The sequence below is a fragment of the Mucilaginibacter sp. OAE612 genome (assembly GCF_041806395.1).
GTDB classification, from domain to species: Bacteria; Bacteroidota; Bacteroidia; order Sphingobacteriales; family Sphingobacteriaceae; genus Mucilaginibacter; species Mucilaginibacter rubeus.
The window spans coordinates 403,700-461,370 of record NZ_JBGMUW010000001.1 but is presented as its reverse complement, the minus strand read 5'-3'; the positions used below and the strand labels follow the sequence as shown (position 1 = coordinate 461,370).

General features: G+C 43.1%; 52 protein-coding genes and 3 pseudogenes (2 of these 55 running past the window's edge). 25 read left to right on the top strand and 30 right to left on the bottom strand.

Annotation, left to right across the window (positions count from 1 at the left end):
* Positions 1-483, bottom strand: the start of a protein-coding gene (locus tag ABID99_RS02010; RefSeq protein WP_373612691.1) for an NAD(P)/FAD-dependent oxidoreductase. 1,068 nt of this gene lie to the left of the window's left edge; only the first 483 of its 1,551 coding nucleotides appear in the window; its start codon is at positions 481-483; the stop codon falls past the left edge of the window.
* 509 nt (positions 484-992) lie between these two features.
* Here ABID99_RS02010 and ABID99_RS02005 point away from each other — a divergent pair.
* The 5 genes and pseudogenes from ABID99_RS02005 to ABID99_RS01985 all read left to right on the top strand — a co-directional run bounded on the left by ABID99_RS02005 (position 993) and on the right by ABID99_RS01985 (position 4,470).
* Positions 993-1,568, top strand: a complete 576-nt coding sequence (locus ABID99_RS02005; RefSeq protein WP_229701637.1) for an RNA polymerase sigma factor — start codon at positions 993-995, stop codon at positions 1,566-1,568.
* Between the two features lie 246 nt (positions 1,569-1,814).
* Positions 1,815-2,397: pseudogene (locus ABID99_RS02000) on the top strand (LemA family protein).
* Between the two features lie 113 nt (positions 2,398-2,510).
* Complete coding sequence (locus tag ABID99_RS01995; protein ID WP_176628020.1) at positions 2,511-2,945, top strand: TPM domain-containing protein; 435 nt, start codon at positions 2,511-2,513, stop codon at positions 2,943-2,945.
* An 11-nt stretch (positions 2,946-2,956) separates the two neighbouring features.
* Positions 2,957-3,739 carry a YgcG family protein gene (locus tag ABID99_RS01990; protein ID WP_373612690.1) on the top strand — a complete coding sequence of 261 codons (783 nt, stop codon included), beginning with the start codon at positions 2,957-2,959 and terminating at the stop codon, positions 3,737-3,739.
* Positions 3,740-3,918: 179 nt separating this feature from the next.
* Positions 3,919-4,470 (top strand): NUDIX hydrolase, encoded by a 552-nt coding sequence (locus tag ABID99_RS01985; protein ID WP_090528819.1) that lies wholly within the window; start codon positions 3,919-3,921, stop codon positions 4,468-4,470.
* 2 nt (positions 4,471-4,472) lie between these two features.
* On the opposite strand, the gene ABID99_RS01980 is transcribed toward ABID99_RS01985, so the two are convergent.
* A complete protein-coding gene (locus ABID99_RS01980; protein ID WP_188833354.1) occupies positions 4,473-4,928 on the bottom strand; it encodes a nuclear transport factor 2 family protein in 456 nt (151 codons plus the stop codon).
* Positions 4,929-5,085: 157 nt separating this feature from the next.
* On the opposite strand from ABID99_RS01980, the gene ABID99_RS01975 reads away from it, so the two are divergent.
* Both ABID99_RS01975 and ABID99_RS01970 read left to right on the top strand, forming a co-directional pair.
* Positions 5,086-5,727: a PhzF family phenazine biosynthesis isomerase gene (locus ABID99_RS01975; protein WP_373612689.1), complete on the top strand. Its 642-nt coding sequence runs from the start codon at positions 5,086-5,088 to the stop codon at positions 5,725-5,727.
* Positions 5,631-5,969: a PhzF family phenazine biosynthesis protein gene (locus ABID99_RS01970; protein WP_373615885.1), complete on the top strand. Its 339-nt coding sequence runs from the start codon at positions 5,631-5,633 to the stop codon at positions 5,967-5,969. Before ABID99_RS01975 ends, ABID99_RS01970 begins: the two co-directional genes overlap by 97 nt.
* A gap of 91 nt (positions 5,970-6,060) precedes the next feature.
* Here the strand turns inward: ABID99_RS01970 and dnaA are convergent, their stop codons facing one another.
* The 3 genes from dnaA to ABID99_RS01955 form a co-directional block, all read right to left on the bottom strand.
* Positions 6,061-7,485, bottom strand: a complete 1,425-nt coding sequence (dnaA, locus tag ABID99_RS01965) for a chromosomal replication initiator protein DnaA (protein WP_090528828.1) — start codon at positions 7,483-7,485, stop codon at positions 6,061-6,063.
* Between the two features lie 433 nt (positions 7,486-7,918).
* Complete coding sequence (locus tag ABID99_RS01960) at positions 7,919-9,469, bottom strand: methylmalonyl-CoA mutase (protein WP_373612688.1); 1,551 nt, start codon at positions 9,467-9,469, stop codon at positions 7,919-7,921.
* Between the two features lie 4 nt (positions 9,470-9,473).
* Positions 9,474-10,004 (bottom strand): hypothetical protein, encoded by a 531-nt coding sequence (locus ABID99_RS01955; protein ID WP_090528832.1) that lies wholly within the window; start codon positions 10,002-10,004, stop codon positions 9,474-9,476.
* A gap of 92 nt (positions 10,005-10,096) precedes the next feature.
* Here ABID99_RS01955 and ABID99_RS01950 point away from each other — a divergent pair, with 92 nt between their 5' ends.
* Entirely contained in the window at positions 10,097-10,444 is a 348-nt protein-coding gene (locus tag ABID99_RS01950; RefSeq protein ID WP_090528835.1) for an iron-sulfur cluster assembly accessory protein, read from the top strand.
* 135 nt (positions 10,445-10,579) lie between these two features.
* On the opposite strand, the gene ABID99_RS01945 is transcribed toward ABID99_RS01950, so the two are convergent.
* The gene (locus ABID99_RS01945; RefSeq protein ID WP_373612687.1) at positions 10,580-11,308 is read right to left on the bottom strand and encodes a TlpA family protein disulfide reductase; all 729 of its coding nucleotides are present in this window, start codon (positions 11,306-11,308) and stop codon (positions 10,580-10,582) included.
* A 153-nt stretch (positions 11,309-11,461) separates the two neighbouring features.
* Between ABID99_RS01945 and ABID99_RS01940 the strand changes: the two genes are divergently transcribed.
* Positions 11,462-12,700: an ABC transporter permease gene (locus ABID99_RS01940; protein WP_090528841.1), complete on the top strand. Its 1,239-nt coding sequence runs from the start codon at positions 11,462-11,464 to the stop codon at positions 12,698-12,700.
* Positions 12,701-13,083: 383 nt separating this feature from the next.
* On the opposite strand, the gene ABID99_RS01935 is transcribed toward ABID99_RS01940, so the two are convergent.
* The 5 genes and pseudogenes from ABID99_RS01935 to ABID99_RS01915 form a co-directional block, all read right to left on the bottom strand.
* The gene (locus tag ABID99_RS01935; protein WP_090528842.1) at positions 13,084-13,824 is read right to left on the bottom strand and encodes a tyrosine-protein phosphatase; all 741 of its coding nucleotides are present in this window, start codon (positions 13,822-13,824) and stop codon (positions 13,084-13,086) included.
* A gap of 3 nt (positions 13,825-13,827) precedes the next feature.
* Complete coding sequence (gene rfbB, locus ABID99_RS01930; RefSeq protein WP_373612686.1) at positions 13,828-14,883, bottom strand: dTDP-glucose 4,6-dehydratase; 1,056 nt, start codon at positions 14,881-14,883, stop codon at positions 13,828-13,830.
* 15 nt (positions 14,884-14,898) lie between these two features.
* Positions 14,899-15,921: a UDP-glucose 4-epimerase GalE gene (gene galE, locus ABID99_RS01925; RefSeq protein ID WP_373612685.1), complete on the bottom strand. Its 1,023-nt coding sequence runs from the start codon at positions 15,919-15,921 to the stop codon at positions 14,899-14,901.
* 113 nt (positions 15,922-16,034) lie between these two features.
* Positions 16,035-17,018, bottom strand: a complete 984-nt coding sequence (locus ABID99_RS01920; RefSeq protein WP_090528849.1) for a UDP-glucuronic acid decarboxylase family protein — start codon at positions 17,016-17,018, stop codon at positions 16,035-16,037.
* Positions 17,015-18,332 (bottom strand): annotated as a pseudogene (locus tag ABID99_RS01915) (UDP-glucose/GDP-mannose dehydrogenase family protein). Before ABID99_RS01915 ends, ABID99_RS01920 begins: the two are co-directional and overlap by 4 nt.
* Before the next feature lie 154 nt (positions 18,333-18,486).
* Between ABID99_RS01915 and ABID99_RS01910 the strand changes: the two are divergent.
* From ABID99_RS01910 to hemH, 9 genes are all read left to right on the top strand, one after another.
* Positions 18,487-19,737, top strand: coding sequence for a 3-deoxy-D-manno-octulosonic acid transferase (locus ABID99_RS01910; protein WP_373612684.1), 1,251 nt, complete (start codon positions 18,487-18,489; stop codon positions 19,735-19,737).
* 223 nt (positions 19,738-19,960) lie between these two features.
* Complete coding sequence (locus ABID99_RS01905) at positions 19,961-20,770, top strand: alpha/beta fold hydrolase (RefSeq protein ID WP_373612683.1); 810 nt, start codon at positions 19,961-19,963, stop codon at positions 20,768-20,770.
* Positions 20,771-20,772: 2 nt separating this feature from the next.
* Positions 20,773-21,396: a lysophospholipid acyltransferase family protein gene (locus ABID99_RS01900; protein ID WP_112652761.1), complete on the top strand. Its 624-nt coding sequence runs from the start codon at positions 20,773-20,775 to the stop codon at positions 21,394-21,396.
* A 121-nt stretch (positions 21,397-21,517) separates the two neighbouring features.
* Complete coding sequence (locus ABID99_RS01895; RefSeq protein WP_373612682.1) at positions 21,518-22,144, top strand: 1-acyl-sn-glycerol-3-phosphate acyltransferase; 627 nt, start codon at positions 21,518-21,520, stop codon at positions 22,142-22,144.
* Positions 22,145-22,147: 3 nt separating this feature from the next.
* The gene (locus ABID99_RS01890) at positions 22,148-23,236 is read left to right on the top strand and encodes a glycosyltransferase family 2 protein (RefSeq protein ID WP_188833359.1); all 1,089 of its coding nucleotides are present in this window, start codon (positions 22,148-22,150) and stop codon (positions 23,234-23,236) included.
* Positions 23,233-23,892, top strand: a complete 660-nt coding sequence (locus ABID99_RS01885) for a carotenoid biosynthesis protein (protein ID WP_373612681.1) — start codon at positions 23,233-23,235, stop codon at positions 23,890-23,892. The genes ABID99_RS01890 and ABID99_RS01885 overlap by 4 nt, the downstream gene beginning before the upstream one ends.
* A 93-nt stretch (positions 23,893-23,985) precedes the next feature.
* Entirely contained in the window at positions 23,986-24,837 is an 852-nt protein-coding gene (locus ABID99_RS01880) for a 4-hydroxy-3-methylbut-2-enyl diphosphate reductase (RefSeq protein ID WP_188833361.1), read from the top strand.
* Between the two features lie 28 nt (positions 24,838-24,865).
* A complete protein-coding gene (locus ABID99_RS01875) occupies positions 24,866-25,555 on the top strand; it encodes a fatty acid desaturase (protein WP_373612680.1) in 690 nt (229 codons plus the stop codon).
* A gap of 457 nt (positions 25,556-26,012) precedes the next feature.
* Positions 26,013-27,032, top strand: coding sequence for a ferrochelatase (hemH, locus tag ABID99_RS01870; RefSeq protein WP_373612679.1), 1,020 nt, complete (start codon positions 26,013-26,015; stop codon positions 27,030-27,032).
* Between the two features lie 135 nt (positions 27,033-27,167).
* On the opposite strand, the gene ABID99_RS01865 is transcribed toward hemH, so the two are convergent.
* The 14 genes from ABID99_RS01865 to ABID99_RS01800 all read right to left on the bottom strand — a co-directional run bounded on the left by ABID99_RS01865 (position 27,168) and on the right by ABID99_RS01800 (position 45,692).
* On the bottom strand, positions 27,168-27,359 hold the full coding sequence (locus ABID99_RS01865) for a cold-shock protein (protein WP_090528875.1): 192 nt from the start codon (positions 27,357-27,359) through the stop codon (positions 27,168-27,170).
* Between the two features lie 168 nt (positions 27,360-27,527).
* The gene (locus ABID99_RS01860) at positions 27,528-29,453 is read right to left on the bottom strand and encodes an alpha-amylase family glycosyl hydrolase (RefSeq protein WP_373612678.1); all 1,926 of its coding nucleotides are present in this window, start codon (positions 29,451-29,453) and stop codon (positions 27,528-27,530) included.
* 223 nt (positions 29,454-29,676) lie between these two features.
* The gene (locus ABID99_RS01855; protein WP_373612677.1) at positions 29,677-30,654 is read right to left on the bottom strand and encodes a glycoside hydrolase family 43 protein; all 978 of its coding nucleotides are present in this window, start codon (positions 30,652-30,654) and stop codon (positions 29,677-29,679) included.
* Positions 30,655-31,031: 377 nt separating this feature from the next.
* Entirely contained in the window at positions 31,032-32,036 is a 1,005-nt protein-coding gene (locus ABID99_RS01850) for an arabinan endo-1,5-alpha-L-arabinosidase (RefSeq protein ID WP_373612676.1), read from the bottom strand.
* A gap of 2 nt (positions 32,037-32,038) precedes the next feature.
* Entirely contained in the window at positions 32,039-34,006 is a 1,968-nt protein-coding gene (locus tag ABID99_RS01845; protein WP_373612675.1) for an alpha-L-arabinofuranosidase C-terminal domain-containing protein, read from the bottom strand.
* Between the two features lie 7 nt (positions 34,007-34,013).
* Positions 34,014-35,186, bottom strand: a complete 1,173-nt coding sequence (locus ABID99_RS01840) for an aldose epimerase family protein (RefSeq protein WP_373612674.1) — start codon at positions 35,184-35,186, stop codon at positions 34,014-34,016.
* 211 nt (positions 35,187-35,397) lie between these two features.
* Entirely contained in the window at positions 35,398-36,057 is a 660-nt protein-coding gene (gene fsa / locus ABID99_RS01835; protein ID WP_373612673.1) for a fructose-6-phosphate aldolase, read from the bottom strand.
* A 17-nt stretch (positions 36,058-36,074) separates the two neighbouring features.
* Entirely contained in the window at positions 36,075-37,775 is a 1,701-nt protein-coding gene (locus tag ABID99_RS01830; RefSeq protein WP_090528891.1) for a sodium/solute symporter, read from the bottom strand.
* 533 nt (positions 37,776-38,308) lie between these two features.
* Positions 38,309-39,799, bottom strand: coding sequence for an L-arabinose isomerase (araA, locus tag ABID99_RS01825; protein WP_373612672.1), 1,491 nt, complete (start codon positions 39,797-39,799; stop codon positions 38,309-38,311).
* A 46-nt stretch (positions 39,800-39,845) separates the two neighbouring features.
* Positions 39,846-41,207: a glycoside hydrolase family 27 protein gene (locus tag ABID99_RS01820; protein ID WP_373612671.1), complete on the bottom strand. Its 1,362-nt coding sequence runs from the start codon at positions 41,205-41,207 to the stop codon at positions 39,846-39,848.
* 5 nt (positions 41,208-41,212) lie between these two features.
* A complete protein-coding gene (locus tag ABID99_RS01815) occupies positions 41,213-41,911 on the bottom strand; it encodes an L-ribulose-5-phosphate 4-epimerase (protein ID WP_090528897.1) in 699 nt (232 codons plus the stop codon).
* Between the two features lie 7 nt (positions 41,912-41,918).
* Complete coding sequence (locus tag ABID99_RS01810) at positions 41,919-43,625, bottom strand: ribulokinase (protein WP_373612670.1); 1,707 nt, start codon at positions 43,623-43,625, stop codon at positions 41,919-41,921.
* A 428-nt stretch (positions 43,626-44,053) separates the two neighbouring features.
* Complete coding sequence (locus tag ABID99_RS01805; RefSeq protein ID WP_373612669.1) at positions 44,054-44,845, bottom strand: alpha/beta hydrolase; 792 nt, start codon at positions 44,843-44,845, stop codon at positions 44,054-44,056.
* Between the two features lie 172 nt (positions 44,846-45,017).
* Positions 45,018-45,692, bottom strand: a complete 675-nt coding sequence (locus ABID99_RS01800) for an NAD-dependent epimerase/dehydratase family protein (RefSeq protein ID WP_373612668.1) — start codon at positions 45,690-45,692, stop codon at positions 45,018-45,020.
* A gap of 142 nt (positions 45,693-45,834) precedes the next feature.
* Between ABID99_RS01800 and ABID99_RS01795 the strand changes: the two genes are divergently transcribed.
* Together ABID99_RS01795 and ABID99_RS01790 are read left to right on the top strand one after the other, a co-directional pair.
* On the top strand, positions 45,835-48,345 hold the full coding sequence (locus ABID99_RS01795; protein ID WP_373612667.1) for an AsmA-like C-terminal region-containing protein: 2,511 nt from the start codon (positions 45,835-45,837) through the stop codon (positions 48,343-48,345).
* 335 nt (positions 48,346-48,680) lie between these two features.
* Positions 48,681-49,541 (top strand): RNA polymerase sigma factor RpoD/SigA, encoded by an 861-nt coding sequence (locus ABID99_RS01790; protein ID WP_090528912.1) that lies wholly within the window; start codon positions 48,681-48,683, stop codon positions 49,539-49,541.
* 219 nt (positions 49,542-49,760) lie between these two features.
* Here the strand turns inward: ABID99_RS01790 and ABID99_RS01785 are convergent, their stop codons facing one another.
* On the bottom strand, positions 49,761-50,258 hold the full coding sequence (locus ABID99_RS01785) for a helix-hairpin-helix domain-containing protein (protein ID WP_373612666.1): 498 nt from the start codon (positions 50,256-50,258) through the stop codon (positions 49,761-49,763).
* A gap of 122 nt (positions 50,259-50,380) precedes the next feature.
* Positions 50,381-51,481, bottom strand: a complete 1,101-nt coding sequence (carA, locus tag ABID99_RS01780; RefSeq protein WP_176627995.1) for a glutamine-hydrolyzing carbamoyl-phosphate synthase small subunit — start codon at positions 51,479-51,481, stop codon at positions 50,381-50,383.
* A 348-nt stretch (positions 51,482-51,829) separates the two neighbouring features.
* Between carA and panB the strand changes: the two genes are divergently transcribed.
* Together panB and ABID99_RS01770 are read left to right on the top strand one after the other, a co-directional pair.
* Positions 51,830-52,645, top strand: a complete 816-nt coding sequence (panB, locus tag ABID99_RS01775; RefSeq protein ID WP_176627994.1) for a 3-methyl-2-oxobutanoate hydroxymethyltransferase — start codon at positions 51,830-51,832, stop codon at positions 52,643-52,645.
* A gap of 60 nt (positions 52,646-52,705) precedes the next feature.
* Positions 52,706-53,452 carry an RluA family pseudouridine synthase gene (locus tag ABID99_RS01770; protein WP_090528924.1) on the top strand — a complete coding sequence of 249 codons (747 nt, stop codon included), beginning with the start codon at positions 52,706-52,708 and terminating at the stop codon, positions 53,450-53,452.
* A 25-nt stretch (positions 53,453-53,477) separates the two neighbouring features.
* On the opposite strand, the gene yiaK is transcribed toward ABID99_RS01770, so the two are convergent.
* Positions 53,478-54,461, bottom strand: coding sequence for a 3-dehydro-L-gulonate 2-dehydrogenase (gene yiaK, locus ABID99_RS01765; protein ID WP_373612665.1), 984 nt, complete (start codon positions 54,459-54,461; stop codon positions 53,478-53,480).
* Between the two features lie 89 nt (positions 54,462-54,550).
* Here yiaK and ABID99_RS01760 point away from each other — a divergent pair, with 89 nt between their 5' ends.
* Positions 54,551-55,057, top strand: a complete 507-nt coding sequence (locus ABID99_RS01760) for a DUF5004 domain-containing protein (protein ID WP_090528930.1) — start codon at positions 54,551-54,553, stop codon at positions 55,055-55,057.
* Positions 55,058-55,165: 108 nt separating this feature from the next.
* Positions 55,166-55,745, top strand: a pseudogene (purN, locus tag ABID99_RS01755) (phosphoribosylglycinamide formyltransferase).
* Between the two features lie 44 nt (positions 55,746-55,789).
* On the opposite strand, the gene ABID99_RS01750 reads toward purN, so the two are convergent.
* Complete coding sequence (locus tag ABID99_RS01750) at positions 55,790-56,062, bottom strand: type II toxin-antitoxin system RelE/ParE family toxin (RefSeq protein ID WP_373615884.1); 273 nt, start codon at positions 56,060-56,062, stop codon at positions 55,790-55,792.
* A 27-nt stretch (positions 56,063-56,089) separates the two neighbouring features.
* The gene (locus tag ABID99_RS01745; RefSeq protein WP_176627991.1) at positions 56,090-56,326 is read right to left on the bottom strand and encodes a hypothetical protein; all 237 of its coding nucleotides are present in this window, start codon (positions 56,324-56,326) and stop codon (positions 56,090-56,092) included.
* Positions 56,327-56,521: 195 nt separating this feature from the next.
* Between ABID99_RS01745 and purH the strand changes: the two genes are divergently transcribed.
* Positions 56,522-57,671, top strand: partial view of a bifunctional phosphoribosylaminoimidazolecarboxamide formyltransferase/IMP cyclohydrolase gene (gene purH, locus ABID99_RS01740; RefSeq protein ID WP_090528944.1) — the 5' portion only. Its footprint extends 377 nt past the window's final position; 1,150 of the gene's 1,527 nt are visible here — the first part of the coding sequence; it begins with the start codon at positions 56,522-56,524; the stop codon falls past the right edge of the window.

The window sequence follows — 57,671 nt, the reverse complement described above, 5'->3', positions numbered from 1 at the left end:
TCCCCGCTTGGTTGAGCGGGTATACAGCTTACCATCCGAATAAGTACCTGCCCCGCCTTCCCCAAAGCAATAATTTGACTCGGGGTTAACGAGGCCTTGTTTGTTGATATTAGCCAAATCTCGGCGGCGTTGTTTTACATCCTTGCCCCGTTCAATAACAACTGGTTTTAATCCAAGTTCGATGCATTGCAGCGCGGCAAATAATCCGGCCGGGCCTGCACCAACGATGATTACTGGTCGGCCAAATTGCACGTTGGGGTAATTGATGGTAAATACTTCAGGGAGATAAGCTTCCTGCATAAAAACCCTCACCTGCATGCGGTAGACTACACGGCGGCCACGCGCATCAATGGAACGCTTTAAAATTTTTAATGCCGTAATATTTTTCAGGGGAATTTTAAGGGCTGCTGATGCCAGTTGCTTTAAAACCGCCTCATCTTCCTGTTGTCCGGGAGGACAAACTATCTCTGTTTCTTTTGTCATGACTAATGCCGGGTTTTTATCCCGGATGATGCAAAGTTAAGAAACCCCCTCTAAATCTCCCCCAAAGGGGGAGACTTTGATCAGCAATTTTTACCTGAGCTCATTTTCACCCGGAAGCTGTATCATAATCAAGATTAGCCTCTTTTTCTTATTAAGCTTTAGGCGGTATATAGTTTTGGGTTGGATTGACGCTGCTAACAAATGGGGGTTAACAGGGTTAACAGAATTCAGGGCTAACATTTGCATATATATCTAACAATCAAACAATTGGGCGTTTTTTGTCCAAAAAAAGTGTTAACCCCCATTTTGTATAAATATTATCGGCTAAATTTTAATTATTACCCCCATTCTGTTAGTGCTCAATACGCTCAAAACCGTTCGGCTTTGCACATTGACCGTACGCTATCGAACAGTTTTAAAAGTCAATAAAAAATAAAATACTGAAAATCAATAAATTACAAAATGGCACTTAGATTGGCATGCACCTCATGTATTTAAATAATAAAACAATGACTACCGCCGACGAACGCTTACAAACTATATGGAATGGCTGCATGACTAACGACAGGAAGAGCCAGGAACAATTATACAGGTTATTAGCACCACGTATGCTTGCTGTTTGCATGCGTTATGCAACCGATAAAGACGAGGCACAGGATATATTACAGGAAGGTTTTATAAAAATGTTCCGCAACATGAAAAACTACCGCGGTGAAGGAAGTTTGGAAGGATGGATCCGCCGCATCATGGTACATTGTGCCATATCACGTTATCGCAAGTTAAAGCCAATAGTTTTGGTTGATGATTTTGCAGCAGAGGAAGCCGCCGCTATACCTATCAGCAGCTCATTTAATGATAATGGACTTGAAGCTAAAGACCTGATGAAATTGGTACAAAAATTACCAAAAACATACCGCTCTGTTTTTAACATGTACGCTATTGAAGGATACTCGCACCAGGAAATAGGTTCGTCGCTGGGCATGAGCGAACTTTTATCACGCACTACACTTCACCGCGCCCGTACGCTTTTAAAAGATATGGTAGCGAAACTAACCATGCGCGAAGAACATTGCCTGGCAGGATAAGCGGGTTCCGCCATTAACCTTATACAAATCATTTACAAAGACGCAGCCCCTGATGGGGCTTTCGGCTTTTATAAAGAATAGATATTTGTGCAAAATTTTTCATATCGCACATCTTACACCTCCCATCTTTCTATAATTTACCAAAAAGCCGTAACTTGACACCTTGTCAGCAACTCACTCCCTTTGTAACAACGGTACGTGATTTGCACTCTAACCCAAAACGTCACAAAAACACACGAAAAACAAATGAAAAAGTTATTCTCGGTTATATTAATCATAGCTGCAGCTATGTCCCTTAAGTTCATGCAGCTATAACAGTATGGTTAAATTAGATGAAACTGTTAAAGCTAAATGGGGTGCCGTGCAAAGCGATTATCAGCGCCGCAGCGACTTGATCCCCAATTTAGTTAATACCGTAAAAGGCGCAGCAAATTTTGAAAAAAGTACCCTTACAGCTGTGGTTGAAGCCCGTTCAAAGGCAACATCGGTGCAAGTTGACCCCAACAAGCTTACCCCCGAATCAATAAAAGCTTTCCAGGCATCACAAGGTGAGTTAAGCGCGGCCCTGGGCAAATTGCTTTCCATTACTGAAAACTACCCCGACCTGAAATCGAACTCTAACTTCCATGACCTTCAGATTCAACTGGAAGGCACCGAAAACAGGATCAATGTATCGCGCAAAGATTTTAATGATGCCGTTCAGGAATACAACAGCAAGATCCGTTCGTTTCCGGCCAATATAACTGCCAAAATGTTCGGTTTCTCCGAAAAGGGTTATTTTACTGCCGAACCAGGCGCCGACAAAGCCCCTAAAGTAGAGTTTAATTAATTTGATGGGATTACACTGATTGTTCTGTGATTTCACCAATTTTTTGAAGGTTGGCGAAATCTCTGGTTATCGGTGAAATCATAACGAATCGGTGAAATCATAAATCAAAATATATGGCTGTATTTAACGAAGAGGAACAGCAGCGCATCCGCAAAGCTATTGAAGATGCTGAGCACCGCTCATCGGGCGAAATCAGGGTGTGCATCGAAAAGCGGTGCAGTGAAAATGTTCTTGACCGTGCTGCAAAATATTTCCAACAGCTCAATATGCATAAAACCAAGCTCAGGCATGGGGTGCTTGTATATGTGGCTACTGTCGACCGTAAATTTGCCATCATAGGCGATGCGGGCATTAACCAGGTAGTCCCACCCAATTTTTGGGACACAACCCGCGATGATATGCTACAGCATTTTAAATATGGCGATATAGTTGAGGGGATTGTAACAGGCCTGAAAATTGCCGGCGAGCAACTGCAAAAGTACTTCCCCCACCTGGACGGCGATCAAAACGAACTTCCCGATGACATTGCCTTTATGGATGGCGATTAAAAACTAAAAACATGTTCAAAAAATTTATACTGTTCTTCGGGTTTATACTTTGCGTGATTGCCGCAATTGCTCAGGATTTTCCGGAACGCTCCAATACTCTCGTTACAGATTATACCAACACCTTAAACCCCGCTGATAAACAGCGACTGGAAACTAAATTGGTAGCCTTCAATGATTCCACTTCAACACAAATTGCAGTGGTGATCCTGAAATCTATAGGTAATTATGACATTAACGACTACGGCGTTCAACTGTTGCGGGAATGGGGCATAGGGCAAAAAGACAAAAATAATGGCGTATTGGTATTGGTTGCTATTGGCGACCGTAAAATGAGTATCCAAACCGGCTACGGCGCCGAGGGCGCCTTGCCTGATATTGTTACGCAGGATATTATCCAAAACGACCTTAAACCCCATTTTAAACAAGGCGACTACTATGGCGGACTTGATGCAGGCACAAACAGCATCATCAAAGCTATGAAGGGCGAGTATAAGGCGTCAAAAAAACAAAAGCAAAGCAACGGCGGTCCTGCGGGTTTTATAGTTATTGTCATAATCGTAGTTATCCTGATCCTGGTATTCCGCAATCGCGGAGGCGGAGGCGGCAGGCAGATCATCGGTCGCCGGGGGGGTGCAAGCCCGTTCTGGTGGTTCCTTGCTGGCAATATGCTTGGCGGCGGAGGCCGGAGCAGCGGTGGCGACTGGGGAGGTTTTTCCGGCGGTGGCGGAGGCGGTGGCTTCGGTGGTTTTGGCGGCGGAAGCGGCGGAGGAGGCGGCTCAAGCGGCAGCTGGTAACTGAACCATGATTGGCTTGATTTAAAGATAAAAGGATATGACTATCGCAACTCCACTTCAACCCGAAAACAACATTAAGTATCAAATAAAATTATTCACGAGCCTTGTATTCCAGAATAGGTTTATCCTCATGGTAATCCTTCAATCCTAAAAATCAAGGTTCAAATCTATAAGCATTAATGAGTAAAGATCTCACCTGGAAACTACTTTCATCATCATACATCCACAAAGGCCCCTGGGCTACCCTCCGCATTGATAAATGTGAAATGCCAAATGGCAAAATAGTTGAAGATTATTATGTACTTGAATATTCAAACTGGGTTAACGCAGTAGCCATAACCGAAGACAATAAAGTATTGATGGTGAAACAATACCGTCATGCGGCAGGTGTTATCTCGCTTGAAATCCCGGGTGGTGTAATTGACGCCGGCGAAGAACCTGTACACGCCATACGCCGGGAATTGCTGGAAGAAACCGGCTACCAGTTTGATGAATTTGAATTGATCTGTACGGTATACGGCAACCCGTCAACAGCTAACAATAAAACATTTACCTATTTCACCAAAGGCGGCAAAAAAGTACAAGGCCAGCATCTTGACGAACTGGAAGACCTGATTGTTGAAGAATACACCATTGAAGAGGTGAAACAATTATTGCTTAACAACGAAATAAAACAGGCCATGCATTGCGCCGGTTTATTTTATGGGATGATGAAGCTGGGAGTGATGTAAAATCACTCCGGGCAATTATCCTTTCGCCGGGTATCAACTATATAAATGATCTTCCAGCCATCGGCAGTTTTCATCAGCTGGAAAACATCTACCCCGCAATGGCTGTATTTATCATCTAAATAAAACTTATAAGGCGCCCAAACGCTGGCCAGCGGACCGTCGATCTTGATATCCGAAAAAGTTACGCGCTCATCGTATACGCCTTTGTGTGGCGTGCCAACCATTTTAACAAAGTCATCAGGGTTTTCAATTTCCAAAGCTGTTGAGCCATCTTTTTTGTTGGCTACGCTATGAAAAGCGATTCCTTTAGCAAAGGTGGATCTAAGCATCGTGCTATCGCCCTTGCGCATGGCATTAAACATAGTATTGATGGTTTGCTTAATAGCATCCGGCTCCGTTTGCTGGGCGAAGGATTGGAACGATAATAAAATAAATACTGCAAGAATAAGTTTTTTCATAACTAAATATACCTCATTTGGAATCAAGTTGATATGCTGATTTAATCATTTGCTGATAAGAGAAAAAAACTATAATCCAATCTTTCTTCATTTTTAAACTGTGTTGACATTTAATCTGAAGACCTTCACTACTTTGCGACAAGCAAAAATCTACCAAATGAAAAAATTATCCTATTATATACTTGATGTATTCACTCACCAACCATATAAAGGCAACCCGCTATCGGTAGTGTGGTGTGACGACGAACTGGAATTATCTCAATACTACAACATAGCCCGCGAATTCGGCTATTCCGAAACATCCTTTGTACGGTACTCTGATGCTGAAAAATTATTGAAGGTACGTTCATTTACTCCGGGTAATTATGAGGTTGGTGGCGGCGGTCATAATTTGCTGGGCGCTGTATCCCTGGCTTTGCTTAAGGGATGGGATATTTTTAACGGTCAGGGTGATGAGCATTGGGTAACTATGAAGAATAAAAAATTGCCCGTTGTGATCAGTGAAGAAAACGGCCTGATACTGGTATCAGTAAAACAGCAGGCTGCGAAGAACCTTGGTACTATTAGCCCGGAAATTGTGGCGCCAGCACTCGGCTTAGAAACAAGCGATCTGGAATTAAATAACTGGAAGCCTACCATCATGAAAACAGAAGTAGCCCACACCATTGTTCCTGTAAAAAACAGAGCGCTGCTTAATCAGCTATACCCAACCCTGATAAGCTCAAAGAAATTTCAAAAAATTACGGCTTTGAAGGGTTTTACTTATTCACAACCGATGTTTCAGAGGGTGACTATCTAACCGAAACCCGCTTTTTTAATCCCGCATATGGCATTGATGAAGATCCTGCCACTGGAACAGCTGCTGGTCCCCTTGCCGGATTTTTGCAGCAGGTCAGTTACATAAACACCAACCAGGATTATACAATTTTGCAGGGAGTATTGGTAAATCATCCATCTACCATCCATATCAAGGTAACAGCCGAAAATGTGCTGGTAAGTGGCTCGTCAGTGATTGTAATGGAGGGCACGTTGTTTTTATAAAACCAAACACAATCGCCTGCTTTAAAATTAATGCCAAACAAAAAAGCCCTGCATCAAATGCAAGGCTTTCGTATGTTAAAAGTCGTGTTTATTACGACATTTTCAATTTCTTCTGAATATCGGCAACATACCCTTTAAATTTCTTATCGGTGTCAATCAAATCTTCTACAGTTTGGCAAGCATAGATCACGGTTGAGTGGTCACGACCGCCAAAGAAATGACCTATTGATTTCAATGAGCTTTTGGTATGTGCTTTGGCCAGGTACATCGATATTTGACGTGCCTGTACAATTTCACGTTTGCGGGTTTGAGATTTTACCATTTCAATAGGCACTTCAAAGTACTCGCACACTAAACTTTGGATATACTCCATCGAAATTTCTTTAGATGAGTTCTTCACAAAGTTTTTCAACATTTGTTTAGCCAGGTTCAGGTCAATCTCCTTGCGGTTAAGGGTTGATTGTGCCAGTAATGACACCATGGCGCCTTCCAGCTCACGTACGTTATTATCAATGTTATGGGCAACGTATTCGATCACATCGTTTGACAGATCGATACCATCCTGGTAAATTTTATTCTTCAGGATAGCCATACGGGTTTCCAGGTCAGGGATCTGCAAATCGGCAGATAAGCCCCATTTAAACCTCGAAAGCAGACGTTCTTCCAAACCAGCCAGATCCTTAGGCGCTTTATCTGATGTAATGATCAGTTGTTTGCCCGATTGGTGCAGATGGTTAAATATATGGAAGAAGAAATCCTGTGTTTTTTCTTTGCCGGCAAAGTTGTGCACATCGTCCATGATCAGCACGTCAATAGCCTGGTAAAAGTTCACAAAATCATTAATATTGTTGTGCTTTAAAGCATCAACAAATTGCTGCGTAAATTTTTCGCATGATACATACAGTACCAGTTTATCGGGCAGGGTGCGCTTAATTTCGTTACCAATAGCTTGTGCCAGGTGGGTTTTACCCAAACCTACACCGCCGTAAATCATTAAAGGGTTAAATGAAGTACCTCCGGGTTTAGCGGCAACTGCATAACCAGCAGAACGGGCCAAACGGTTGCAATCACCTTCAACAAAGTTTTCGAAGGTATAGTTACGGTTAAGCTGAGGATCTACGTTCAACTTTTTGAGCCCGGGTATAACAAAGGGGTTCTTAATATCCTTGTTAATTGAAATAGGTATCGGCATACTCTGATGTTTTGAATCAGCGCCATTTCCGTTTGAAGGCATATTAGTTGTGTATGGTTTACTTGATGATTGCTCAACAACTATATTATACTCTAAACGTCCTTCGTCGCCCAATTGTTTTTTTATTGTCTTGCGCAGTAACCCTACATAGTGCTCTTCAAGCCACTCGTAAAAGAATAAACTTGGTACTTGTATGGTTAATACGCTTCCCTCCATTCTCAAAGCTTTTATCGGCTCAAACCAGGTTTTAAAACTCTGGGCCGGTATGTTGTCTTTGATGATCTGAAGGCAGCTATTCCAAACGTTCGTACAAGTTTTTTCCATATAAATAAAAGTAAAATATTGATTTCCAACCCCCAGCGAAACAACTTTTGGCCTTGCTACGGAACATCGAATATTGCCAAAAAAAGCTTATAAAAAAATTAAATTTTCACTTTTTTAACATTTGGCTTTTTACTAACAAATTCGATTTTTTAATGAAATTTTCGTATGGATAACATAATTTTTGATATAAAAATCACAATCCGAATATTTCTCAATTGTTTTTTTCTTTTTTTGAAATTTCAAAAAAAAGAATAATAAAACTGTCAATTACAACCCTTAGTTATACGCCAAAACATGGGTAATGTTTGCGCTTTTTTGATGGTTACTGCAAACAAAAAAATAACGCACTGGTTTAGTGCCTTATAAAAAATAAAAACCAGGTTTGTTGATTTGTGGTGCACTATACTACATGCACGGAAGCCACACCACGACGCTAATACTCTCCAAAAACACCTCGCAATACATCGGCGATCTCCCCAAGGGTAGCATAGCTTTCTACCGAAGTTACGATAAAAGGAATTAAGTTTTCGGTACCGGTCGCAGCTATTCCCAAAAGGTGTAAACTTTTCTCAACATCGTTACTATTACGCTCCCTTTTTAGCTCAGCAATTTTTTCCGACTGCATTTTTCTGATCGCGTCATCCACCCTAAACACATTAACAGGGGCTTCCTCCTGCTGGGTAAACCGGTTAACGCCTACTATAACTTTTTCGCCGGTTTCAATCTCCTGTTGATACTGGTAAGCAGAGGCTGCTATTTCCTGCTGGATATAATCCTGTTCTATGGCTTTTACCGCGCCACCCATGGCATCAATCTTATCTATATACAATTGGGCAGCGGCTTCCATCTCATCTGTCAATGCTTCGATAAAGTATGAACCGGCAAGCGGGTCAACCGTATCGGTAACACCACTTTCAAACGCGATGATCTGCTGGGTGCGCAAGGCTATTTTGGCTGCGGCTTCTGTTGGTAACGACAAGGCTTCGTCATACCCATTGGTGTGTAATGATTGTGTGCCCCCCAGCACGGCAGCCATTGCCTGGTTGCTTACCCTTATAATATTATTAAGCGGCTGTTGTGCTGTTAACGTTGAGCCGCCCGTTTGCGTATGAAAGCGAAGTTTTTGGGCGCCGGCATCGGTAGCCCCCAATTGTTTGGTAATATGCGCCCACATGCGCCTGGCGGCACGGAACTTGGCTATTTCCTCAAAAAAATTACTGTGACAGTTAAAAAAGAAAGAAAGGCGCTTGGCAAACACATTAATATCAAGTCCCTTATCCAGCGCGGCCTTTAAATAGGCTTTGCCGTTGGCCAAAGTAAATGCCAGTTCCTGCACGGCGGTTGAGCCTGCTTCGCGGATGTGATAACCTGATATGGAGATAGTATTCCATTTGGGCACCTCTTTACTGCAGTATTCAAATACATCGGTAATGAGCCGCATGGATGGCGCAGGGGGATATATATAGGTGCCGCGGGCAGCATACTCTTTTAATATATCGTTTTGTATGGTGCCGGAGATTTGCCTGAGATCTGCTTCCTGCTTTTTGGCCAGGGCAATGTACATGGCCAGCAAGATTGGGGCCGTGGCATTAATAGTCATGGAGGTAGTGATATTCTTAAGTTCAATACCCTCAAATAAAACCTCCATATCTTTTAATGAATCAATGGCTACGCCTACCTTGCCTACCTCACCCTCGGCAAGGGAGTGGTCGGAGTCATAGCCTATTTGTGTTGGGAGATCGAAGGCTACCGAAAGACCGTTTGTACCCTGGCTTAATAAATAGTGGTAGCGCTTGTTTGATTCTTCGGCAGTTGAAAAACCGGCGTATTGACGCATGGTCCAGGGTTTGCCCCGGTACATATCTTTTTGGATACCGCGGGTAAAGGGGAACTCACCGGGCAATTCACTCATATTTGAAGGTTCGGTATAAACCTCCTTAATTTCGATACCCGATGTAGTGGTAATTTTTTTATCCCTGGCCATAAGCTTAGTATAATTCTTCCATGTCCTGCCTGATGAGCCCAAGTGCCACATCATAAGGGTTATCTTCAAGCTTACTTAAATGCACCAGGATCACTTTGCTTAACTCAAGCGCCGAAGTATCCGGCGGCAAAGCTTTTACAGCATTATTAATCATATTAATGGTATCGTCCTTCACTCTTTTTACCACGTTCCAAACCCGGGCGCTTACATAAATTTGCTGCGTAATGTTATGCTGAAACTCGTTGCGCACCTCGTTAACAATAATAGCCTGCAATTCGGCGGCGGTATCGGCCGATCCGTTAAGACGGATAAGTAAACTTGCAGGATTAACCCTTTCAATAAAAAGTACAACCCTTTCATAGGCCTGTAGGCGTAATGGCAGGGTTTGATTACTGATGGTGCGTTTTAATTCCAATAACTGGATACTTTCTGATTTATCAAGATAGGGTTTAAACAGGTAAAAAGCGATATACACAACGCCTAAGCCCGAAATAGTGTACTTTAAAATATCAAACAAAAAAGGTAGAGTGGGCATGTTTATAAATGTTATACAGGGGTCATAAAATTATGACACTAACAAAAATCTGCATTTTACGTTATATTTGTGTGGAATAAATAAAAATAAAGATGAGTATAGCTGTTGAAGCTGCTCCGGTTTCTTTTACACCGGGCGCAGTAAAGGAACTTTTTAAATTAAAAGACCAGCAAGAAATAAACGACGAATTTGGTTTACGTGTTGGTGTTGAGGGTGGTGGCTGTTCGGGCATGAACTATATTTTAGGCTTCGACATGAAAAAAGACGGCGACCAGGAATATATTATTGATGGTATTAAAGTTTTCATGCACAAAGCGCACGGTTTATACCTGGCCGGTATGCAAATCGATTACCAGGACGGATTAAATGCCCGTGGTTTTACTTTCAACAACCCTAATGCTGCCAGCACCTGCGGCTGTGGTTCTTCGTTCTCGGTTTAATTACCCCCGGTTAAAATATAGGAAGCCGTTTCATTGTAAAACATGAAGCGGCTTTTGTTTTGAAGGGCTGCAACAATAACACGGTAAATCATTAAGCGGTATATATATTTAGTTAACGAGTGATATTTAAACCCACTATTTAATATCAGATATCGTTTTCCTGATCCAGCTTGGCACCGTTCCATCGCCATAGCCCTGGCTGTTAAACCGTATAACCCCGTCCCTGTCAATAACCAGGCTCACCGGGCACTCATCAACCCCATAGTAAGAAAACAAAGGCATCGAATCGCTAACCACATGGTATTTAAACGGCGACACTTTCAGAAATCGCTCTACCTGTTCAGTTTTATCTAAAGAAATTGCAATAAATACAATATCCTTATTATCCTGATAAGCGTCGACAAGGCGGTTCAGTTCGGGCATTTCATATCTGCATGGCGGGCAGGCAATAAACCAAAAATTGAGCACAACTATTTTCCCTTTCAGTTCCGCAGCTGTAATTACATTACCGTTAACATCTCTCATATTGAAAAAGCTAAAGGTATTTCCCGTTTTAAAAAACCTGGTTTCGGGCGGCTTAATAGCATTAGCCGGCAAAATACCATCGGCAAGCGGGTCACGTTTGGTTAATATAAAAGCAGAGCTATCACTATCATGCTGTACTGGCTTCAACATATAATAGCCTGTTGCCATCAATTCACGCCATTTAGCGTAAGTATATTTCTCGCCTTTTGCATTGGTAACTACCGTTTTTTGATTGAAACCATATTGTTCTATCGGCCGTGTTATTTCAATCTGACCATATGCGCTTGAAATACTAAAAACAAGCGATGAGATAGCAAACAGAATATAATAATTTTTCATTTTAAGGTTTAAATTCAACGGAAAATTATAACATAAATAGCACGTTACCAAATCGGGGCTTTAGCCACACCAATCACAAAAATTAAGTTAAATCAGCATGTAACAAACTGGTATAATGCTTAGTCATACCAGCAAGTTTTTTATATTTATACCATGCCGGTAAAAACCTCTTACAAAGAAAACATTTCCATTGCATTACAGTCTATAGCCGGCAACAGGCTGCGTACCTCGTTAACCGCGCTGATCATAGCGATAGGTATCATGGCGCTTGTAGGTATTTTAACGGCCATCGAAGGCATCAGGCAGTTCACCAACGATGCTTTCGCTGATCTTGGCGCCAACACATTCACCCTGCAAAACCGCGGCGAGGGGTTGAACTTCGGCAACGGCGGGCACCGTAAAGTGTATCCGGCCATTACTTATGACCAGGCTGTGCGTTTTAAAAATACTTTTAAATTGCCGGTAGCTGTAGCCATTAATTTAGAGGTAATTGGTACCGCGGTAGCCAAATACGGCAATCAAAAAACAAATCCCAATATATCCATCTCGGGCTCAAACGAAAATTACCTGGTTACAGCGGGTAAAAAGCTGGCTTTCGGGCGTAATTTTTCCGCTTCTGAGCTGGAACATGGATCGAACGTGGTCATTATTGGCGATGAGATTAAAAAGAAACTGTTTAAAACCGAAGACCCGATAAATAAATCGATATACCTTGGTACCGATAGGTTCAGGATAGTTGGTGTATTTGCATCAAAAGGTTCAAGCTCATTCGGTGGCGATAAATTTTGCGTGATCCCTGTATTGAAAGCTAAACAGATAGACAGTACCAAGAATGCGTCGTTCACGGTAACTATTAAAGTAGCCAGTCCCGGCGCCCTTGACGCTACCATTGGCGAAGCTACCTCCTTATTCAGAAACGTAAGGGGGCTTAATGTAATTAACCAGGATAACTTTGAAATAAGCCGGAGCGATTCCATTCAAAAGGAACTATCAGGCCAGCTTGCAGGTATTACTGCCGCCGGCTTTGCAGTTGGCATCATCACACTCATCGGTGCCGCCATCGGACTTATGAACATCATGCTGGTATCAGTAACAGAACGCACACGCGAAATTGGTGTGCGGAAAGCTATAGGAGCAACCCCGGCAATCATTCGTAAACAATTTTTAATCGAGGCCATAGTGATCTGTCTCATAGGTGGTGCAGCGGGCATGATACTGGGCATGGCAGCGGGAAACCTTATTGCTGTACAAATAAGCGGCTCATTTGTAGTGCCATGGGGATGGTTATTCTTTGCTGTGGTGTTGTGTACGTTTATTGGTTTGATATCGGGTTACTACCCGGCAAAAAAAGCAGCAAAACTGGATCCGGTGGAAGCGCTTAGGTACGAATAAAAACGATTGCAAAATCTTAGAGGCTGCCTACAAACAAAAAATGTCATTGCGAGTAACCATCAGGGAAGCCTGAAAAAAAACGTAATGACATGTAAAATATATTTTAGCGGTGTTGCGCGTGGGCCGCGTTAGGGATTGCAGTGTAAAGCCCGGAGCGAGTAGAGGGGTTGCGGGCAGGAAAGGCGAGGACTTGCAACGGAAAGCCCGGGCCGCAGGCAACGCCCATGGTATAAAACTCATCAGAAAAATACACTTAATAATTAATAACTTACACTCACGTCATTATAAGGAACGAAGCAATCGCGAACCATACAGGGCGGACCTGCTAATCGGGGATTGCTTCGTTCTTCGCAATGACGCTTTTCTTGTTGGATAATACCTGTTTAAAACAACATCTTATTCTTAAGCGGATAGTCGACAAGCAATTTTTCAATATAGGTTGTTCTCAGCGCATCGCCAAATGCCGTGGCGTGCCTTAAGTGGTGCATATCGCTTGAAATAAAGTCTATCAAACTATTATCAACCAGGTCTTCGGCCATTTTTTTTATCTCTTTACCATAATACCCTGTGAGGGATATGGTATTAAGCTGAAAATCCAGGCCCCAACTATGCAGGTTTCTCAACATGTCTAAGTCAAGGTACTGGTAGCGCTCGGGGTGGGCCAAAATAGGTTTATACCCTTTATCATGAAGCTTTTGAATTACACTGTAAGTATTTGGCGGTTGATTTATAAATGAAAATTCAAATAATACGTGGTTGTCGCCCATGGTCATGATCGGGCCGTTCTCTACACGTGCTTCAAACGTTTCGTCAAAATAGTGTTCGGCAGCGGCTTCAACAGGTATATCAATCCCTTGTTTAACCAACTCGGCTTTTAATATAGTAAGCGCGTTTCCTATGGTTTCGGGGGTGTTGCGATAAAAATCTATCATGATGTGTGGCGTGGCGATAACTTTTTTTATCCCCAATTCCATCATCTTTTTTATCAACTCTACCGAATCTTCGGGTGTTTTAGCACCATCGTCAATCCCCGGTAACACATGCGAGTGCATATCAACCATGATTCCTTCATAGTTGAGTTTTGATTCCCTTATTGCCTTCTTCTTCTTAAAAAGCCCGAACATTTTTTATCTATCGTTATACTGACTACTGTAATATTGCTGGTAATGTCCCGACGTTACATCATTAAGCCAATCTTCATTAGCCAGGTACCAATCAACTGTTTTTTCCAAACCTTCCTCAAAAGTTATACCCGGCACCCAACCTAAATCATTTTTTAATTTGGTTGCATCGATAGCATATCTCAGGTCATGCCCGGCCCTGTCTGTCACAAAAGTGATCAACTTAGCTGATTCTCCCTCAATCCTGCCTAATTTTTTGTCCAATATACTGCAAAGCAATTTGATCAGGTCGATATTTTTCCATTCGTTATGCCCACCTATATTATAGGTTGAGCCCGATTTGGCATTATGAAATATTACATCAATTGCCCGCGCATGGTCTTCAACCCAAAGCCAGTCGCGGATATTTTCGCCCTTACCATATACCGGTACAGGTTTACTTTGCTTGATATTATTAATTGCCAGCGGAATGAGTTTTTCCGGAAAATGGAATGACCCATAATTGTTTGAGCAATTTGATATAACGGTATCCATGCCATAAGTATCCTGGTAGGCCCGCACAAAATGATCAGAACCTGCCTTTGAAGCCGAATATGGTGAATGCGGATCATAGGCGGTTTCTTCGGTAAACATGCCGTCTTCACCAAGCGTACCGTATACCTCATCGGTAGAAACATGATAAAAACGGGTTTGATCATATTTGCCTTTCCAATGCTCGCGGGCGGTATTCAATAAATTTACGGTGCCTACCACATTGGTCATCACAAAATCAAGGGGGTTAGTGATCGACCGGTCTACGTGCGATTCGGCAGCAAGATGGATCACCGCATCTGGATTTTCAGCCGCAAAAAGTTCATTAATAAAAGCAATATCAACAATATCTCCCTTTACGAACTTATAATTAGGTTCATTTTCAATATCCTTTAAATTGGCCAGGTTACCCGCATAAGTAAGCTTATCTAAATTAACAATGCTGTAATCAGGATAGTTTTTCACAAACCTGCGCACTACATGCGAACCAATAAAACCAGCGCCCCCTGTTTTTATAATGATCTTTTTCATTCCCTGCTGTTGATATTAATTGAACGGATTTTGAGCAATATATTTTTCCCACTCCCAAGCCGATGACATCATTTCGCCAATACCCAGTTCGGCCGTCCAGCCAAGCTTGGTTGATGATTTAGTAACATCGCCCCAAACCTGCTCTACGTCACCTTCACGGCGCGGGCCAATTTCATAGTTCAGTTTTTCGCCTGTTGTGCTTTCAAAAGCGTGAATTACTTCCAACACTGAAGTGCCGTTGCCTGTACCCAGGTTAAATACATCATAACCTTTAAATTCGTCTTTTTCGGCAAGCCTTAACGCGGCAACATGGGCTTTCGCTAAATCAACTACGTGAATATAATCGCGGATGCAGCTACCATCAGGCGTGTTATAATCATTACCAAAAACGGTTATTTTTTCGCGTTTGCCTATGGCAGTTTGTGTAATAAAAGGCACCAGGTTTTGTGGCACTCCTATTGGCAACTCCCCAATCAAAGCAGACTCATGGGCACCTACAGGGTTAAAATAACGCAACGAAATCACTTTATAATCGCTGCCGGAATTTACCATATCAACCAAAATTTCTTCGGCTATTTGCTTGGTATTACCATATGGCGATTGTGCAGGTTGCACCGGGGCATTCTCAGTAACGGGTAATTTTTCGGGCTGTCCGTAAACTGTGCAGCTTGATGAAAATACAAAATTGATAGCCTTACCGTAATAAGCTTCGAGCAGATTGATAAGCGAATAGAAATTATTCCGATAGTATTTCATCGGTTTTTTTACCGATTCGCCCACTGCTTTAAAGGCTGCAAAGTGGATGATACCACCTATTTCGGGTTCGGCGAGTGCAAGTGATCTAACGGCGGCTTCATCGCAAAGATCAAGCTTATGAAATACCGGAGTAAAGCCTAAGATCTTTGTAAGCTGATCTAATATTTTGGGGTCCGAGTTCGACAGGTCGTCAACGATAATGGGGTCATACCCCGCGTTAACCAGCTCAACAACGGTGTGCGAACCAATAAAACCCAAACCGCCTGTTACTAATATTTTCATGGTTTAAATAGAGAGTATGTTTGAATGTTCGGCAAAGTAAGCAGATTGTGACAATTCATCCGCTTTTATATTATAAAAAAGGCCAAAAAAATTAATTTCCGGCCTGGTTACCCTTACTTATTGTAATAGGTAAAGTCTTTATGGTTTATTTCATGTTCGGGCAACGACTTGAAGTATTCTAAGGTGATCTTCAAACCTTCACTCCTGGATACTTTTGGCTCCCAGCCTAATATAGCTTTGGCCTTGGTAATATCCGGGCGGCGTTGCTTCGGATCGTCCGTTGGCAAAGGCAGGCTGATCAGCTCCTGGTTAGTGCCCGTCAGCTTAATGATCTCCTCACCAAATTGTTTTATAGTGATTTCATCAGGGTTGCCGATATTCACCGGCTGGGCGTAATCGCTGTGCAATAATCTGTAGATCCCTTCTATCAGGTCATCTACATAACAAAACGACCGCGTTTGTGAGCCGTCGCCAAACATCGTCAGGGGTTCGCCCCGAAGTGCCTGCCCGATAAAAGCCGGTAATACCCTTCCGTCGTTCAGTCGCATCCTTGGGCCATAAGTATTGAAAATCCTAACGATCCTGGTTTCCAACCCGTGGAAGGTATGGTAAGCCATGGTAATAGCTTCCTGGAATCTTTTGGCTTCATCATACACCCCTCTCGGGCCTACCGGGTTTACATTACCCCAATATTCCTCTGGCTGAGGGTTGATGTTCGGATCGCCGTATACTTCCGAGGTGGAGGCGATCAGCATCCGTGCCTTCTTGTTCCGGGCCAGTCCCAGCAGGTTATGGGTTCCCAGTGAGCCTACTTTCAATGTCTGGATCGGAATTTTCAGATAATCTATCGGGCTGGCCGGTGAGGCAAAATGCAGGATATAATGCAGTTCGCCCGGTACATAAACAAACTTGGATACGTCATGATTATAAAACTCAAAGTTCTCCAGTTTGAACAAATGTTCTATATTCCTCAAATCGCCGGTGATCAGGTTATCCATCCCGATCACATGATAATCTTCCTTAATAAACCTATCGCACAGGTGCGAGCCTAAAAAACCGGCTGCTCCCGTAATCAGGATCCTTTTTCTCGCTGTCATATTGCTACTATTTTACGGCCTATACTGTTATAATAAAACCCATATTCCTTCATCCTGTCCAGGTCATACAGGTTACGCCCGTCAAAGATCACCGGCGACTTCAGCTTTTCCTTCATAAAGTCAAAGTCTGGCGTACGGAATACCGGCCATTCGGTCACAATCAACAGAGCATCTGCATCATCAAGGGCATTGTACCGATTGGTGGCATAGCTTATCTTATCGCCAAGTAGTTTCTTAACGTTTGGCATGCCTTCCGGGTCGTAGGCGGTTACTGTTGCCCCGGCTGCTAATAGCTCATCGATAATGTACAGTGCCGGTGCTTCGCGGATATCGTCGGTCTCCGGTTTAAAAAGCCAGTCCCCACAGGGCAAAATGTTTTCCTTTCAGTCCGCCTTCACCATAATATTCACGCATTTTAACTACCAGCCGTTTCTTCTGAGTTTCGTTCACTTCCATCACCGAGTTGAGGATCTTGAAGTCGTATTTATTTTCTTCGGCTGCTTTGGACAGAGCCTGCACATCTTTAGGAAAACAGCTGCCTCCATATCCCACACCCGGGAACAGGAAGCGTTTGCCAATGCGGCCATCTGCTCCTACTCCCTTGCGTACCATATCTACATCCGCCCCTACCAGCTCGCACATGTTGGCAATCTCGTTCATGAACGTGATCTTAGTGGCTAAAAATGAGTTGGCTGCATATTTGGTTAGCTCGGATGAGCGTTCGTCCATATATAATATAGGGTTGCCCTGGCGTACGTAAGGTGCATATAAATCGCCCATTACCTGGCGGGCTTTTTCATCCGTTGTACCGATCACTACCCTATCCGGTTTCATGAAGTCTTCTACGGCTACACCTTCGCGTAAAAACTCGGGGTTGGATACTACAGCGAAGGGAACATCGGTATTGGCTTTCATCACTGCGGTTACCTTATCTGCCGTACCTACCGGTACCGTTGATTTGGTTACGATCACTTTATATTCGGTGATCAGTTTGGCTATATCTTTTGCCGCGCCAAGCACATAACTCAAATCGGCTGCTCCATCGGCTCCCGGAGGCGTTGGTAACGCCAAAAAGATCACTTTGGCCGGGGCTATTGCTTCGGCAAGATTAGTGGTAAAGGTTAGCCTTTCCTGTTTAATGTTACGCAGAAATAAAATATCAAGACCCGGTTCATAGATCGGCATCTCGCCATTCCGCATCTTGTTTACTTTTTCTTCCACAATATCTACACAGGTTACTTCATTTCCCGTTTCGGCTAAACAAGTTCCCGTTACCAGGCCCACATAGCCTGTGCCAATTACTGCAATTTTCATAGTGTTAAATGTGTTTTAAATTAAGGTTAGCAATATTTGTATGATCAACCATATAACCAGCTTATTATAGCACCGGGCGGGCCATAAAACTAATATTGTAATTATTGTTATTACTTTTATGCCCGGCTAAGATAATCATTCAGCGTTAAAATTGATGTTATTATATAATATAGGTATCAAATTATATTCCCTTTTTATCCGTTTTGCCTCGCTATTTAACAATAAGGCAAAACTTTGGATTGCAGGACGTAAAAACATTGTTTTTGTACGTATGGATAGCAGTGTTTGGTTTCATTTTGCTTCACTTGGCGAATTTGAGCAAGGAAGGCCCATACTGGAAGCTATGAGAAATTTACATCCCGTAAAGAAAATAGTAATCACTTTTTTTTCTCCTTCGGGATATGAGATCAGGAAAAACACCCCATTGGCCGACTATGTTTACTACTTGCCTTTGGATACCGCCCGAAACGCCCGCAGGTTTATTGATACCATTAACCCCAAAATTGTCATTTTTACTAAATACGAGTACTGGTTCCATTTTTTTAATGAAGCAAACAAGCGTAACATCCCTCTGTATATCGTATCGGGCATCTTCAGACCCGAACAGGTGTTTTTTAAATGGTATGGCGGTTTTAACCGCAAAATATTAACCCTGGTAAGCCACTTTTTTTTACAGGATAACAGGTCTAAGCAGCTATTGGAAAACATAGGCATTACCAATACATCGGTGAGTGGTGATACCCGTTTTGACCGCGTTTGGGCCAATGCACAAAATCCTAAACAATTGCCCCTGATTGAAGAATTTAAAAACGGGCACAAACTGTTTATCGCGGGCAGCACCTGGCCGCAAGATGAAGCCCTCCTGGCTAAACTGGTAATCCAATATCCCGACTGGAAATTCATCTTCGCTCCGCATGAAATACCGGAAGAAAAGATCAATAACTTGATAGAGTTGCTTCCGGAAGGAAAAGCCATCACGTTTTCACAGCTAAAAACCGAAGCCGAAGGTCTGAAGTCGGGAGATTTTATTAACCAATCGCTTACATCTAACAATCTTCAATCGCTGGTGATAGATAATATTGGCATGCTTTCATCGCTTTATGCTTATGCCGACGTTGCTTACATAGGTGGCGGCTTTGGCGTGGGAATTCATAATACCCTGGAGGCAGCCGCATTCGGTCTACCGGTTATTTTTGGCCCTAATTATCAGAAATTTAACGAAGCCAAGGAACTTATAGCCATTAAAGCTGGTTTTAGCATCAGCAATGAAACAGAATTAAAAGATATTGTTGACACACTGGTTAATGACGAGGCGTTTTATAATATTACCCGTAAAAAGGTATTTAATTATGTGAAGGAAAACGTAGGGGCTACGGACATGATCATGAAGTATATCGATAAATAAAAAAATGTCATTTATCATATGAGGAACGGGTGAGAAATCTTGTACACCCGGTAAGTAAACCATGTATGGTGGATTTGCAGGAAGCAGAAGATTTCTCTTCACGCCCCGCTTCGCCACCTCCGCCGTTCATCGAAATGACAATTTATAAAAAGACTATTCCATCATTCAAAACAAAACATGGTTGTTTACTGTACAAAAGCCATAAATTCTTAATATTGCCTTAATGGGGTTTTTACATCTGCCCGGCTTGGGCAAAGCACATTTTCACGAGTATGGTACCGGTCAAAAGCCGCTGCTGGCCTTTCATGGCTATGGCATGACAGGGAAGCAGTTTCATGTACTTGATCAATCTATCCTACCCCAATATCATATCTATGGTTTCGATCACTTTTTTCATGGCGAAAGCAGGCTGGATGGCTGGACAGAACAACAGATCGTGGCCGGGATGCCCAAAACCATGGTACGCAGCTACATGGAAGAATGGTTTAAGCTTTACGGCCGGCAACGTTTTTCGGTAATGGGTTATTCTATAGGCGCCAACCTGGCCCTGATATTGGTTGAAGAATATGCCGATATGATCGATGATATCATTTTAATGGCCCCTGATGGCCTGGCCGTATTTAAAGGCTTTCATTTTATATTGCATAATAAGCTTGGACGCGCAATTTTCCGTACGGCCACAAAAAGCAAATGGCTGGCACCTTTTTTAGTTAAAAGCATGAAAACTGTTGGCGCTATTGACGAAAGCCTTTACCGCATAGCTTATAATGAAATTGATACCGAACAAAAACGGCTTGACACTTATTATACCCTAAATTTGATCAGGCAGTTAAAGCCTGACGTACAGAAAGTAGCACAACTAATCAATCAGCATACAATTAAATGTTTGCTGATATTTGGCAGGCATGACCAGCTATTCCCTAAATCGGCGGCAATGCCATTTTTAGGAATGCTCCATAATGCCGAAGTGCATGAAATTGAACTTGGGCACTGGTTGGTTACAAAGGCACTTGACGAGTATTTAGTTAAATAAACATGGTACCTTCGCGTAAAAAGAAATTTTGGAGTAAACTATTCATCCGTTGCGTAAAATGGTGGATCGGTCGTAATTTTAAAGAGGTTAATGTACAGCCCTTTGAGCCACGCCCGGGCCATTCAATATTGCTTTTGACCAATCATTTTAGCTGGTGGGATGGTTTCATTGCTAACCGGACAGCTGTTTATGATCTTAAAAAGCAATTCTACATCATGATGCAGCAGGACCAGTTCGATCAGCATCGTTATTTTCGGTACATTGGTGCTTACTCCATTCAAAAAGGGTCAAGGGCAATACTCGACTCGCTCAGTTACTCGGCCGGGATATTAAATGATCCTGATAACCTCATCGTGATATTTCCACAGGGCGAGCTCTATTCAAACCATGAAACGCATATCCGTGTTGAAACCGGTGTTTATAAACTGATGCGACAGATAAAAGGCCCCTGTCAGGTGGTTTATCATTGTACCCTGATCGATTACTTTGAAAGCCTGAAGCCCCGTGCCTATGTTCATTTGTTTGATTTAGGTGTTGCCGGCGAACTTAGTTTTGAGCAGTTGAAGGAGAACATTAATAACGCGCATCAGCAAGCGTTGAAGAACCAGATCAATATGGAGCACTAATTAATTGACACTAATTTCCTGAATTGTTTCGAATTGGTGCTAATTCCATTTGATAAGCCATCAGCAAATTTCGTGTAATTCGATAAAATTGTAGCCGACATGCAATACATTCGTGTAAAATATGATCCGCAATAAAGAAAACTTTTTCATGAACCGTATTGTCCATTATTATATTAAATGGATAGTTGGCAAAACGTTTCATGAACTATTGTTTAACGATATTGTGATTGATAAAAACAAATCGGTGCTGCTGATAGGCAACCATTTTAGTTTTTGGGATGGGTTGATATTATATTGCGTAAACGATAAATTGCTGAAGAAAAAGTTACATGTCATGATCCTGGAAGAGACTGCCCGTAACGAGCGCTTCCTGAAATATGTAGGTGCTTTTTCGGTAAAAAAAGATTCAAAAAGTATCATCCAATCACTTGACTATGCTGCCGGATTGCTTACCGATCCCGCAAATTTGGTTTTGATGTTTCCGCAGGGCAAACTGTATGCTAACTTTGTTACCAGCATAAACTTTGAAAAGGGGGTTATGAGGATCATTGAAAAAGCAAACGGGAATTTCCAGCTCGTTTTTGCTTCAACTTTTATTCAGTACTTTAAACATAAAAAGGCAACGGCAACCGTTTATTTAAAAAACGAACCAGAAAATTACACCGGTAAAAGCATAAGTAAATTACAAGAGGCTTACCAAAGGCATTATGAAGCCTCCAAAGCGCTGCAAACCGAATTTGATATATAAAAAGTGACCATAGCTATATTAATAACCCTCTTTTTTATCATACTCAGGTTTGCGGTAACGCTATTCAATTATATCTCCAACCCTAAGCTGCCCCATATAGGGCGGTATTATTCGGATAAAGTTTCTATCCTGATCCCTGCACGTAACGAGGCCGAAAACATATTAACCCTGTTAAATTCCATTCATCAGCAAGATTATAACAACTACGAGGTTATTATTTATGACGATGATTCAAGCGATGATACTTATCAGGTTTGTACTGAATTTGCCGCCGGTCACCCTCATTTCAGGGTGTTAAAGGGAGGTAAATTACCGGATGGCTGGATGGGAAAAAATTACGCCTGCCATCAAATGGCTAAACAGGCCGATGGTAAATACCTGCTGTTTTTGGATGCTGACGAACAAGTTAGTAACCGCCTTATCAACAGCGCGGTACACCGTATGCATTTGCACCAGCTGGGTTTACTAAGCCTGTTCAGCAATCAAACCATGCTTACCTTTGGCGAGAACCTGGTAGTACCTCTCATGCATTTCATATTGCTAAACCTGCTGCCTTTACGCCTGGTATATATATTAAAAAACGCCTCAGTAGCAGCCGCCAGCGGGCAGTTTATGTTGTTTGATGCTGCCATTTATCATAAACACCAATGGCACAAAGCGGTAAAAAACAAGGTGGTGGAAGACGTGGAGATCATGCGCCTCATAAAAGCAGAGCGTTATAATGGTGAGGCACTGCTGGCCAACGGCATGATCAGCTGCCGCATGTACCGGGGCTATGGCGAAGCTATAAACGGGTTCAGTAAAAATTTCCTGGCGGCGTTTAACTACAGCATCATTGGTTTTTTGGTGTACATTACCATCACTATTGCCGGTCCGCTGATTATCCTGACAACCCTGAACATGCCGCTGATACTTTTTACCGCAGGCCTTATTTTTCTTACGCGGATCATGATCTCCCTTTCGGCCGGTCAAAAAGCGGAGTATAACATCCTTTTACATCCTGCTCAAATGTTTAGCCTGCTGATTGTGGCTGTTTTATCCATCCAAAGGTATCTTACCAAAACCACGATGTGGAAAGGGCGAAAAATTTGAGACCCATAGCATCCGATAATTCTGTCCGGGCAAAAAACAAGATCTGTATCATAGTTATTTTCCTGTTTCATTTGGTAGGGTTGGCAGGCTTTATTATCCCCTCATTAACCGTATTATTTATAACCCTGGTACCATGGCATTTACTATTGATGCTTGGGATTATCGTTTATAGTTATGACAATTTTGACAGCAGGTTTCTGCTGTTTGCATTGACCGCCTTCGGCATCGGCTTCCTGGCCGAATATATCGGTGTACATACCGGTTGGCTCTTCGGGCATTATCAGTATGGCAGCACACTTGGCATCAAACTATTTGAAATCCCCCTGATGATCGGGGTAAATTGGTTCCTGCTGATCTATGCCGCGGGGGTTATCCTGCAGCGAAGCAGGCTTCAAAATACCTGGGTAAGGATATTTACGGGATCTATGGTCCTTACCTTGCTCGATGTACTGATTGAGCCCATTGCCATACATTTTGATTACTGGCACTGGCTGGATGCCGGCGTTCCGTTTAAAAACTATGTTTGCTGGTTTGCGCTGAGTGCATTGCTGCTTTTTATATTTGAGCAGTTTAAATTTAAGCGGCAAGCTATTGTTGGTCCGGCATTACTGATTGCACAATTTATATTTTTTGCTGTCTTGAATTTGATGTATTGAGCTAAGGGATCAACTATTTAGTGATATAATAATCATCAAAATCAACGCAATCATTACAATCAACGGTTATTTTTGCCGTAAATTAGCAGCACCATGGGAGATTATCAGTTAAAGGTTACTATTGACCAGGATTCGGGCTTTTGCTTTGGGGTGGTTTATGCCATTGATATGGCTGAGGAGATTTTAGAAGAAGATGGCTACCTGTACTGCCTTGGCGATATTGTGCATAATGACGAGGAAGTTGAACGCCTTAAAGCAAAAGGCCTGCGTATCATTGAACACGGCCAGCTTAAAGATCTCCGTAATGAAAAGGTGCTCATCCGTGCCCATGGTGAAGCTCCCGACACCTACCGTACGGCTTTAGAGAATAACATCACCCTTATTGATGCCTCATGTCCGGTAGTGCTTAAACTACAAAACCGCATCAAAACCTCATATGACTCGAACGAGAAGATCCTGATTTTTGGCAAGCACGGTCACGCAGAAGTGGTTGGCCTGCAGGGACAAACCAATGATGAAGCGATAGTTTTCCAGGATATTGCCGAGCTTGACAATGTAGAACTGCCGCACAACATTACGTTGTATAGCCAAACCACCAAGAGTATGGATAAATTCTACTCGGTTAAAGATGAGCTTATTTCACGCGGCTACGCCCTTAAGGCTAATGATACTATTTGCCGCCAGGTAAGTAACCGGGATAAAGACCTGCCCAAATTTGCAACGCGCTTTGATAAGATTGTTTTTGTATCGGGCAAGAAATCTTCAAACGGTAAGGTATTGTATGAAGTATGCCGCAAGCACAACCGCAATACTTACTTCATATCCTCAACCGACGAACTGGATAAAAACATGTTTGCGCCAAATGATACCATTGGTATTGCCGGTGCAACGTCAACCCCCATGTGGCTGATGCAGAAAGTAAAAGCCGCTATAGAAAGCTTTTAACAGCACGCTTTTTGCTGTAATAGGTAACATGCAAAAAAGTCCGTCAAATATTGGTTTATTTGTGGCCGCGCTGGTAATTGGCTGCTGGGCAACAAGCATTACATTGCTGATGCAATGGCATTTCAGCTTCGGCAATCCTCTTGTTTATGTACTGATGCTGGTGCAAATGCACCTTTATACCGGGCTGTTCATCACCGCACATGATGCTATGCATGGTACAATTTCGCCTGATAAGGGCTTAAATAACTTTGTGGGTTACCTCAGCACGTTCCTATATGCCTCGTTCTGGTACCCGCAATTGTACACCAAACATCACAAACACCATAGCCACGTACATACACATGAAGATCCGGACTATCATCAGGGCAGCTTTTTTGCATGGTATGTGCAATTTATCCGCAATTACCTGTCCATATGGCAAATTGTGGTGATGGCTGTTGTATTCAATATCCTGAAGATCTGGATCCCACAGCCAAACCTCATTATGTTTTGGGTTGTACCATCATTGCTGAGCACATTACAGTTATTTTACTTCGGTACATATCAGCCCCATAAAGGCGAACACAATAACCGGCACTTTGCCCGGAGCCAGCGCCGTAATCATTTGGCTGCATTTTTTAGCTGCTATTTTTTTGGCTATCATTATGAGCACCATGAATCGCCGGGTGTACCGTGGTGGAGGCTGTGGAAAGCCCCGTTGCCGAAAAGTAGAGATTGATCAATCTATAACCCGCAGTTCGCCATTGTATCTAATATTAAGCCCGGAAAAAAACCGTAATGACACATAAAATATATTTAGGGATGTTGCGCGGGGCAGCGTTAGGGATTGCAGCGGAAAACCCACAGCCTTGTGCAGGCCTCAGTGCGTACAGACAAGGCGAGGATTTGCAGCGTAAAGCCCGGGCCGCAGGCAACGCCCATATCATGAAACCCATTCAAAAAAGCCCTAATAATCAACACATTACAATCACATCATAATAAAAAAACGAAACAATCCCCCAAACAGACAGGTAATCGTGCAAATCTCCCTGCAAAGCTGGAGATTGCTTCGTCCCCTATAATAACGGGAGTATACTGTGACAGGGAATAAATAAACCTTACACCTCATTTATTTGTAAATTGTGACCACCGTCATAACTTACGGGGCATTTTTTGCTATTTTTGCGCCTACAGTTATGGCTAAAAAAGGAATTTTACTGGTTAACCTGGGCACCCCCGATAGCCCCAGCACAGCAGATGTAAAGCGTTATTTAAATGAATTTTTGATGGATCCGCGGGTTATTGATATCGGGGCCATTTCACGCACCCTTTTAGTTAAAGGCCTTATTGTTCCGTTCAGGGCGCCTAAATCGGCCAAATTGTACCAAGCCATCTGGGATCCTAAAACAGGCTCACCGCTGTTACACTACAGCATTTTACAACAGCGGGCCTTGCAACAGCGCCTTGGCAATGACTATATGGTTGAGTTGGCTATGCGTTACCAAAACCCTTCTATCGAATCGGCTTTGGAGAAACTGAAGGCAGCCCTCGTTGAAAGTATCCAGGTAATCCCTTTGTTTCCGCAGTATGCTTCGGCCAGTACCGGGTCTGTTTATGAAAAGGTGATGGACATTATTGGCAAATGGCCAACATCGCCAAATATTACGTTCATCAACTCTTTCCATGATAATGAGCTGATGATTGAAACTTTTGCTGATAACGCTCAAAAATATAATCCTGAAACGTACGATCATGTTTTATTTAGCTTTCACGGACTGCCGCAAAGGCAACTGATTAAAGCCGATCATACTCATAATACCTGCCTTAAATCTGCAGGCTGCTGTGAAACGCTTACTGATGCCAACAGGTTTTGCTATTCGGCACAATCGCACCATACCGCGAAACTGATAGCTGAAAAAATGGGCATTCCGAAAGAGAAATATACCATCTGCTTTCAATCGCGCCTGGGCAACGACCCATGGGTGCAGCCTTACACCAGCGAAATTGTAGCCAAACTGGCCGGTGAAGGTAAAAAACGTCTCCTGGTATTTTGTCCCGCCTTTGTAGCCGACTGCCTTGAAACCGTATATGAAGTAACTACCGAATATGGTGACGAATTTAAAGCCCTCGGCGGTGAGCATGTGCAACTGGTTGAGAGTTTGAATGATGCACCTAAATTTATTGATGCCTTAGTGCAGATGGTAAAGCCTTTTTAGGAAAACTCCCCTGTTGAATATAATTATTGCCTAACGGAGCTGTTTTATAGCATACGTTAGGCTTTTTTTATTGTATAAAAAAAGCATCTGCCCATTGCTGAACAGATGCTGTACGATTTTTATATAATTGATAGTTTAACCTACTTTTACATTCACCGCATTTAAGCCTTTTTTGCCTTGCTCTACATCGTAGGTAACGCTATCGTTTTCACGGATAGTGTCGATCAGGCCTGATACGTGTACAAAAACTTCGGCACCACCATTAGTTGGCGTAATAAATCCGAAACCTTTGGTTTCATTAAAGAATTTTACTGTTCCTTGCATTATATTTTTATTTAATTACTACAAAGGTAACATTAATTATTAACAATCAATTAAAAATAAGGCCATTACACGTTTAAAGTTTTCGGAAGTGTAATTCCCTGTTGAAAACTACGTCGTAAAAACAGCATTTATCAACTCCCGGAAGCCTTAACACTTAGTGTTTTAACCTCGTTATTGCTGTAAAGGAACACTGCTGTAAACATGATATTCGCCGGGTTTCAGCGTCATGGAATATTGCAATGATGTTACACTTATACTGGTTTTGGTAATGTTATCGTACCAGGTTCCGGTAGCCGGGAAGCTGATATTGCCGGTTTGCGGCACCACGTCAAAATTACCAACCACCTCAACATTCGCGCTTGCATCTTTTAACTGTATAGTTTTAATAGGGCCGGCAAGGTCATAAGTAGAATTGGTTGAGGCAAATACAGCGTTCTTTTCCTTCATCTTAATCATTTTAGCGTAAACACCATATAAATGCCTCCTGTTAGGATCGGTATTATAGTTCCAGTAGATGGGTTTATTGCTGGTACGGCCCCCCTGGTTAATACTTACATCATAACCAAGCTCCCCAAACTGCCATAGCATCTTAGGCCCCGGAACCGAAAACAGGAACGCGGCTGCCATTTCTTCGCGCGCCAACCCTGTGTTTTTATCTTTTACATTGTAGCTGCCAACCGCATTGCCATAACTTTCATTTTTAAACTGCAGGCGTTCTTCATCATGGCTTTCAAAATAGCCTACCAGGTTATACGGCTGCGTAAACGTATGCTGATCATAAAACAAACCCTGAAAATTGGAGTTGGTTAGCCAGCCCATAGTAGCTTCATTGGCATTATAGTTCAGGTTGTTCCAAAGCATCATGCCTTCGCCGGCCAGTTCTTTTTCTTCCTGGTTAGCCGCAAAATGTTCCAGTATTACGTAGAAATTATTATTATCGATGCTTTTGATGTAGTTGTTATAATCTTTCCAGATGGCTATACGACTGGCATCATATTGGCTCCATGCGTTCACGGCTGCATCAGACGTTCCATAGTTAACCTGGGTAAAACCTTTTGAAAGATCAAAGCGGAAACCATCTATCTTATACTCCGTCATCCAGAATTTGAGCACGTTTTTTACAAAATATTTAGTGTCGGCGCTTTCATGGTTAAACTGGTAACCGACATTGTAAGGATGCGTTGGATCCACATTATACCAGGGATTGTTGGCCGCAGGTTTACCTGCTGTTGTATTAAAATACATCTGTACCATTGGTGATTGGCCAAAGGAATGATTAAGCACCATATCCTGGATCACCGCTATACCCCGCGAGTGGCACTCATCAATAAAAGCTTTCAAGGCGTTTTTGGTGCCGTAGTATTTATCAGGCGCAAAATAAAAAGACGGATTATACCCCCATGAAAGATTACCTTCAAACTCATTAAAAGGCATCAGTTCAATAGCATTAACACCCAGGTTTGAGAGATACTTCAAAGTATCTGTAAGGGTTTGATAGTTATGGGCATCAATAAAATCTCGTAATAATAATTCATAAATAACCAGGTTCTTTTTATCGGGGCGGGTAAAGCTGGTGTTTTTCCAGCTATACGCAGGCTGATTGGCCTGAAAAACGCTTACATTACCGGTAGTTTTCCCGGTTGGATACTTTTTTAAGTTGGGATAGGTATCTGAAGAAATGTATGAATCGTTATCAGGGTCAAGCACCTTTTCGGTATATGGATCAGCTACCTTCAATGATTTATCAATATAAAACTGATAACCATATTCAGCAGCGGGATCGATGTTATCTATTTGTACCCACCAGCGTTTGCCATCGGGCGTGTTGTTCATCACGGCCTCGGTGTCATTTACATCCCAACCGTTAAAATCACCTGTTACTGATACGGATTTTTTGCCCGGCGCATACAGGTTAAAAATTACCGATTTACCCGAATTGATAAAGGTAACCCCGTCTTTTGCACCCGCCGGCAACGCCTTTCCGGTGTTTACCACCGTATCACCGGGAACGGTTCCCGGAATTACCCGGCAAAACTTCTTTCTTTTTGCATGAAGTAAAACCGGCCAATAAAAGTCCGGCAAGTAATAAGTAAACATTTTTAATGATCATATTTTGTTATAATTGGTTTCTTACCAAAGCAATCATAGCCAACTGGTTACAGGCCATATTGCTTCAGCAATGCAATATCAGTAAAATAATTGGTAAAATTACTTTTCATCAAATTATGTATTTATCAACCGGAATAATTCGCCCTTTGGACTATCATGTCAGGACAACCTTAAAGCCCTACCTACCCGGGGAAGGCTTGAGTGGGACTAATTATTTGGCCGGCTTAACCCCTTCGCTGGTCATTATCACCCTCTTAATGCTCCCATCTTTATTGTAATACAAATAATCGATGCAAACGGAACGGTGAAAACTGCCCGCATCAGGCACTAACGCTCCGTTATGATATATAAAATACCATTTGTCTTTAAACTCAATAATAGCCTGGTGATTGGTATTGGAATTTCCAGCTATTTCGTTAATGATCCCCTTATATTCCCACGGGCCATTGATATTCCGGCTCATAGCATACGCTATTTTTTCGGGAAACTCATAGGCATATGAAAGATAATACCAGCCGTTACGCTCGTGGATCCACGGCGCTTCTGTATAATGCGGCAGGGTAATCGTTTTAATCTCGCCGTCAAGCTCGGTCATATTGCTTTTAAGTTTAGCATAATAGCAAATGCCATTTCCCCAAAACAGGTAGGCCTGCCCGTCTTTATCAATAATAACTGTTGGGTCAATATCATCCCAGGAATGCTTAACGGCTTTCGTCATATCATTGGTAACCAAAGCACTGCCGCGCGCATCCTTAAAAGGCCCGGTAGGGCTATCAGACACTGCCACCCCTATCGCCTTACCGGGAATAGTGCTGTGTTCAACAGCTACATACCAATAAAACTTACCATTCCGCTCAATCACCTGCGAAGCCCAGGCATCGGCCTTGGCCCATGCAAAGTCTTTAATGCTCATTGGTACAGGATGCTCCTGCCAGGTTACCATATCCGATGAAGAGAAGCAGGTCCAGTTGTGCATGGTATAGCCGTTATGACCGGGAGCAGCTTCATCATGTCCGGTGTACAGGTATACCTTATTCTTGTAAACCATAGCCGCCGGATCGGCAGTAAACTTATGCCTGATAATCGGGTTGCCATCGGCGTGAATGATGGTATCTCGGGCTACGGCATTGGCATGTGTCAGGCTGCCAAGTGCCAGGCCTATTGCGATGAGGTATTGTGATATTTTCATATTGTAATCGATTTAAATTCACCGACCAACAGGCCTGTGCTCCTTTTCCAATTCCCTCCCTTGGGAGGGGTGCGGCCGATAAGTGCGGTGGCAGGGAGGGGTTTCTACGCTTTTTATATTGACGAAATCCTTCTCTACACATGGGCATAGCCGTCAACTTAAGCAGCTATTGAACAAAATCCCCTCTCGAGAGGGGGCGCGGAGGGACGAGCGGCTGCAGGGGTGTGTTTCTGCTGTAGGCTTATCAAAGCAGAGACACACCCCTCCGCCCCTCTCAAGAGGGGAATCGCACCTTCCCCGCTTTTTATTCCTTAAGTTGACGGCTATGCTCCCAGGGGGAATCGCACGGCTCTACCTTGTTTTTCAGGTTAATTAATTCATTTCCCCACTACCGGCCATCCATCAACCCAATCCAGCTTCTCTATCCTCAACTTCGAAATCCCTCTATCAGCTGCATCATAGCCGTGAAAAATAATGTAATCCGCGCCGTCAAAGGTGCTTACACCGTTATGTCCAACACCGTACCAATCCTTATCGCCGGCCAGCAGGATACTGCCTCCGCCTTTATCCATAGCAATACCATCTTTATCCAGGTATGGCCCTTTTAGTTTTTTCGAGCGACCGATAATCATTTTGTAAGTACTCTTCGGTCCTTTGCAGCAATAATCTATCGAGGCAAACAGGTAAAAGTATTGATCGTGTTTAAAAATAAACGGTGCTTCAATGGCATTACCACCGGCATCAACAGGGTTACCGTCAACAGCTAGTAGATTTTCTGATGCCGCTTTTCGACGTGTAGCAATGGTCGGGATGTTGTTAGGGTCCTCTGCTACGCTCAACCTGTCTTTATTCAGTTTCACCAGTTTAAGACCATCCCAAAATGAGCCAAAAACCAAATATGGCGTGCCGTCTTTGTCCGTAATTAAATTGGGGTCGATGGCATTCCAGTTGGTTTTGCCGGGGATTGATTGAATCACCTTGCCATGATCAATCCATTTATATGCCGGATCATTGGTATGTAATGTAGTATTGGTTGCTACACCTATGGCCGAAGTGTTTTTGCCAAAGGCCGATACCGAGTAAAACAGGTAGTACAATCCATTGTAAAACGAAATATCCGGGGCCCAGATATGGCCTTTAAAACCAGGAATAGCGTCAAGAGCCCATTGCGGAGGTGCAGCAAATACCGGTTTCTCGGCCTTCCAGTGTATCCTATCTGCCGACGACCACATAGCAATGCCGTTACCCGTACAAAAGATATAATATGTGCTATCCTGCCGGGTCATTACCGGGTCGTGTACCGATATATTAGTCCTTAGTTCCTGGGCATTGCAGAAAATGCCCGGGAACAATAAGGATATGATCAATAGGATATTTTTCAAGGCTATTTATTTTTAAGCCTTACTATTTTAAACGAGTATGGCTCAACTGCCAGCTTCAGAGTATTGCCCGAAATATCAATCTTGCTTTCAACAGGGCTAACTGCCGTTGGTGCGGTCAATGAGTTTTCAGCATCCTTATTATCGGATTTCAGTGTTGTAACTGTCGCTTGTTTCTGATAACCTTTCGAACCTGTAATTTTAAAGCTCACGTTTTGCGCTGATGTGCCGGTGTTCACAAACTTGATCACCAGTTCGTTGGTATTCTTGTCCAAACTCGCGGTAGCATAGCTATCATTTTGCCCGGCTACAGCTTCGTTATTCAATGTAAGCGGTACTACGTCTGTTCCTTTATTAATGGAGAACAGTTGCTGCACATAGTAATTTGGTGTGGCATAACTTTTCAGGTTATCAAACCAGATGAGGTTTGGTGTCCACTGCCAGCCTTCCACATGAGCAAAAAGCGGGGCGTATGAAGCCATGTTCACCACATCGGCATTACGCTCCAAACCGGTCATGAAGGCCGCTTCAGATAATGCGCACTCCCAATTGTTTTTGTTATCGGGATTTACGGTTGATTTACTTTGCGCGGCATATTCACCGGCGAAGATCTTAGGACCTTTACGGTCATAGTTATCATAACGACGGGCATTATCCCTGAACCATTTTGAAGGCGCATAATAATGCTCATCCAAAATATCAGCACCTAAACTGCGGAATGTTTTATTTAACAGGTCAAACTCTTTACCATCAGGCGATGGGCCTAAAGCAGATACAATCTTGATATCCGGGTATTTAGTTTTGATAGCTTTAGTGAAAATTTTCCAGCGGTCGATATATTGCGGGCCCCATTGTTCATTACCCACACCGATCATTTTTAAATTAAATGGTGCCGGGTGACCGAGATCGGTACGCAGCTTGCCCCATTTGGTGCTGGCATCGCCATTGGCAAACTCAATCAGGTCGAGCGCGTCCTGTACGTAAGGATCAAGTTTATCCAAAGGCACCAGCTCACCGGTGTTGAATTCGCAGGCCATACCGCAATTCAGGATAGGCAGGGGCGAAGCGCCAATATCCTCGGCAGTCATGAAATACTCCATAAAGCCCAGACCGAAAGTTTGGTAATAATCAGGCGTTGGACGGTGTTTAAACTCGGTATTCCAGCGGTTAATGATATTCTCGCGTTTATCAACCGCGCCGATAGTTTTTTTCCACTGATAGCGGTTGCTCAACTCGCGGCCTTCAACAATACATCCACCGGGGAAACGTAAAAAACCGGGCTTAAGATCAGCCAATCGCTGTACCAGGTCGGCACGCAGGCCACCCGGGCGGTTTTTCCAGGTGTGCTCGGGGAATAGCGAAATCATATCGAGGTCGATTACGCCCTTACCGCTCATCCAAACATATAACTGTGCTTTCTGCGTTGTAGCGTCCGATTTAAATTTCACACTGTAACGGTTCCATTCTTTATCAGTTGGCGTAAGTTCGGCTTTACCTATAACGGCATCGTTATCGCCGTGCAGCTCAATATTCAGTTTTACGTTGGTATCACCTTCCTGTTTGGCTATCACCGAAAAGCTGTATTCCTCGCCTTCCTTAACCCCCATCCCGCGAAAGCCTTCATTCGAGAAACCGTAAAAACCGGCATCAGTTGTGATATAGCTCTTTATAAAGTGCGCATTCTCAGGGCGTTCAACGGCACGGTTTATTACTTCTGTACGACCGTCACCGCCGTCCTTTTTATGTTCCTTCCATCCCATTAAAGGCATATTGAACTCAAACGAGCGGTTTTTCACCAATTCGGCATAAACGCCGCCATCGGCAGCAAGGTTAATATCCTCAAAAAATATCCCATACATGGTTGGTTGAATGTGTGCCTTCACCTTATCAGCCGCTATGGTAAATTGTGTTTGCGCATGCACTGCGGTAAAAGTGCCGGCAGCACACAGCATTAAAAAAGCTCTTTTTAGCATCGCTTATTTATTTGGAGAATTTGTAAATGGTTACCGTATGGTAAGTTTGACCAGGCTTTAACACGGTTGAAGCAAACGCCGGCTGGTTTGGCGCATCCGGAAAATGCTGGGTTTCCAAACAAAACGCCGAACGGTAAGGATAGGCTTTGCCGCCTTTACCATCTTTGGTTTCGCCGGTTAAAAAGTTGCCCGAGTAAAATTGCAAGCCGGGCTCTTCGGTGAATACCTCCATAGTAATGCCGGTAACTGTACTCTTAACAGTAGCAATTGGAGTGCTAAGGTCATGCTTGTTCAATACAAAGTTATGATCATAACCTTTGCCGTTTTTCAGTTGCTCATCAGCAATGCCAATGTCTTTACCAATGGTTTTTGAAGTGGTAAAATCAAATGGGGTACCTTTAACAGGCTGCAGTTTTCCGGTTGGGATAAGCGTGGTATCCACGGGCAAAAAAGCGTCGGCATTTATTTGCAGTACGTTATCAGTAATGGTTGGATTACCGGCGCCATTGAGGTTAAAATAAGCGTGATTGGTTAAGTTAACAATGGTAGTTTTATCGGTAGTAGCTTTGTATTCAATCTTAAGCGCATTATCATCGCCCAGGGTATAAACCACCGTTGCAGTTAAATTGCCCGGATAACCGCCTTCGCCATCCTTTGAAACATAGGTAAGTTCCAGTTGTGATGCGCTCAGTTGTTTAGCCGCAAACACTTTTCCGTAAAAGCCGTTAAAACCGCCATGCAGGGTATTTACGCCATCGTTTATATCCAACTGGTAAGCTTTGCCATCAAGAGTAAATTTACCTTTTGCAATGCGGTTACCATAGCGGCCTATAATGGCGCCGAAATACGGCTCCTTTGGTTTTTGATAGCTTTTCAACGAATCGTAACCTAAAATAACATCGGTAGCTTTGCCATCTTTATCGGGTACCAGTAAGCTAACCAGCCTACCGCCATAATTGGTAACGGCCACTGTTGCACCGCTGTTATTTTTCAGGGTAAAGAGTTTTACTTTCTTCCCCTGTACATCGGCCTCAAAATTGGCCGAATCGGGTATTGACTGGGTAGTTACCGAGGTTGAATCTTTCACGGTTGAATCAGTTGCTTTTGGATTACCGTTACAAGCCGCAAAAAGCGCTGCCGAACAGCTTAACATCATTAATAAATTCTTGTTATTCTTCATAATTTGAGGTTGTTAGCTTGCTTTTTAAAGCATTTGCCGTTTAACTATTATAATTTCCGGAACAAATAAATTGGTTTAACTAATGGTTTGGGAATCAGTGAGACCAATGTATAAAAATTAATTTATAATTGTTAAAAAAACACTTAAAATATTTAATTTAAAAAAGCCCGCCTCGCGCGGGACTTTCTTATTCAAAAATCAAATATTTCAACTAAACACGTGCAGCTTTGGCATGGTCGGCCAGGAACTGCGCAAGTCCGTTATCTGTAAGCGGATGTTTTAGCAAAGCGGTAATAGCACTCAGCGGACCGGTTATCACATCGGCACCCAGCTTAGCGCAGTTAACGATGTGCATAGCATGGCGTACCGAAGCTGCCAGGATCTGTGTTTCATAACCGTAGTTATCATAAATCAGCCTGATATCTTCAATCAGTTGTAAACCATCTGTTGAGATATCATCTAAACGGCCAATAAATGGTGATACATAAGTAGCACCAGCCTTAGCCGCCAACAGGGCCTGACCTGCTGAAAACACCAGCGTACAATTGGTTTTAATTCCTTTTTGCTTAAAATATTTTAAAGCTTTTACGCCATCTTTTATCATGGGCAGCTTTACCACAATGCGCTCGTGAAGGGCAGCCAGCGCTTCGCCTTCGGCAACCATCTCGTCAAAAGTGGTTGATATAACTTCGGCACTTACATCGCCATCGGTAATTTCACAAATGGCTTTGTAGTGGTTAATGATATTTTCATGGCCGGTAATACCTTCTTTAGCCATCAATGATGGGTTGGTGGTAACGCCGTCTAATACACCCAAATCGTGGGCTTCTTTAATTTGTGCCAGGTTGGCCGTGTCGATAAAAAACTTCATTTTATAAATTATTGTACTTACCAGAATTTAGCATAAAGCATGGTAAGCAGGATCAGTGTAACTACAATTAATGCCATAGTTGATTTTTCAACCTTGAACATACTACGCGGAATTTCAAATGCTTTCGGATTAACTTTCGGACCGGCAAGGCTTATGGCCACCATCACAATAATGGTAAACATGAAAGATAGCCCCATACAAATCAGGAACGGAATCTCATAGCCGCCTTTTCCATTAGGGAAAGCTGTATAAAGCAGGGTTTCGTTACCAAACAATTTTGGTGCATAGTTATTGAACAATACCGACATGCCAAAGCCTGTCAAAATACCTGCAATAGCGGCTGCGCCTGTGGTACGTTTCCAGAAGAAACCTAAAATAAAAATGGCGAAGATCCCCGGGCTGATAAAGCCGGTGTATTTCTGGATAAAGGTGAAGCCGCCTTCGCCGCCTATGCCTAAAAGATCTTTCCAGGTAAGCATGATAGAGAACACTAATGCAGCCAAAATAGTAAGCCTGCCTACATTAACCATACTTTTTTCACTGGCCTCTTTACTGATGTGTTTTTTGTAAATATCAAGCGTAAAAATAGTACTGATACTGTTAGCCTTACCCGCAAGCGAAGCCACAATAGCAGCCGTCAAAGCCGCAACAGAAAGACCTTTCAAACCGGTTGGCAAAAAGCCTAATATAGCCGAGTAAGCATTATCCGAATTAAAGTGACCACCCGATGCCATTTCTTGTTGCAAGCCACCGTTTTTGTACAATACGTAAGCAGCAATACCCGGTAATACCACTATAACAGGCATAGCCAGTTTCATTAAACCTGCAAAAAGGATCCCTGTACGGGCAGTTTTCAGGTTAGCACCCAAAGCCCTTTGTGTGATGTATTGGTTACAGCCCCAGTAGTTCAGGTTCACTATCCACTGACCGGCAAAATACATAGCAATACCAGGCAGCGCAAGGTATTTGTTGATCTCTGCCTGCGGAGCGCCCGGTTTAGGTTTAGCCATCATCATTTTAAAGTGATCTGGTGCATCGCTCATCATTTTATTTAGGCCCGCCATGGCGTCTTTGCCCAAACCAAAATGCTCGCTAACCAAAGTAAGCGCTATATAAGTGGTAGCCAAACCGCCAACAACCAGCACCAATACCTGTATAACATCGGTAAAACCGATCACCTTCATACCGCCAAGGGTAATGAACAAGGCAAAAATAGACAGCGCGATAATGATCTCGTGCAGGTATCCGCCACCCATTAAGTTGTTAATGGCCAATGCACCCAGGTAAAGTATAGAAGTTAGGTTAACTAACACATACAACAATAGCCAGAAAATGGCCATGATAAAACTTACCGTTTCATTATACCGCGTATGCAGAAATTGCGGCATGGTGAAAATCTTATTTTTGAGGTATACCGGTATAAACCATACAGCCACAATAATCAGCGCTATGGCAGCAACCCATTCGTAAGCTGCAACGGCCAAACCCACGGCAAAACCCTGTCCGCTGGTGCCTATAAATTGCTCGGCAGATATATTCGACGCGATTAGCGAAGCACCAATGGCCCACCATGTAAGCGACCCCTCGGCCAGGAAAAAGTCGTGACTATCAGATACGCCTTTGATCTTTTTACGGCTGTATACCCAGTACCCGTAGCTCGTAACTACAATAAAATAGATTACGAAGATCACGTAATCGATAGTGGAAAATTTGTTCATTATTTGGTTTAAATTAGTTGCCCCTCCCAACCCTCCCCTTAAGGGTGAGGGCTTTTTAAAGCATTGGTTAAGTTTATACTCTTCTCATTTTTTTTGAACCTGAATTTGCCGAATTAAAGGATTAACAGAATGCTAATCTAATTCGACAAATTCTTTAATTCCAAGAATTCGAGTTCAGACTACTCCGAAATCCCACATCCGAAATCTCAAATTCACATGGCGTTGCCTGCGGCCGGGCTATCCGCTCATACTGCACAGGCCTTAGCCACGTGGCCGGTATCCGCTTCTATCCCTAACGCGAAACAGCGCAGAACTTAAGACTTACGAAGTTTTAAAAACTTCGTAAGTCTTTAAAAAAAACGCCGCCGCTCGGCTCCAGCCGAGTGGCTATTATCCCCAGGCCTCTGGCCTGCTACTCCAATCCCGGCGGCCAGAGGCCGCTTAATAGTTGCCACTCGGCCGGAGCCGAGCGGCGACCATCTTATATTTTTTTCAAGTCTCCCCTTCTGGGGGAGATTTAGAGGGGGCTGGGGCTATTTATACGCCGCGTCATTCCACCTGATCTCGTTCCTGAACTGATCAAGCTTGGTGTCTTTGCCTATACGCAAAAACTCAATACCAGCCATATCAGCGAAATCATTGATCAACTCGGCCGACAGGTTTTGGCTGTATGCGGTGTGGTGTGCACCACCGGCGTAGATCCAGGCTGCGCAACCGGTTTTCATATCCGGCAGTGGTTTCCAAAGCACCCTTGCAACTGGCAATTTCGGTAGATCTTCAACCGGCTCGATGGCTTCAACCTCGTTAACAATTAAACGGAAACGGTTGCCCATATCCACAATTGAAGCATTGAGCGCAGCACCACCGGCTACATTAAATACCAAACGTGCAGGATCCGCCTTGCCACCAATACCTAAGGCATGTACTTCTAATGCTGCTTTACCATTAGCTAAGCTGCTATCAACCTCGAGCATGTGTGAGCCTAAAACCAAGGCATTGTTCGGATCGAAGTGATAAGTATAATCTTCCATGAAAGCGTTACCGCCTGGTAAACCAGCACCCATTACTTTGAATGCACGTACCAGGGCAGCAGTTTTCCAGTCGCCTTCACCAGCAAAACCGTAACCATCGGCCATTAAGCGCTGCGAAGCAATACCCGGTAACTGGATCATGCCGTGCAGGTCTTCAAACGTATCGCTGAAACCTTTGAAGCCGCCATCTTGTAAAAATTTACGTAAGCCAAGTTCAATTTTAGCAGCGTCATAAACCGACTGATACCTCGCACCGCCTTGCTTAAGGTCATCGGCCATAGTGTAAGTAGCCTCGTACTCATCTGTAAGGGCTTTAACCTCAGCATCGCTGATGCTGTCAACAACGGCAACCAGATCGCCGATACCATAAGTATTTACCGCGAACCCAAATTTCAATTCGGCCTCAACTTTATCACCATCGGTAACAGCTACAAAGCGCATGTTATCGCCAAAGCGAACAAACTTAGCGCCTTGCCAATCGTACCAGCCGGCAGCCGCGCGGCTCCAGCTTTCAATGTCTTTCAACACTTCGCCATCCTGCCAGTGGCCAACAACCACTTTACGGTTCATGCGCATGCGTGATACCATGAAACCAAACTCCCTGTCGCCATGGGCGCTTTGGTTCAGGTTCATGAAATCCATATCAATTGAACTCCATGGAATATCGCGGTTATATTGGGTATGCAGGTGCAGCATCGGTTTTTTAAGGATGCTTAACCCACGAATCCACATTTTAGCAGGCGAAAAAGTATGCATCCAGGCAATAACACCGATACAGTTTTCGGCAACGTTAGCCTGCTGTAAAGTGTTATAGATTTCTTCGGTTGATTTAACAACTGGTTTGTACACTACCCGCACAGGAATATTGGCAGCGCCATCAATACCTTTAGCAATTTCCTGCGAGTGCTCGGCAACTTTTTTCAGTGTTTCTTCTCCGTATAAATTCTGGCTCCCGGTTATGAACCATACTTCAAATGTTTTCAGATCGATCATTATAATTAATTATTGATTTAGCGAATGAGTGATTTAGTGAATTGGTTTAGTTTTTTGGCGACAGCCTGAATAATGCTGCGCCGTGCTTGTTTATTTTTTGCTGATAGCTTGTTTTGTACTGGCCAACATCCTGTTTTTTCCACAGGTCACGTACGGTTACCTTGCCTTTCAGGCCCAGGTCTTTGAAGTTCAGGGATACGGATTTATCATCATCGCCGATATTGAAAAAGGCGGCATAAATATCCTTGCTGTCGGGAATCTGCGAATACCAGATCATGGCGCCATCTTTTTTATATAGCTGCTTAGGGTTCGATCCTTTTTGGTTTACCGCAATTACCTCATCATTGGTAAAAAGTTTCAATTCAAAATCACGGTTTTCGGGCATGTTACCACCAATCATCAGCGGCGAACGGAAGATGCTCCAGAAGGTCATGTGGGTATATTCCTCATCCTCGGTAAAGCGGCTGAAGCGCTCCTGTCCTACCGGGCCGCGTTTACTTAGCTTACCGATCTGGATCATATCGCAATCGGGCCAGTGGCCGGGGCCGCCAATGCCTTCCCAGCTTTTGGCATATTCAAACATATGCAGGATCTCTTTCCAGTTATCCCAAAAATCATCAGCCATGCGCCACATATTGGCATATTTGGTAGCATGAGCCGCTTGCGCAACCGGGGTTTCACCGGGCGATAAGCTTAATACAACAGGCCTGCCGCATTGCTGAATGGCTTTCTGATAACCTTCAACCTCGGCATTACTATATGGGCGTGAAAGGTCATCTACCTTAATAAAATCAACTCCCCACGAAGCATAAAGCTCCAGCAGCGAGTTCAGGTATTCCTGGGCGCCGGGCTTTTTCATATCCAGCCCGTACATGTGGTTCATCCATGGGCATTTTGAGTTGGTGTCAGCCACCATATCGGCAGTAATGCCATTGGTACCTTTAACCGGCGATTTTGACCAAACAGCTTGTCTCGGGATGCCGCGCATAACGTGGATGCCGAATTTTAAGCCTTTGCTGTGGATATAATCGCCCAGCGGTTTAAAACCGTTACCGCCAAATGCTGATGGAAATTTAGTGGGTTGCGGAGTTAACCTTCCCCATTTATCCATAGTTAACCATGGAACATATGAACCATCCTGTAAACGCAATTGGAAGGGGTTGCCGATATTGCTGCCCGGAGGGTTATCGTACGACCATAAAAAGTCGACTACCACATACTCCCAGCCATGTTGTTTCAGATGCTCTGCCATGTAATCGGCATTAGCTTTTACTTCATCTTCATGTACTGCCGAACCAAAACAGTTATAACTGTTCCAGCCCATTGGCGGTGTAGCTGCCACCTGTGCCGATAAACGGGTGCAGGCAAAAAAACAAAGCAGCAGGAAAAACAGGTTTATTTTTTTCATCAGGCTTATTGTCCGTAATATGAATCGGGTCCGTGTTTACGTTCGTAATGCTTTTTAATTAGTGCATCCTTTAAGCGGGGGGCACTTTTATCAATTTGTTCGGTAAGGTAGGCCATTTGGGCTACAGCTTCCAGCACAGCGCTGTTGTAAACCGCTTTTTCGGCAGTTTTACCCCAGGTAAACGGGGCATGGTTGCCCACCAACACCATTTCAACCTCTTTATAATCCAGGCCTTTTTCTTCAAAGCATTCCATGATCTGGAAACCGGTTTGATACTCGTAGTTACCTTTAATCATTTCGTCATTCATGGGTGGGGCGCAAGGGATATCAACCGTTAAATGATCTGCATGGGTAGTACCGAAGATCGGGATATCACGTTGCGACTGTGCCCAGGCTGTTCCGTAGGTAGAGTGCGTATGCACAATACCGTTGATGCCTTCCCAGTGTTTATAAAGTACGGCGTGTGTTTTGGTGTCACTTGACGGGCGAAGGTCACCTTCAACGGTGTTACCATCAAAGTCAACGATTACCATTTTCTCCGGCGACAAATCCTCGTAAGGTACACCGCTTGGTTTAATGGCGAATACACCTAATTCCCTGTCGGCGGCACTTACGTTACCAAAAGTGAACAGCACCAGGCCCAGTTTGGGCAGCTGCATATTGGCATTATAGGCACTAAGCCTTATATGATCATATTTACTCATGTCTTTATTAAGCGTTTTGCAGTTCAGGATTATTTTTCAAAGCAACTTCGGCAGCTACAAACTTGCCCAATATGCTGTATTGGTTATAGCGTTGCTGATAAACTTCCTTCAACGCGATGTTTGGCTCATAAACCACGTCAAAGCCGCGGCCCATGGCTGTCATAGCCTCTTCGATAGTTGGGTAGATACCGGCAACCACCGCAGCAAACATCGCAGCGCCCAAAGCACAGGTATGTTTAAACTGGTGAATGCGGATAGGCATTCCCAAAACATCAGCCATCATTTGCATCACGAAAGGTGATTTTTTTGCTACGCCGCCGATACCGATGATCCCTTTAACCGGGATACCCTCGCTGATAAAGCGGTCAACAATGCTCTTGGCACCAAAGCAGGTGGCCTCGGCCAGCGCACGGAATACCCGTGGTGCATCGCTGCCTAAACCCAAACCGGTAATAGCTCCTTTTAATTCCTGGTTGGCATCCGGTGTACGCCTGCCGTTAAACCAATCAATAGCCAGCTCATTGCTTTCTTCGATGGGTAACAATGCTGCCTGCCTGCTCAATTCAGGGATGATCATTTCTGAAATTTCTTCCTTCAACGCTTCGGCAGTGGCCGCGTCAATTACCTGCGATTGTGAAAGCAGGTTATTTAATGGCCAGGCCAGGATGTTTTTGAACCAGGCATAAGTATCACCAAAAGCCGATTGACCAGCCTCTAAACCTGCCATTCCCGGAATAACCGAGCCATTCACCTGTCCGCAGATACCGCGTACCAGTTTGCCTTCCATCTCTGATGTTGGGGCAACCAGGATATCGCAGGTTGATGTGCCCATTACCTTGCTCAGGTGATAAGGCTCAATCTGACCGCCAGCAGCGCCCATGTGCGCGTCAAAAGCGCCGGTACCTACAATCACATCGGTTGAGAGTCCCAATATCTCCGCCCACTCCGCGCTAAGGTTTCCGGCTGCTTCATCGGCCGTGTATGTATCTTCATATAATTTATCCCTGAAACCAGCCAGCACCGGATCAAGAGAAACAAAAAATTCTTCAGGAGGCAGGCCATTAAATTCTTCGGCCCAAAGGGCTTTGTGACCAGCAGAGCAACGGCCGCGTTTAATGGCCTTAACATCGGTACCACCGGTTAACAGGAAGGGGACCCAGTCGCAATGCTCGACCCATGAGGCAGCAGCATCACGTACACTTTTATCAACCCTTAGTACATGCAGCAGTTTAGCCCAAAACCACTCTGACGAGTAGATACCGCCAACATATTTCAAATAATTGGTATCAAATTTTGCAGCATGCTCATTAATCTGTGCTGCTTCTTTAACCGAAGTATGATCTTTCCACAACACAAACATGGCGTTGGGGTTGGTTTCAAAACCTGGAGTTAAAGCAAGCGGTGTTCCTGTAGCATCAACCGCAACGGGGGTTGAGCCGGTGGTATCAACAGAAATGCCTTTTATATTTTTTGCAATGGCTTCACCGCCGGCCTGTGCAATACAATCTTTAATGGTGGATTTAAGTCCGTCGATATAATCCTGCGGATGCTGACGGAACTGGTTTTCGGCAGGAACGCAATACTTGCCGTCGCGCCAGCGGGGGTAATTAAATACTGATGATGCTATTTCTTCTCCGTTGGCCGCGTTTACTATCACGGAGCGCACGGAGTCAGACCCGTAATCAACCCCGATCACTAATTGGTTATTGCTCATATAAAGATTTATAATTATTGTCGAAATAACACTTAATTTTTGACAAAGAAAAATTTTATTTAAAATTTTATTCAGATAAAATGCATTATTTACTTAAAGGAACCTTTTGGCCTGTAAAAAAGTCATTACATAGTTCAAGTACCTGTCGAAAAAATCGCCGGTACGTCTATTCAGCCCGGCAATAATTAGTGTTCTTTTAACAATATAAAATAAGCTTTACAAAACGGATTGGCTGTTTTGGGGGTGGTAAAACGTTTAATTTACTCATACAGTATATAGCATTGCCGTTACTAAAAATGAATCCGGCGCACTGGGAAAATCAAATAACATCTTTGCCCTTGTGACAACACTTTTCCGGCAAACCAATAAAAAAGCGGAACAGCCAATCATGACCAATTCCGCTTAAAACTGTAACAAAAACTATCTGATTATTTAACGCCATTTGCCGCGTCGATGATCACTTTAGCAACTGCCTCAGGCTGCGAAATGAAGATCACGTGGCTGCCTTTTACCTCTGTTACTTTTGCACCGGCACGTTTATACATCGTGCGCTCAACATCGGGCACAATGCTTTTATCTTCGGTGGCCACTATAGCATAGCTTGGTTTGGTTTTCCATGCCGCTTCGGCAACAGGCGTAACAAAGCATTGAACCGAAGTTGGTCCTTGCGATGCAAACATAAAGTCGGCTTCGGCTTTACTTAAGTCGCCGGCAAAACCGCCATGAAATTTGGCTTTATCATAGTAAACAAAACCTTTATCATCGGGCGGCAAAATACCATTTTCGGGAGCCGGAGGTGCCGACTGTACCCATTTAATCGTATTTTCCCCTTTATCGGGCATAAACGCGGCTATATAAACCAACGCTACTACTTTTGAATTATTACCGGCTTCAGTAATTACCGTACCACCATAAGAGTGGCCTACCAATACCGTCGGTCCATCCTGTTTATCCAGAATCCGGTTGGCGGCGTCAACGTCGTCCTTTAAAGAAGTAAGCGGATTTTGCACCACGGTAACATTATAACCTTTTTTTGTAAGGATATTGTACACGGCCTTAAAGCCCGAGCCATCGGCAAAGGCGCCGTGCACTAATACAATGTTTTTTACGGCCTGTGCCTGGGCGGCGGCCTTAAAAGTAAAGGCAAACAAGCTGCCCAATAAGATAGTCGCCGCGATTAAATGTGCTTTTAAGCGGCCTTTCATGAATTTTGTGTTCATTTGTTACTGGAGTTTAAGTTTCATAAATAATACTGTTGACAGCACCATTTCAAAGCTTGCTCCAAAAACACAAAATACTATTAATCAATGCATTAATTAAAATACAACTACCCAACATTTACGATATATCGGGTTTTACACGATAGCTTTCTCCATATATCATTACCCACTGTTAGCTATTCGCCATGGCAACAATATCTTTTCCATCTAATATCCAGCGGCCGGCGCCGCGGTTCGCGGTATTGATCATGGCTTTCCCAACTTCCTCAAGCGTAATAAAACCTTTTGGGTAAATAAGGCGGCCTATGGGGTACATCCAACTGATGTATTTATAAAATGGCAGGATATTTTTTGCCCCCTTAAAGCTTTTCATAAATCCCGGCCTGAAGTTGAATACCTGTTTGAAGGGCAGCTTCATCAAATCATTTTCGGTTTTGCCTTTTACCCGGGCCCACATACTGCGGCCTTTTTCTGTACTGTCTGTACCGGCACCAGATACATAACAAAAGGTCATATCCGGATTAATTCGGCTCAAAATTTCGGCCACGTGCATGGTTAGCAGGTAAGTTACTTTATAATAAGCTTCTTCGCTCATCCCTACCGACGAAACGCCTAAACAAAAAAAGCAGGCATTGTAACCTTCTAACTGATCCTGAATGGGTGTAAGGTTAAAAAAATCAGTATGTATAATTTCCTTTAGTTTAGGATGTGTTACACCGCAGGGTTTACGGTTAATAACTAATACTGCTTCAACCTTATCGCTCAATAAGCATTGGTGCAATACACCCTCGCCTACCATGCCGGTGGCACCCGTGACAATTACTTTTATTTTATTAGCTGTTTCCATGATACTGATGTAGCCGATTATACCTTTAAAATATTGTATCTTATAGCAGATTTATTTACCTATTCCTATACCGTATGTTAATTATATGTTACAATACAAACAATTATATAACCATAACGCTTTAACAATAAATTAGTTGAAGATGCCGAAATGGTTAAAGATAACCTTAAAGATCGCCGGAGCGCTTGTTGGTTTAATTATAATTATGTTTATTGCCCTTACTGTTTATGTTAATAATAATAAACAGAAGGTGCTTGCTATGATCACCACCGAGCTTAATAAAAACCTGAACGGCACGCTAACCATCGGCACTATTGATCCAACATTATTTAAAGGTTTTCCGGGGGTGTCTGTCGAGCTGAAAGATGTAGTACTGAAAGATAACCGCTGGGCGCAACATCATCATACATTGCTTACCGCCAAAGACCTTGAAGTATCCGTAAATGCCTCGGCCCTTTTAAAGGGCGAAGTGGTGATCAATAAAATAGATATCAGCAATGCCGATATCGACCTGTTTACCGATAGTACCGGCTACAGCAATACATCGATATTTAAAACAAAACCTAAAGTTGAAAAAGACCCAAAAGAGAAACAAACCAGCTCTTCCACACAAATTGGCAGGTTTTCGTTGAACAAGGTAAACTTTGTTGTTGACGACCGTCATGCTTACAAACTGTTCAAATTTGCAGTTAACGATATTCAGGGCCGGATGGAGTATCCTGCCAAAGGATGGAACGCCGATATCGACCTGAATACGATAGCAAACAGCTTTTCCTTCAATACCAAAAAGGGAAGCTTTATGAAAAACAGGCTTTTAAAGGGGCATTTTGATATCAGTTATGATTATGCATCGCAGGTTATTAACCTTGCCCCCAATACATTAAACATTGGCGATAACCCATTTACCGTGGGTGCACAGTTTAATCTTAAATCGCCCGAAACTGATTTCACCATTAACCTGAAAGCGGATGAAATTTTATGGAACGATGCTGCTAACCTACTGGCTGCCAACATCATCAAAAGCCTCAAAATGTTTGATCTGAAAAAGCCAATTGATGTTACCTGCGATTTGAAAGGAAGTTTTGGCGGCGGCGGCGATCCGTTGATTTACGTTACGGCCAAGGTTAAAAACAATGTGTTAACTACCCGGGGCGGCACTGTTGAAGATTGTAGTTTTAATGGCGTATTCAGTAATAACTACATCAATGGCAAAGGTTTAAATGACGATAACTCGGTTATAAAGCTTTATCATTTTAACGGCAGCTATAAGAATATTCCATTTACTATTGATACCGCATTTATCAACAACCTGAATACACCGGTGGCTACCGGGATTTTCAGATCGCGCTTTCCCGTTACCAAACTTAACCCGGTTATTGGCGATGAAAGCCTGAAATTTACCAAAGGCATTGTTGATTTAAAACTTGCTTATAAAGCCGATATTGTAAATTTTAAATTCACCAAACCCTTCGTTACTGGTAATGTAGATATTAAAAATGCGGATGTAAATTACCTCCCGCGTGGACTCATATTCAAAAACAACTCCATTGCCTTAAAATTTACCGATAAAGATCTTTATATAAATAATATCCGCCTGCAAAATGGCAGTAGCGTAGTGTACATGCAGGGTAAGGTGAGCAATTTCCTCAACCTGTATTATACCGATCCACAAAAGATTTTGATTGTATGGCAGATCACCAGTCCGCAGATACATCTTGGCGAGTTTTTAGGCTTCCTGAACAATCGCGGATACGAAAGCAGTAAAAGCAGCGGAGGAGCGGGCAAAAGGATGTCTAATGCCAAAATTACCAATCAACTTAATACCGCCTTTGATAAAGGGCAGGCCGAACTTCACCTGCGCTTAGCCAAAGTATATTATAAAAAGTTTTTGGCGACAAGCGTTAATGCCGATATCCTTTTAGCCGACAACACCATGAAAATGCGCAATGTAAGCCTTAAAAGCTCGGGAGGATCATTGAGTTTAAGCGGCCTGGTGCTGCAGGGGCCAACCAATAATTTTGCCATTAGTACAACTATTAACCACGTAAATACTAATACTTTCTTTGCATCGTTTAACAACTTCGGTCTCAAGGATTTTACCAGCGATAACTTGCGGGGTTTTCTATCGGCAAGGGTTGATATTAAAGGCGGGATCAAAAACACCGGCGACCTGGTACCGAAATCAATAAAAGGATTTGCACAGGTTAATTTAACAGATGGTGCATTGGTAAACTTTGCGCCCATAAAAAGCGTAGGCAAATTTGCCTTCCCTTTTCGCGACCTGGATAATATAACTTTTGGTGATTTAAAAGCCCGGTTTGATCTTGATGGTGATAAAATAAAAATTGCGCCCATGCAAATTAACTCGAGCGTACTCAACATGGATGTGGAAGGTACCTATTCGCTATCGCGGGGTACTAACATAGCCATTGATGTACCCTTGCGCAACCCGAAGAATGACAGCAAAATAGCAGATGAAACCGAACGTAATAAAAAACGTATGAAAGGCATAGTTTTACACATACTTGCCACCGATGGCGATGAAGGTAAAATAAAAATTAAGTGGAACAAAAACCATAAAAAAACAAAAGCAGATGATGATGAGCAGAAGTCAGATGATACCCAGCAAGCGCCTGAACCTAAACAAAATTAGTTTAAGTTCAAAAATCTTCACGTTAACCTTATTTTCATGGTGTTTAAATGACACTATAATAGCAAATAAATGCTTACCTTTGTGCTGTTCATTATAGGGTAATATGTTGATTAAACATTTAATTGGTTAGCACATTATTTTAAAACTTTTAAACCGCTCGTTCCTTACAGCAATAATATCAGAAGAAAACCCTCGTTTTAAATATTAAATACTTATCCCGGGTTCACAAATAAAGAAGGAAGCAAAGTTTAATGTAGTCTGTTTTTACCTCCGGTTGTTTAACCCGGCACATGTATCTTATTGAACCGTTTTTAGCTTATAATCTGTATTAAAAAATGAGACAACTTAAAATATCCCAATCAATCACTAACCGCGAATCGGCATCGCTCGAAAAATACCTGCATGATATTGGCAAGGTAGATTTGATCACAGCTGAGGAGGAAGTGATCCTGGCGCAAAAGATCCGTGAGGGCGACCAGGTAGCGTTAGAACGTTTGACAAAAACAAACCTTCGCTTTGTGGTATCGGTTGCTAAGCAGTACCAAAACCAGGGCCTTACCCTGGGCGACTTAATAAACGAAGGAAACCTTGGTTTAATTAAAGCGGCAAAACGCTTTGACGAAACCAAAGGCTTTAAATTTATTTCATATGCCGTATGGTGGATCCGTCAGTCAATCCTGTCGGCCATTGCCGAGCAATCGCGTATTGTGCGTTTACCATTGAACCAAATAGGTTCATTGAGCAAAATACACAAAGCAGCTTCAAAACTGGAGCAGGAATTTGAAAGACAGCCAACACCCGAAGAACTTGCAGACAACCTGGAAATTTCGGTTGATAAAATTGCCGATTCGATGAATAACGCCGGCAGGCAGATTTCAATGGACGCGCCTTTTATTCAGGGTGAAGAAAACACCTTGCTTGACGTATTGGCCAGCTCTGATGCTGCAACCGATACTGAAGTAATGGCCGATTCATTATCGCAGGAAATTAAACGCTCGTTAGGTATCCTTGCCGAACGTGACCGTGAAGTACTGATGTTATTTTTTGGCCTTGGTGGCCATGCTCCTCATTCGTTAGAGGAAATAGGTGAAAAATTTGATTTAACCCGCGAGCGTGTTCGCCAGTTGAAAGACAAGGCTTTGATGCGTTTACGCCACAATTCAAAATCAAACCTGTTACAATCATACTTAAACTAATCCAGGATATCCGCCTGAGTTTTTATACCAAAACCGCGACTGAGATTTCATTCGCGGTTTTTTTGTGGGATGATGTTTTTAATTCCCTCCCTTGGGAGGGGTGTGTTGGAATGAGCAGTGGCAGGGAGGGGCTATACGCTATTTCAAACGAATAAGCATATCGATGAAATCCCTCCCTACACCCTCCCAAGGGAGGGAATCGCACAATCCCGTACTTTTTTATTTACTCCCCACAAACTCTTTCCCGTTACGATACTGCGGCAACTCGTACCACGCCTTTGCAGGTCGGCTTGCAGGGAAGCCATGCTCGGCCCGGTAAGCCTTACGCTCGGCGGTAAAATGCCACCAGCTTTTTCCGGTGTCGCCATGCTTAATATAGTGTGATAATAATCGGTATGAATCCTCCACACATGGATCGGCCCAGGCGCCTACGTGGCGTTCAAATGCATTAAAAAGTTCAACTGGGTCTTTGCCTTTTAATTGTTCTAAAGAATAATAGCCTTGCTGTATCAGCTCAGTCGCAAAATTGATCCCTAATGATGGGATACTTTGAAATTCAATCAATGCATTTATCTCCCTGGCGCGTTCGGCATCTGCATTTAATATCATTGCAACTTCATCCGGGGCGAAGGTAACGAGATCGGCAATCTTGGTTTTTTGAGCCCGGAGAATAGCTTTTTCTTCTGCTGTAAGGAGCAGATTAATGGATTTCTTCATAATTCAGGCGGATATAACAACTAATTTAGAAAGGAATTATGAAAAATAAAAAAGCCTTCCAAACTAAATTGAAAGGCTTCGGACATCCGCACATTTAAAATCTGTACAGGTGCAATCAAAATTTATTTCATCAGCTTGATAAAGTCATCAAACAAATACCTTGAATCGTGCGGACCAGGTGACGATTCAGGGTGATATTGTACCGAGAAAGCTTTTTTGCCTTTTACACGAATGCCTTCGATGGATTGGTCGTTCAGGTTAACGTGGGTGATCTCTACCTTATCCGAAGCGCGTACAGCTTCCGGTACTACACCAAAACCGTGGTTTTGTGAAGTAACCTCGCAATGGTTAATGATGATGTTTTTTACCGGGTGGTTTAAACCACGGTGACCGTTAAACATTTTTTGAGTTGGGATATCGTTAGCCAAAGCCAGCAACTGGTGGCCTAAGCAAATCCCGAACATCGGCTTATCAGCAGCTAAAATTTCTTTTACAGTTTCAACCGCGTAAGGCATAGCTGATGGATCGCCGGGGCCGTTTGAAATAAAGTAGCCTGTAGGGGCAAAATCTTTTTCCATTTCGGCGTAGGTTGTTTTAGCCGGGAATACTTTGGCATAAACCTCGCGCGAATCAAAATTGCGAAGGATGTTTTTCTTTACACCAAGGTCAAGCACCGCTACACGGTAAGGAGCATCTTCGCTGCCAAAAGTATAAGTTTCGGTAGTTGATACCTGCGATGAAAGCTCCAGGCCATCCATCGAAGGCACCAGGTCAAGCTTTGCTTTCAGTTCATCCAGATCCAATATTTCTGATGAAATGATGGCATTCATAGCGCCTTTATCACGAATGTGGCGAACAAGCTGACGGGTATCTATATCAGATATACCAACTATGTTTTGCTCCTGGAAATAATCCTGTATCGATTCATCGGCCTGTTTACGGCTGTAGGCAATGTTATAATTTTTGCAAACCAGACCTGCAATCTGGATCCTGCCCGATTCAACCTCTTCATTAGCAATACCGTAGTTACCAATGTGCGCATTGGTGGTTACCATAATTTGCCCAAAGTATGAAGGGTCGGTAAAAATTTCCTGGTAGCCGGTCATGCCGGTATTAAAACAAATCTCGCCGGTGGTAGTACCCATTTTGCCAGCAGCTTTACCGTAAAAAACGGTGCCGTCGGCAAGCAGCAATATAGCCGGTAATTTGGTGAAATAATTCATCGCTTAAAAAAATTGAAAGGGTTAAATGATCGGATCGCCTGGTTCAAAGCCCCGTGAAAACTGATAGAAATATTGAAGTAAGGAACTTCCGGATTCACGGCGCAAAAGTAGAAAATAATTTCGGTATTCGGATGTGAGATTTCTGATTTATTTTGATTTCGGATTTCGAATGTGGGATTTCGGATTTATTAGTAATGAATACGCTCCCTGCCAATCAAAATAACAAATCAAAAACAGAAAAATCCGAAATCGAAATTCCGAAATTCGAAATCCAAAAATCACCTTCGAAATCAAAATTCCGAAATCCGAAATCATGCTTACCTTTGCACTGCGATAACACATTTATCAATGTCTGTAAATAAAGAAATAAAGCGTATCACCACCAATACCATCCAGGAGATGAAGGTTCGTGGCGAAAAGATCTCTATGCTTACCGCATATGACTATTCGATGGCTACCATAGTCGACGATGCCGGGACTGATATCATCCTTGTTGGTGATTCGGCCTCCAATGTGATGGCGGGTCACGAAACTACGCTGCCTATAACGCTCGACCAGATGATCTATCATGCATCATCTGTGGTACGTGCGGCTAAACGTGCATTGGTGGTTGTCGATCTGCCTTTTGGATCATACCAGGGCAACTCCAAGGAAGCGCTGAACTCAGCCATCCGCATTATGAAGGAAGCCGGGGCACACGCCGTTAAAATTGAAGGCGGCGTTGAAATAGCCGAATCAGTTAGCCGGATCTTAACCGCCGGCATCCCGGTAATGGGGCACCTTGGCCTTACACCGCAATCCATATATAAATTTGGAACGTACACCGTACGCGCCAAACATGAAGCCGAGGCACAAAAACTGCGTGATGATGCCCTTAAACTCCAGGAACTTGGCTGCTTTGGTATTGTATTGGAAAAAATCCCGGCCAAACTGGCGCAGGAAGTATCTGAAAGTCTGCAAATCCCTACAATAGGTATCGGCGCTGGTCAGCATTGCGACGGCCAGGTACTGGTGATCCATGATATGCTGGGGATTAACAAAGGCTTTAAACCCCGCTTTTTACGCCAGTATTCCAACCTGTATGATATCATGCACGACGCGATCAAAAATTACAATACCGACGTAAAAAGTAACAGTTTCCCTAACGAGAAAGAGCAGTATTAATTAGCCTATAGTTGATAGTTTATAGATCATAGTAAAGATGATGGCCATGAACTATTAACCATGAACCATGAACTAACACAAATGGCCCGTCCTGAATTTAATTATAGCAATGCCGATATTACCGATAAGGATGTTCTTTATGAGGACAACCACCTTATTGCCATAAATAAACGTGCGGGAGATATTGTACAGGTTGACGAAACCGGCGATGAGCCGCTGGACGAAAAGGTAAAAAAATACATCGCCAAAAAATACAGCAAGCCTAACGGCGCTTTTTTAGGCGTGGTACACCGCCTTGACAGACCGGTAAGCGGCGTGATCCTGTTTGCCAAAACCAGTAAAGCGCTCGACCGGATCAACAAAATGTTTAAAGCCCGCGAAATGCATAAAACCTATTATGCAGTAGTGCGCAAAAAACCATTTCCCGAAGAAGGCACCCTGGTACATTGGCTGGTAAAAAACTCACAGAAAAATGTAACCAAAGCCCATGACCGAGAAGTACAGGGCAGCTTACGCTCGGAGCTAAGCTATAAATTGGTGGGCGAGCTAAACGGATACTATTTAATTGAGGTTGACCCGATAACCGGTCGCCCGCACCAGATCAGGGTACAGCTTTCAACCCTCGGCTGCCCCATCGTAGGCGATAATAAATATGGCTATCCCCGCGGCAGCCTGCGCAAAAGCATTTGCCTGCATGCACGCAAGCTTACGTTTGTACACCCGGTAAAAAACGAACCGGTTGCTATTATTGCTCCCGTACCGCGCGATGGCTTTTGGGAAAAATTTGAGGGAATGATGGTAGGGTAAATTTGTCAGTAGTCAATCCATCGGTTCACATCGCCAAAACCCTTTCCCAGATCTCCTCATTAACAGGTATCCCATCCCGTAAATTCCGCTCTCTTGTTTTGAGCATATTTTCGCCAGGGTATGAAACCTGTTCACCATCAACAGGATTGCTGCTTTTGGTGTAGCCCAGGATTTCATTTATTAAACGCTCATTTTGCTCAGTGTCTGTTTTCAGGCAGATAAACACTTGCGATACGCCCCACTCCTTTTCGTGTTCGCTGATTTTTGAGGTAGATTTTCCTCCGCTTAGTAATGTCGCCAGCAGATCAAGCATCAGCGATAAACCCGACCCTTTCCAAAAACCAATAGGCAACATCCGTTTTGACTGCAAAATGGCATCGACATCAGTACTTAAATTCCCTTCATGATCATAGCCACCGGGCAATGGCAAAGATTTATTTTGCGATTTGCTCTCCATCAGCTTACCTACCGAGTATTGCGAAATAGCCATGTCCAATAAGACATGTCCGCCCTTACGCGGCACCGCAATAACCAGGGGATTATTACCAAGCCGCGGGTCGAGCCCGCCCCAGGGCGGCAGGTTAGCAATGGTGTTTGTAAAACAAATGCCTATAAATCCGGCATCAGCCGCCTGCAAGCCATAAGTACCGCCACGCATCCAGTGATTGGTATTTTTGATAGCAACACAGCCAATGCCGTACTCACCGGCCAGTTCAACAGCCCGGCTCATGCACCTGTTTGCGTTTAACATACCAAGACCAAAATTACCGTTCCATTGCTCAATTGCACCCAGATTGTTTATCATTACAGCTTCCGCATCCGGTTTAAACAAGCCTTCCTTTACAGTTTGTACAAAAGCAGGAAACCGGTTAAGGCCATGACTGTAAACACCATCCCTGCTGTTGGCGGCGAAAATGGCGGCGCATTGCCGGGCTTTTGCAAGCGGCAGATCAATACTTAATAGTACTCTTTCAAATTCGGCTTCAAGTTTTTGGTATGGAACGCGCATTGGTTTTGAAATAAATTTAATTTATAGCGTTTATTACAGTGTACTGATGCAAGGTAATCAACCATATTTTATAATTTTGCCTTTAATAAATGAAAAGAACCCCGCTGTTGTTTTTCCTGTTTTTAATAAGTATTGCGCTGATTGTTAATTCATGCAAGAAAGATAACTTAAGCCATATACCCGGATTATTAGCAGGTAACTGGCAATTGGCTTCTATAACCGTTACCAATTATGTGGGTGATGCCCAGGTTTCTTTAGATACCTTAAACCAAACTTGCCAGGATACCCAACTTTTTACCTTCAATGCCGACAATTCCTGCAGCTACACTAATTTTCAATGCAAATCAGATACCGCGAAGGGCCGCTGGTCGCTTACTGCAAATAAATTATTTTTAATTTCGGACATGGTTTGTAAAGATACCACCAAAGCATCGGGCGGTACCTCAAAGCCATTTGAAAACACTAAAATAGTTACCTTGGGTAATTATTCGCTGGTATTAGAAACAGGGGATGTTGAACCAAACTATTCGGCGACAAAAAAACGACGCATTATGCGTTACGGGTTTATCAGGCAAAAAGTAACTGCCACCCAATAGTTTTAAATATTTTTAATTGTAAAATGGTTTTAATAGTTTCAATGCCAAGTAAACAGTCAGCCCGATGAAACTATTGTAGCTTCATCTTCGTTGAAAAATAAATTATCGATGAAAAAAAGAATTGCCATTTTCGCTTCAGGTTCCGGCTCAAACGCCCAAAAGTTAATGGAGCATTTTAAACGCAATGCCGATGCCGAAGTTGTGCTGATACTTACCAATAATCCTCAAGCTTACGTTTTACAGCGTGCCGATAACTTTGAGGTACCCTCGCATATTTTCAGTCGCCATGAGTTTTATGAAACAGACGGTGTTTATCCGCCTGCTAAAAAACTTACAGGTTGATCTGATTGTGCTCGCCGGTTTTTTATGGCTTGTGCCCCAATCATTATTAAAAGCATTCCCCAATAAGATTATTAACCTGCATCCTGCCCTGTTACCCAAATATGGCGGCAAAGGCATGTACGGCGATAACGTACACCGCAAAATATTAGAAGATAAAGAAGAGGAAAGCGGCATCACCATTCACTTCGTTAACGAAAACTTTGACGAAGGCGAGATTATCCACCAGTCGAAATTTAAAATTGAACCGGGCGATACGCTTGAGATCGTAAAATTTAAAGGCCAGCAGTTAGAGCATAATCATTTCCCGAAAGTTGTTGAGGCGCTGTTGAAAAAGATGAAAAGCTGAGTTTTTTAGTGATTAGGGGGGTATCTAAGTTCTTTTATGGGTTATTAAAACAACAATGACCCATGTATAATTTCGTAAACAGTCAATTCACCATCAACAATTTTAAAGGCTATAACCCAGTCATTGAAATGACTGCAAGAATATTTGAACGCGGCTAAAACCTCATGGTTACAAATGGAATGCTGTACTCCGGGTACAGCTAATCTTTTGATAGCTGTCTTGAATTTCAAAGCAAATCTTGCACCGCTTCCCGGCGTATTTTTCGATTCTACAAAATCAACAATCGCATCAATAACCTTTAAGGCCTTAGGCTTAATAGGTAACGTTCAAAATACAGAATGGGCTTATTGAGTATATTTAGAAAAAGCTTTATCTAACGGAATAGCTTCTTCATCAAGATCTTTATTTAAATAATTAATCAGCTCTTCGTTTGTTGCTTTTCTTCCAATCCCCCTCGCGACGTCAATTGTATTCAAATCCTTAACTTCTTGTGTTTGCGCAGAAAGACCAAGCTCTTCAGCAAGCTGCATCAACAAGCGGGTCTTTTTTTCCGAATTTGATTGAATAATCACCGTAGTCATATACTAAGTTACCAATTATTTATGAATACCTCAACAATTAGCCTATCGAACGCACGGTAATACACATTAAATATCGCCTGCTATAAAATTTCGATGTGGATAAATATCGATCCTATGCTAATAACTAATCTCTAATTAACTAACCTCCAATTAACTAAATATCACTACCTTTGCGGCTCAAAAAACAGTGTGTACATGAGCCAGTCAGTTCAAATAAAAAATGCTTTAATTTCTGTTTATTACAAAGATAACTTAGAGCCCATCATTCATGAGTTAAACCGCCTTGGTGTAAATATCTATTCAACCGGAGGTACCGAAACTTTTATCCGCAATTTAGGTGTAAATGTGATCCCGGTTGAGGACCTTACCTCTTATCCTTCAATCCTTGGTGGCCGTGTTAAAACCCTGCACCCTAAGGTTTTCGGTGGTATTTTGGCCCGCAGGAGCTTTGATGGAGATAAACAGCAGTTAGAGCAATATGAAATTCCTGAAATTGATTTGGTAATTGTTGACCTGTACCCGTTTGAAGAAACTGTACAATCAGGCGCCGGTGCCGAAGATGTGATCGAAAAGATCGATATCGGCGGTATTTCTTTGATCCGCGCAGCTGCAAAAAACTTTAAAGACGTAGTGATCGTAGCTTCAAAAGATGACTACGCCGGCCTTGAAAATATCCTGAAAACGCAGGAAGGTGCTACCACAATTGATCAGCGCCGTTCATTCGCTCAAAAAGCATTCAACATATCGTCAAACTACGATACACATATTTTCAACTACTTTAACGAGGCTGAGCCGCTTCCGGTGTTTAAACAAAGTATCCAAACCAGCCAGGTTTTACGTTACGGCGAAAACCCGCATCAAAAAGGCACTTTCTATGGTAACCTTGATGCCATGTTCAACAAACTGAACGGCAAAGAGCTTTCATACAACAACCTGGTTGATGTTGATGCTGCAGTTGCTATTATTGATGAGTTTACCGAGCCTACTATCGCTATCCTTAAGCATACCAATGCCTGCGGTGTAGCTTCACGTTCATTTATTAAAGAAGCATGGATCGATGCTTTAGCCTGCGACCCGGTATCTGCCTTTGGTGGTGTAATTATTGCCAATGCCGAAATCGACGCAGAAACTGCTACCGAGATCGACAAGATATTTTATGAGGTGCTGATCGCTCCGGCATTTACAGACGAAGCAGTGCAGATCCTTTCCGGTAAAAAGAACCGCATCCTGTTGGTTCGTCAGCCGGTTGAACTGCCTGTTAAGCATTTCAAAACTTTATTGAACGGTGTAATCGAGCAGGATAAAGACGCTGTTATTGAAGGTCCGGCCCAAATGACTACTGTTA

What these genes read in the sequence shown, in the direction of transcription:
- ABID99_RS02005 (WP_229701637.1), top strand. Translation starts at nt 993, where the DNA reads ATGACTACCGCCGACGAACGCTTACAAACTATATGGAATGGCTGCATG.
- ABID99_RS01995 (WP_176628020.1), top strand. Translation starts at nt 2,511, where the DNA reads ATGGCTGTATTTAACGAAGAGGAACAGCAGCGCATCCGCAAAGCTATT.
- ABID99_RS01990 (WP_373612690.1), top strand. Translation starts at nt 2,957, where the DNA reads ATGTTCAAAAAATTTATACTGTTCTTCGGGTTTATACTTTGCGTGATT.
- ABID99_RS01985 (WP_090528819.1), top strand. Translation starts at nt 3,919, where the DNA reads ATGAGTAAAGATCTCACCTGGAAACTACTTTCATCATCATACATCCAC.
- ABID99_RS01980 (WP_188833354.1), bottom strand. Translation starts at nt 4,928, where the DNA reads ATGAAAAAACTTATTCTTGCAGTATTTATTTTATTATCGTTCCAATCC.
- ABID99_RS01975 (WP_373612689.1), top strand. Translation starts at nt 5,086, where the DNA reads ATGAAAAAATTATCCTATTATATACTTGATGTATTCACTCACCAACCA.
- dnaA (WP_090528828.1), bottom strand. Translation starts at nt 7,485, where the DNA reads ATGGAAAAAACTTGTACGAACGTTTGGAATAGCTGCCTTCAGATCATC.
- ABID99_RS01960 (WP_373612688.1), bottom strand. Translation starts at nt 9,469, where the DNA reads ATGGCCAGGGATAAAAAAATTACCACTACATCGGGTATCGAAATTAAG.
- ABID99_RS01955 (WP_090528832.1), bottom strand. Translation starts at nt 10,004, where the DNA reads ATGCCCACTCTACCTTTTTTGTTTGATATTTTAAAGTACACTATTTCG.
- ABID99_RS01950 (WP_090528835.1), top strand. Translation starts at nt 10,097, where the DNA reads ATGAGTATAGCTGTTGAAGCTGCTCCGGTTTCTTTTACACCGGGCGCA.
- ABID99_RS01945 (WP_373612687.1), bottom strand. Translation starts at nt 11,308, where the DNA reads ATGAAAAATTATTATATTCTGTTTGCTATCTCATCGCTTGTTTTTAGT.
- ABID99_RS01940 (WP_090528841.1), top strand. Translation starts at nt 11,462, where the DNA reads ATGCCGGTAAAAACCTCTTACAAAGAAAACATTTCCATTGCATTACAG.
- ABID99_RS01935 (WP_090528842.1), bottom strand. Translation starts at nt 13,824, where the DNA reads ATGTTCGGGCTTTTTAAGAAGAAGAAGGCAATAAGGGAATCAAAACTC.
- rfbB (WP_373612686.1), bottom strand. Translation starts at nt 14,883, where the DNA reads ATGAAAAAGATCATTATAAAAACAGGGGGCGCTGGTTTTATTGGTTCG.
- galE (WP_373612685.1), bottom strand. Translation starts at nt 15,921, where the DNA reads ATGAAAATATTAGTAACAGGCGGTTTGGGTTTTATTGGTTCGCACACC.
- ABID99_RS01920 (WP_090528849.1), bottom strand. Translation starts at nt 17,018, where the DNA reads ATGACAGCGAGAAAAAGGATCCTGATTACGGGAGCAGCCGGTTTTTTA.
- ABID99_RS01910 (WP_373612684.1), top strand. Translation starts at nt 18,487, where the DNA reads ATGTTATTATATAATATAGGTATCAAATTATATTCCCTTTTTATCCGT.
- ABID99_RS01905 (WP_373612683.1), top strand. Translation starts at nt 19,961, where the DNA reads ATGGGGTTTTTACATCTGCCCGGCTTGGGCAAAGCACATTTTCACGAG.
- ABID99_RS01900 (WP_112652761.1), top strand. Translation starts at nt 20,773, where the DNA reads ATGGTACCTTCGCGTAAAAAGAAATTTTGGAGTAAACTATTCATCCGT.
- ABID99_RS01895 (WP_373612682.1), top strand. Translation starts at nt 21,518, where the DNA reads ATGATCCGCAATAAAGAAAACTTTTTCATGAACCGTATTGTCCATTAT.
- ABID99_RS01880 (WP_188833361.1), top strand. Translation starts at nt 23,986, where the DNA reads ATGGGAGATTATCAGTTAAAGGTTACTATTGACCAGGATTCGGGCTTT.
- ABID99_RS01875 (WP_373612680.1), top strand. Translation starts at nt 24,866, where the DNA reads ATGCAAAAAAGTCCGTCAAATATTGGTTTATTTGTGGCCGCGCTGGTA.
- hemH (WP_373612679.1), top strand. Translation starts at nt 26,013, where the DNA reads ATGGCTAAAAAAGGAATTTTACTGGTTAACCTGGGCACCCCCGATAGC.
- ABID99_RS01860 (WP_373612678.1), bottom strand. Translation starts at nt 29,453, where the DNA reads ATGTTTACTTATTACTTGCCGGACTTTTATTGGCCGGTTTTACTTCAT.
- ABID99_RS01855 (WP_373612677.1), bottom strand. Translation starts at nt 30,654, where the DNA reads ATGAAAATATCACAATACCTCATCGCAATAGGCCTGGCACTTGGCAGC.
- ABID99_RS01845 (WP_373612675.1), bottom strand. Translation starts at nt 34,006, where the DNA reads ATGCTAAAAAGAGCTTTTTTAATGCTGTGTGCTGCCGGCACTTTTACC.
- ABID99_RS01840 (WP_373612674.1), bottom strand. Translation starts at nt 35,186, where the DNA reads ATGAAGAATAACAAGAATTTATTAATGATGTTAAGCTGTTCGGCAGCG.
- fsa (WP_373612673.1), bottom strand. Translation starts at nt 36,057, where the DNA reads ATGAAGTTTTTTATCGACACGGCCAACCTGGCACAAATTAAAGAAGCC.
- ABID99_RS01830 (WP_090528891.1), bottom strand. Translation starts at nt 37,775, where the DNA reads ATGAACAAATTTTCCACTATCGATTACGTGATCTTCGTAATCTATTTT.
- araA (WP_373612672.1), bottom strand. Translation starts at nt 39,799, where the DNA reads ATGATCGATCTGAAAACATTTGAAGTATGGTTCATAACCGGGAGCCAG.
- ABID99_RS01820 (WP_373612671.1), bottom strand. Translation starts at nt 41,207, where the DNA reads ATGAAAAAAATAAACCTGTTTTTCCTGCTGCTTTGTTTTTTTGCCTGC.
- ABID99_RS01815 (WP_090528897.1), bottom strand. Translation starts at nt 41,911, where the DNA reads ATGAGTAAATATGATCATATAAGGCTTAGTGCCTATAATGCCAATATG.
- ABID99_RS01810 (WP_373612670.1), bottom strand. Translation starts at nt 43,625, where the DNA reads ATGAGCAATAACCAATTAGTGATCGGGGTTGATTACGGGTCTGACTCC.
- ABID99_RS01805 (WP_373612669.1), bottom strand. Translation starts at nt 44,845, where the DNA reads ATGAACACAAAATTCATGAAAGGCCGCTTAAAAGCACATTTAATCGCG.
- ABID99_RS01800 (WP_373612668.1), bottom strand. Translation starts at nt 45,692, where the DNA reads ATGGAAACAGCTAATAAAATAAAAGTAATTGTCACGGGTGCCACCGGC.
- ABID99_RS01795 (WP_373612667.1), top strand. Translation starts at nt 45,835, where the DNA reads ATGCCGAAATGGTTAAAGATAACCTTAAAGATCGCCGGAGCGCTTGTT.
- ABID99_RS01790 (WP_090528912.1), top strand. Translation starts at nt 48,681, where the DNA reads ATGAGACAACTTAAAATATCCCAATCAATCACTAACCGCGAATCGGCA.
- ABID99_RS01785 (WP_373612666.1), bottom strand. Translation starts at nt 50,258, where the DNA reads ATGAAGAAATCCATTAATCTGCTCCTTACAGCAGAAGAAAAAGCTATT.
- carA (WP_176627995.1), bottom strand. Translation starts at nt 51,481, where the DNA reads ATGAATTATTTCACCAAATTACCGGCTATATTGCTGCTTGCCGACGGC.
- panB (WP_176627994.1), top strand. Translation starts at nt 51,830, where the DNA reads ATGTCTGTAAATAAAGAAATAAAGCGTATCACCACCAATACCATCCAG.
- ABID99_RS01770 (WP_090528924.1), top strand. Translation starts at nt 52,706, where the DNA reads ATGAACCATGAACTAACACAAATGGCCCGTCCTGAATTTAATTATAGC.
- yiaK (WP_373612665.1), bottom strand. Translation starts at nt 54,461, where the DNA reads ATGCGCGTTCCATACCAAAAACTTGAAGCCGAATTTGAAAGAGTACTA.
- ABID99_RS01760 (WP_090528930.1), top strand. Translation starts at nt 54,551, where the DNA reads ATGAAAAGAACCCCGCTGTTGTTTTTCCTGTTTTTAATAAGTATTGCG.
- ABID99_RS01745 (WP_176627991.1), bottom strand. Translation starts at nt 56,326, where the DNA reads ATGACTACGGTGATTATTCAATCAAATTCGGAAAAAAAGACCCGCTTG.